The sequence below is a fragment of the Streptomyces sp. NPDC004732 genome (assembly GCF_040609235.1).
Taxonomy (GTDB): domain Bacteria; phylum Actinomycetota; class Actinomycetes; order Streptomycetales; family Streptomycetaceae; genus Streptomyces.
This window is the reverse complement of sequence record NZ_JBEXJR010000002.1, coordinates 112,940-169,497: the sequence shown is the minus strand read 5'-3', so window position 1 is coordinate 169,497 and position 56,558 is coordinate 112,940. Positions and strand designations below refer to the sequence as shown.

53 protein-coding genes (2 of these 53 running past the window's edge) are annotated in these 56,558 nt (G+C 69.8%); 30 read left to right on the top strand and 23 right to left on the bottom strand.

All coding sequences use genetic code 11. The features are described from left to right. The 3 genes in view from ABZV77_RS05190 to ABZV77_RS05180 are tightly spaced (at most 51 nt apart) and all read right to left on the bottom strand, a layout consistent with a single transcriptional unit that may run on beyond the window. Positions 1 to 729, bottom strand: partial view of a DUF5753 domain-containing protein gene (locus ABZV77_RS05190; protein WP_356250487.1) — the 5' portion only. The gene continues 87 nt to the left of window position 1, outside the view; only the first 729 of its 816 coding nucleotides appear in the window; its start codon is at positions 727 to 729; its stop codon lies off the left edge, out of view. A 51-nt stretch (positions 730 to 780) separates the two neighbouring features. After that, the gene (locus tag ABZV77_RS05185; RefSeq protein WP_356250485.1) at positions 781 to 1,305 is read right to left on the bottom strand and encodes a DUF6879 family protein; all 525 of its coding nucleotides are present in this window, start codon (positions 1,303 to 1,305) and stop codon (positions 781 to 783) included. Further along, positions 1,286 to 1,519 carry a hypothetical protein gene (locus ABZV77_RS05180; RefSeq protein WP_356250483.1) on the bottom strand — a complete coding sequence of 78 codons (234 nt, stop codon included), beginning with the start codon at positions 1,517 to 1,519 and terminating at the stop codon, positions 1,286 to 1,288. Before ABZV77_RS05180 ends, ABZV77_RS05185 begins: the two co-directional genes overlap by 20 nt. A gap of 652 nt (positions 1,520 to 2,171) precedes the next feature. Between ABZV77_RS05180 and hemC the strand changes: the two genes are divergently transcribed. The 4 genes from hemC to ABZV77_RS05160 all read left to right on the top strand — a co-directional run bounded on the left by hemC (position 2,172) and on the right by ABZV77_RS05160 (position 5,595). Beyond that, a complete protein-coding gene (gene hemC, locus ABZV77_RS05175) occupies positions 2,172 to 3,128 on the top strand; it encodes a hydroxymethylbilane synthase (RefSeq protein ID WP_356250481.1) in 957 nt (318 codons plus the stop codon). A 267-nt stretch (positions 3,129 to 3,395) separates the two neighbouring features. Next, on the top strand, positions 3,396 to 3,788 hold the full coding sequence (locus ABZV77_RS05170) for a MarR family transcriptional regulator (RefSeq protein WP_356250479.1): 393 nt from the start codon (positions 3,396 to 3,398) through the stop codon (positions 3,786 to 3,788). Between the two features lie 371 nt (positions 3,789 to 4,159). After that, complete coding sequence (locus tag ABZV77_RS05165) at positions 4,160 to 4,342, top strand: helix-turn-helix domain-containing protein (RefSeq protein WP_164247183.1); 183 nt, start codon at positions 4,160 to 4,162, stop codon at positions 4,340 to 4,342. A 38-nt stretch (positions 4,343 to 4,380) separates the two neighbouring features. Next, the gene (locus ABZV77_RS05160; RefSeq protein ID WP_356250477.1) at positions 4,381 to 5,595 is read left to right on the top strand and encodes a site-specific integrase; all 1,215 of its coding nucleotides are present in this window, start codon (positions 4,381 to 4,383) and stop codon (positions 5,593 to 5,595) included. A gap of 270 nt (positions 5,596 to 5,865) precedes the next feature. Here the strand turns inward: ABZV77_RS05160 and ABZV77_RS05155 are convergent, their stop codons facing one another. Both ABZV77_RS05155 and ABZV77_RS05150 read right to left on the bottom strand, forming a co-directional pair. Further along, complete coding sequence (locus ABZV77_RS05155) at positions 5,866 to 6,129, bottom strand: type II toxin-antitoxin system RelE/ParE family toxin (protein WP_356250475.1); 264 nt, start codon at positions 6,127 to 6,129, stop codon at positions 5,866 to 5,868. Continuing rightward, the gene (locus ABZV77_RS05150; protein ID WP_203182255.1) at positions 6,122 to 6,391 is read right to left on the bottom strand and encodes a type II toxin-antitoxin system Phd/YefM family antitoxin; all 270 of its coding nucleotides are present in this window, start codon (positions 6,389 to 6,391) and stop codon (positions 6,122 to 6,124) included. Before ABZV77_RS05150 ends, ABZV77_RS05155 begins: the two co-directional genes overlap by 8 nt. Positions 6,392 to 6,728: 337 nt before the next feature. Here ABZV77_RS05150 and ABZV77_RS05145 point away from each other — a divergent pair, with 337 nt between their 5' ends. Both ABZV77_RS05145 and ABZV77_RS05140 read left to right on the top strand, forming a co-directional pair. After that, positions 6,729 to 6,980: a hypothetical protein gene (locus tag ABZV77_RS05145; protein WP_356252300.1), complete on the top strand. Its 252-nt coding sequence runs from the start codon at positions 6,729 to 6,731 to the stop codon at positions 6,978 to 6,980. Further along, the gene (locus ABZV77_RS05140) at positions 6,962 to 7,375 is read left to right on the top strand and encodes a DNA-binding protein (protein ID WP_356250473.1); all 414 of its coding nucleotides are present in this window, start codon (positions 6,962 to 6,964) and stop codon (positions 7,373 to 7,375) included. Before ABZV77_RS05145 ends, ABZV77_RS05140 begins: the two co-directional genes overlap by 19 nt. Before the next feature lie 393 nt (positions 7,376 to 7,768). On the opposite strand, the gene ABZV77_RS05135 is transcribed toward ABZV77_RS05140, so the two are convergent. Both ABZV77_RS05135 and ABZV77_RS05130 read right to left on the bottom strand, forming a co-directional pair. After that, entirely contained in the window at positions 7,769 to 8,524 is a 756-nt protein-coding gene (locus ABZV77_RS05135; protein ID WP_356250471.1) for a GAF and ANTAR domain-containing protein, read from the bottom strand. 1 nt (position 8,525) lies between these two features. After that, positions 8,526 to 9,260 (bottom strand): GAF and ANTAR domain-containing protein, encoded by a 735-nt coding sequence (locus ABZV77_RS05130; protein WP_356250469.1) that lies wholly within the window; start codon positions 9,258 to 9,260, stop codon positions 8,526 to 8,528. A gap of 733 nt (positions 9,261 to 9,993) precedes the next feature. On the opposite strand from ABZV77_RS05130, the gene ABZV77_RS05125 reads away from it, so the two are divergent. After that, positions 9,994 to 10,245 carry a type II toxin-antitoxin system VapB family antitoxin gene (locus ABZV77_RS05125; protein WP_356250467.1) on the top strand — a complete coding sequence of 84 codons (252 nt, stop codon included), beginning with the start codon at positions 9,994 to 9,996 and terminating at the stop codon, positions 10,243 to 10,245. After that, complete coding sequence (locus ABZV77_RS05120) at positions 10,242 to 10,658, top strand: PIN domain nuclease (RefSeq protein WP_356250465.1); 417 nt, start codon at positions 10,242 to 10,244, stop codon at positions 10,656 to 10,658. The genes ABZV77_RS05125 and ABZV77_RS05120 overlap by 4 nt, the downstream gene beginning before the upstream one ends. A 357-nt stretch (positions 10,659 to 11,015) precedes the next feature. On the opposite strand, the gene ABZV77_RS05115 is transcribed toward ABZV77_RS05120, so the two are convergent. Then, on the bottom strand, positions 11,016 to 12,062 hold the full coding sequence (locus ABZV77_RS05115) for a transmembrane transport protein (RefSeq protein WP_356250463.1): 1,047 nt from the start codon (positions 12,060 to 12,062) through the stop codon (positions 11,016 to 11,018). Next, on the bottom strand, positions 12,059 to 13,114 hold the full coding sequence (locus ABZV77_RS05110) for an ABC transporter ATP-binding protein (protein WP_356250461.1): 1,056 nt from the start codon (positions 13,112 to 13,114) through the stop codon (positions 12,059 to 12,061). Before ABZV77_RS05110 ends, ABZV77_RS05115 begins: the two co-directional genes overlap by 4 nt. 341 nt (positions 13,115 to 13,455) lie before the next feature. Here ABZV77_RS05110 and ABZV77_RS05105 point away from each other — a divergent pair, with 341 nt between their 5' ends. Further along, on the top strand, positions 13,456 to 14,763 hold the full coding sequence (locus ABZV77_RS05105; protein WP_356250459.1) for a histidine kinase: 1,308 nt from the start codon (positions 13,456 to 13,458) through the stop codon (positions 14,761 to 14,763). Beyond that, entirely contained in the window at positions 14,760 to 15,416 is a 657-nt protein-coding gene (locus ABZV77_RS05100; RefSeq protein ID WP_356250457.1) for a response regulator transcription factor, read from the top strand. The genes ABZV77_RS05105 and ABZV77_RS05100 overlap by 4 nt, the downstream gene beginning before the upstream one ends. A gap of 54 nt (positions 15,417 to 15,470) precedes the next feature. On the opposite strand, the gene ABZV77_RS05095 is transcribed toward ABZV77_RS05100, so the two are convergent. Further along, positions 15,471 to 16,595, bottom strand: coding sequence for a threonine synthase (locus tag ABZV77_RS05095; protein ID WP_356250455.1), 1,125 nt, complete (start codon positions 16,593 to 16,595; stop codon positions 15,471 to 15,473). Between the two features lie 398 nt (positions 16,596 to 16,993). Here ABZV77_RS05095 and ABZV77_RS05090 point away from each other — a divergent pair, with 398 nt between their 5' ends. Further along, the gene (locus tag ABZV77_RS05090; protein ID WP_356250453.1) at positions 16,994 to 18,568 is read left to right on the top strand and encodes a S8 family peptidase; all 1,575 of its coding nucleotides are present in this window, start codon (positions 16,994 to 16,996) and stop codon (positions 18,566 to 18,568) included. Positions 18,569 to 18,631: 63 nt separating this feature from the next. On the opposite strand, the gene ABZV77_RS05085 is transcribed toward ABZV77_RS05090, so the two are convergent. Next, the gene (locus tag ABZV77_RS05085; RefSeq protein WP_356250451.1) at positions 18,632 to 19,807 is read right to left on the bottom strand and encodes a serpin family protein; all 1,176 of its coding nucleotides are present in this window, start codon (positions 19,805 to 19,807) and stop codon (positions 18,632 to 18,634) included. Between the two features lie 216 nt (positions 19,808 to 20,023). On the opposite strand from ABZV77_RS05085, the gene ABZV77_RS05080 reads away from it, so the two are divergent. The 7 genes from ABZV77_RS05080 to ABZV77_RS05050 all read left to right on the top strand — a co-directional run bounded on the left by ABZV77_RS05080 (position 20,024) and on the right by ABZV77_RS05050 (position 27,781). After that, positions 20,024 to 21,169 (top strand): DUF4190 domain-containing protein, encoded by a 1,146-nt coding sequence (locus tag ABZV77_RS05080; protein WP_356250449.1) that lies wholly within the window; start codon positions 20,024 to 20,026, stop codon positions 21,167 to 21,169. Between the two features lie 100 nt (positions 21,170 to 21,269). Beyond that, complete coding sequence (locus ABZV77_RS05075) at positions 21,270 to 22,487, top strand: alpha/beta hydrolase (RefSeq protein WP_356250448.1); 1,218 nt, start codon at positions 21,270 to 21,272, stop codon at positions 22,485 to 22,487. A 112-nt stretch (positions 22,488 to 22,599) separates the two neighbouring features. Then, a complete protein-coding gene (locus ABZV77_RS05070) occupies positions 22,600 to 23,355 on the top strand; it encodes a GntR family transcriptional regulator (RefSeq protein WP_356250446.1) in 756 nt (251 codons plus the stop codon). A gap of 291 nt (positions 23,356 to 23,646) precedes the next feature. Further along, positions 23,647 to 23,856, top strand: a complete 210-nt coding sequence (locus ABZV77_RS05065) for an SPOR domain-containing protein (protein ID WP_356250444.1) — start codon at positions 23,647 to 23,649, stop codon at positions 23,854 to 23,856. 61 nt (positions 23,857 to 23,917) lie between these two features. Beyond that, positions 23,918 to 24,316, top strand: coding sequence for a (deoxy)nucleoside triphosphate pyrophosphohydrolase (locus ABZV77_RS05060; RefSeq protein ID WP_356250442.1), 399 nt, complete (start codon positions 23,918 to 23,920; stop codon positions 24,314 to 24,316). Between the two features lie 139 nt (positions 24,317 to 24,455). Continuing rightward, a complete protein-coding gene (locus ABZV77_RS05055; RefSeq protein ID WP_356250441.1) occupies positions 24,456 to 24,872 on the top strand; it encodes an ATP-binding protein in 417 nt (138 codons plus the stop codon). 173 nt (positions 24,873 to 25,045) lie between these two features. Further along, positions 25,046 to 27,781 (top strand): SpoIIE family protein phosphatase, encoded by a 2,736-nt coding sequence (locus tag ABZV77_RS05050; protein WP_356250439.1) that lies wholly within the window; start codon positions 25,046 to 25,048, stop codon positions 27,779 to 27,781. Positions 27,782 to 27,823: 42 nt separating this feature from the next. On the opposite strand, the gene ABZV77_RS05045 is transcribed toward ABZV77_RS05050, so the two are convergent. From ABZV77_RS05045 to ABZV77_RS05020, 6 genes are all read right to left on the bottom strand, one after another. Beyond that, positions 27,824 to 28,537, bottom strand: a complete 714-nt coding sequence (locus ABZV77_RS05045; protein ID WP_356250437.1) for a PspA/IM30 family protein — start codon at positions 28,535 to 28,537, stop codon at positions 27,824 to 27,826. Between the two features lie 72 nt (positions 28,538 to 28,609). After that, positions 28,610 to 30,703, bottom strand: coding sequence for a TPM domain-containing protein (locus ABZV77_RS05040; RefSeq protein ID WP_356252297.1), 2,094 nt, complete (start codon positions 30,701 to 30,703; stop codon positions 28,610 to 28,612). Positions 30,704 to 30,920: 217 nt separating this feature from the next. Further along, positions 30,921 to 32,126, bottom strand: coding sequence for a family 1 glycosylhydrolase (locus ABZV77_RS05035; RefSeq protein WP_356250435.1), 1,206 nt, complete (start codon positions 32,124 to 32,126; stop codon positions 30,921 to 30,923). Positions 32,127 to 32,171: 45 nt separating this feature from the next. After that, positions 32,172 to 33,008 carry a carbohydrate ABC transporter permease gene (locus ABZV77_RS05030; RefSeq protein ID WP_356250433.1) on the bottom strand — a complete coding sequence of 279 codons (837 nt, stop codon included), beginning with the start codon at positions 33,006 to 33,008 and terminating at the stop codon, positions 32,172 to 32,174. Next, positions 33,005 to 33,994: a sugar ABC transporter permease gene (locus ABZV77_RS05025; protein WP_356250431.1), complete on the bottom strand. Its 990-nt coding sequence runs from the start codon at positions 33,992 to 33,994 to the stop codon at positions 33,005 to 33,007. Before ABZV77_RS05025 ends, ABZV77_RS05030 begins: the two co-directional genes overlap by 4 nt. A 9-nt stretch (positions 33,995 to 34,003) precedes the next feature. Continuing rightward, on the bottom strand, positions 34,004 to 35,248 hold the full coding sequence (locus ABZV77_RS05020) for a sugar ABC transporter substrate-binding protein (protein ID WP_356250429.1): 1,245 nt from the start codon (positions 35,246 to 35,248) through the stop codon (positions 34,004 to 34,006). 329 nt (positions 35,249 to 35,577) lie between these two features. On the opposite strand from ABZV77_RS05020, the gene ABZV77_RS05015 reads away from it, so the two are divergent. Further along, positions 35,578 to 36,579, top strand: a complete 1,002-nt coding sequence (locus ABZV77_RS05015) for an acetylxylan esterase (RefSeq protein ID WP_356250427.1) — start codon at positions 35,578 to 35,580, stop codon at positions 36,577 to 36,579. Here ABZV77_RS05015 and ABZV77_RS05010 read toward each other — a convergent pair. Beyond that, positions 36,569 to 37,747 (bottom strand): LacI family DNA-binding transcriptional regulator, encoded by a 1,179-nt coding sequence (locus tag ABZV77_RS05010; protein WP_356250425.1) that lies wholly within the window; start codon positions 37,745 to 37,747, stop codon positions 36,569 to 36,571. The two genes, ABZV77_RS05015 and ABZV77_RS05010, sit on opposite strands and share 11 nt — an antisense overlap. A 110-nt stretch (positions 37,748 to 37,857) precedes the next feature. Between ABZV77_RS05010 and ABZV77_RS05005 the strand changes: the two genes are divergently transcribed. Then, complete coding sequence (locus tag ABZV77_RS05005) at positions 37,858 to 38,568, top strand: SMI1/KNR4 family protein (RefSeq protein WP_356250423.1); 711 nt, start codon at positions 37,858 to 37,860, stop codon at positions 38,566 to 38,568. Between the two features lie 26 nt (positions 38,569 to 38,594). On the opposite strand, the gene ABZV77_RS05000 is transcribed toward ABZV77_RS05005, so the two are convergent. From ABZV77_RS05000 to ABZV77_RS04980, 5 genes are all read right to left on the bottom strand, one after another. Beyond that, the gene (locus ABZV77_RS05000) at positions 38,595 to 39,854 is read right to left on the bottom strand and encodes a hydrolase (protein ID WP_356250421.1); all 1,260 of its coding nucleotides are present in this window, start codon (positions 39,852 to 39,854) and stop codon (positions 38,595 to 38,597) included. A gap of 194 nt (positions 39,855 to 40,048) precedes the next feature. Continuing rightward, on the bottom strand, positions 40,049 to 40,819 hold the full coding sequence (locus ABZV77_RS04995; protein ID WP_356250419.1) for a succinate dehydrogenase/fumarate reductase iron-sulfur subunit: 771 nt from the start codon (positions 40,817 to 40,819) through the stop codon (positions 40,049 to 40,051). After that, positions 40,816 to 42,768 carry a fumarate reductase/succinate dehydrogenase flavoprotein subunit gene (locus ABZV77_RS04990; protein WP_356250417.1) on the bottom strand — a complete coding sequence of 651 codons (1,953 nt, stop codon included), beginning with the start codon at positions 42,766 to 42,768 and terminating at the stop codon, positions 40,816 to 40,818. Before ABZV77_RS04990 ends, ABZV77_RS04995 begins: the two co-directional genes overlap by 4 nt. A 16-nt stretch (positions 42,769 to 42,784) precedes the next feature. Next, positions 42,785 to 43,621, bottom strand: coding sequence for a hypothetical protein (locus tag ABZV77_RS04985; protein ID WP_356250415.1), 837 nt, complete (start codon positions 43,619 to 43,621; stop codon positions 42,785 to 42,787). Between the two features lie 99 nt (positions 43,622 to 43,720). Next, a complete protein-coding gene (locus ABZV77_RS04980; protein ID WP_356250413.1) occupies positions 43,721 to 44,035 on the bottom strand; it encodes a hypothetical protein in 315 nt (104 codons plus the stop codon). A gap of 412 nt (positions 44,036 to 44,447) precedes the next feature. Here ABZV77_RS04980 and ABZV77_RS04975 point away from each other — a divergent pair, with 412 nt between their 5' ends. From ABZV77_RS04975 to ABZV77_RS04930, 10 genes are all read left to right on the top strand, one after another. Further along, positions 44,448 to 46,841, top strand: a complete 2,394-nt coding sequence (locus tag ABZV77_RS04975) for an ABC transporter family substrate-binding protein (protein WP_356250411.1) — start codon at positions 44,448 to 44,450, stop codon at positions 46,839 to 46,841. A 249-nt stretch (positions 46,842 to 47,090) separates the two neighbouring features. Continuing rightward, a complete protein-coding gene (gene typA / locus ABZV77_RS04970; RefSeq protein WP_356250409.1) occupies positions 47,091 to 48,998 on the top strand; it encodes a translational GTPase TypA in 1,908 nt (635 codons plus the stop codon). Between the two features lie 479 nt (positions 48,999 to 49,477). Continuing rightward, a complete protein-coding gene (locus ABZV77_RS04965; protein ID WP_356250408.1) occupies positions 49,478 to 51,103 on the top strand; it encodes an ABC transporter substrate-binding protein in 1,626 nt (541 codons plus the stop codon). A gap of 81 nt (positions 51,104 to 51,184) precedes the next feature. Beyond that, positions 51,185 to 52,114 carry an ABC transporter permease gene (locus tag ABZV77_RS04960; protein WP_356250406.1) on the top strand — a complete coding sequence of 310 codons (930 nt, stop codon included), beginning with the start codon at positions 51,185 to 51,187 and terminating at the stop codon, positions 52,112 to 52,114. Beyond that, a complete protein-coding gene (locus tag ABZV77_RS04955) occupies positions 52,107 to 53,069 on the top strand; it encodes an ABC transporter permease (protein ID WP_356250404.1) in 963 nt (320 codons plus the stop codon). The genes ABZV77_RS04960 and ABZV77_RS04955 overlap by 8 nt, the downstream gene beginning before the upstream one ends. An 11-nt stretch (positions 53,070 to 53,080) precedes the next feature. Beyond that, complete coding sequence (locus tag ABZV77_RS04950; protein WP_356250402.1) at positions 53,081 to 54,142, top strand: ABC transporter ATP-binding protein; 1,062 nt, start codon at positions 53,081 to 53,083, stop codon at positions 54,140 to 54,142. After that, positions 54,135 to 55,301 (top strand): dipeptide ABC transporter ATP-binding protein, encoded by a 1,167-nt coding sequence (locus ABZV77_RS04945; RefSeq protein ID WP_356250400.1) that lies wholly within the window; start codon positions 54,135 to 54,137, stop codon positions 55,299 to 55,301. Before ABZV77_RS04950 ends, ABZV77_RS04945 begins: the two co-directional genes overlap by 8 nt. Before the next feature lie 85 nt (positions 55,302 to 55,386). Next, the gene (locus tag ABZV77_RS04940; protein ID WP_356250398.1) at positions 55,387 to 55,911 is read left to right on the top strand and encodes a GNAT family protein; all 525 of its coding nucleotides are present in this window, start codon (positions 55,387 to 55,389) and stop codon (positions 55,909 to 55,911) included. 79 nt (positions 55,912 to 55,990) lie between these two features. After that, positions 55,991 to 56,530 carry a SigE family RNA polymerase sigma factor gene (locus ABZV77_RS04935; RefSeq protein WP_356250396.1) on the top strand — a complete coding sequence of 180 codons (540 nt, stop codon included), beginning with the start codon at positions 55,991 to 55,993 and terminating at the stop codon, positions 56,528 to 56,530. Then, positions 56,523 to 56,558, top strand: partial view of a hypothetical protein gene (locus ABZV77_RS04930; RefSeq protein ID WP_356250394.1) — the 5' portion only. The gene runs 672 nt beyond the window's last position; only the first 36 of its 708 coding nucleotides appear in the window; the start codon lies at positions 56,523 to 56,525; its stop codon lies beyond the right edge, outside the window. The genes ABZV77_RS04935 and ABZV77_RS04930 overlap by 8 nt, the downstream gene beginning before the upstream one ends.

The window sequence follows — 56,558 nt, the reverse complement described above, 5'->3', positions numbered from 1 at the left end:
GAGGTAGGTGGCGATCTCGCCCGGCGAGGTGATGTTGACCTCCGCGGTGAGGTTCTCCACCGCGACTTGGCTGTGGTCGAAGGCGTAGAAACTCTCCACCGGCCACACGGCCCTTCGTACGCCGAGAGGCAGGACGCCCACGGAAACCCGCTGCCGGCGCATTACAGCGAGCAGCCTGTGAAGCTGTTGGGCCATGGCATCAGGCGGGCACACCAGGTGGTGGAGGACGGTCTCCTCCAGGAGCACCGCGAGGTTGCGCCGGCCGCGATAGACGACACCCGACCGAGCGAGCCTCGCCTCGACGGCTTCGGGTACGTCGTTGGGGGTGTGCTGGAAGTCCGTGATCATTTGCAGCAGGCCAGTGGCGTACTCCTTGGTCTGGAGCATCCCGGGGATCACGGAGGAGCTGTACACCCGAAAGGTTCGCGTGCGCTCGTAGAGCGGCGTCGTTCTTTCGTGCACCTGCCGCAGCCCGTGGCGGTGGAGCCGCTGCCATTCCACGTACATCGTCTCGGCGGACAGCGCCTTGGCGATCAGTTCGCCGGCACGGCTCGGCTCCTGACAGGCGTCACACCAGAGCTGGATGTCCCGGGCGCTCGCGAGTTGGAGGCCGCGGGCGATCCGGGACGTCTTACTCGTGCTCCAGCCGCAGCGGAGACTGAGATCGATGTTGCTCAGCCCTTGCTGGTTCCGCATCTCCGCGAGTGCCGCAGCGATGCTGCGGCGCACGTCATGGACTGTGGACAGTGGTGATGAGGACATCGAACGAGGGGCGTGCGCTCAGGTCGCGAAGCGGCCGTGCGGGATCGCGCGGTCCCAGACCGCCGCGAAGGCGGTACGGCACAGGAGGGCCGTCTTCGGATCGTCGGTCTGGTCTGTGCGCACCCAACGGTTCTCGTCATCAAAGACGTTGAACTGGACGATCTTGTCGTCGAAGAGCCAGAAGTCGGTCTCGGGCAGAACAAGGCCGGCGGCTCGCGGTCGCTGTAGCCAGCGGATGTCCTCGCCGGCGGCGACGTTCGTGAAGGTTCCGTCGTGCAACCAGCGGGTGTATTCGCTCGCCGGCTCGGAGATGATGCGGGCCCGACGCATTGCCACGCCGCGGCTGGTCACCTCCTGGACGAGGTCGAGCCAGGGGCGCCACCAGGATTCTCGGTCGTCCGGGTTGAGACGTTCTCCGGCGCGCCAGGCGGCGAACGCCGCATGCTCGTTGTCCATCGCGTATTCGTCACGCATCTCCAGGTGCACGGCGGAGTGCCGCGCAGAGCGGATCAGGGTGGCGAAGTCATCCAGCGTCTGCGACACGCAGGACCTCCCGGAGCAGGGGGATCATCCGCGGCGGGATCCGCACGACCGCCTCGTGGTCGGGAATCGGGCCGTCTTCCAGGCACGTCGCACGCGTCAGCTCGTCCGCGGTCCAGCCCTGGACGACGAGGTCGCGCGTGTCAGTGTCGACCCACAGGGTCGGCGACCCGTGATCGCCGGACTCCGGGTCTTTTCCGATCAGTTGCAGATTCATGGCGTTCTCCCTCGACGGAGACGAACGGTGATCGACGTGACTGTTCCGCGCCCTGGGTCGGTGCGTCAAGACGGCGCTGGCCCAGGGCGCGGTGGGCGCCGCTACTCCCAGGGCCGCCACGGTAGGAAACCTGCTGCCGCAAGGAGCGATGCCATCTGGCGGAGGCGCTCATACCAGGACGGCGTGTGGCAGGGGCAGTGAGGGAGGCAGTCGTTCATGTTGGCGTCTCCGGCTGGTTGTCAACGGCCCGCGCGGGGCTGTGACCTGGCCTGTTGGCGAGTCGTCGGTAACCCTGCCGGTTCCCTGCCGCACCCGTAGAGAGCGTTCCCGGCCGGCGGGCGGGTGCCCGTCGGGGTGCCATCCCCTGCGACGCCGAGTTGCTCTTGGCTCCCGTCCCGCGGGACGCGCGGGGTGTCACGAGAGAGCCAAGGAGCGCAGGTAAAGTTGCACTCCTCCGCCCGAGACGGGCTCCGGGCTGCCGCGGTCACAGGCAGCGCAGACTGCTCATAGCCCAGCCTGCAACGAGCCCGCGGACCCTGATGTCGCGCGTTGGTCTCGGCGGCGGAGCCATGACGGTCGCCCACAGATATCCGACCAGGCGGCCAACCGGCCGCCGCCGGCCCTACCCGGCCGGAGCGCTCGCGAGGCCACCGTGACCGACCTTCCCCTTCCAAGCCGCACCATCATCGCCACCCGCTCCTCCGCCATGGCCATGGCCCAGACAGCCGCGGTTGCTGCGCTCCTCCGCCAAGCGCATCCCGGCGTCGTGGCGCACTTCTCGCAGATCACGACCACCGCTGACCGGCACCTCGGTTCTCTGGACACCGTCGGCGGCAAGAGCGCCTGGATTCGAGAACTCGACGCGGCCCTGGTCGACGGCCGAGCCGACCTCGCCGTCTCGTGCGCGAAGGACCTGCCTGGGCCCCACGAGCGGGGGACAGCAGTCGCGATCGGTGCGGTTCTGCCCCGAGCGGATGCCCGCGACGCCGTCGTACTGCCGACCGGAGCCGACCCGACGCCACTCCACGAGCTGCGGCCAGGATCAGTGGTCGGCACCATCGCCCCCCGCCGAGCCGCCCAGCTCCGCACCCGCTTCCCCCAGCTCGCCGTCCGCCCGCTGCGCGGCAACCTCGACACGAGGATCAAGCGGCTGGACGAGGGCGACGACGGCCTCGACGCCCTCGTCGTGTCCTACGCCGGCCTGCAACGCATCGGCCTCTCCGGCCGTGCCGCCGAGGTGTTCCCCACCAACCTCCTCATGCCCGCCACCGGGGCCGGATTCGTGATCGTCGAACATCGAGCAGGCGACCCCACTGCCGCTCGCTTGCTCGAGCCCATCAACGACCAGTCCGCCCAGCGCCTGCTGAATGTCGAGCGCGGCGTGCTCGGCGAGCTGCGAGGCGACTGCCACACGGCCTGCTCGGTGCATGCCACGTACGACGCATCCGGTACCCAAGTGCAGGTCACGGCAGCGGTGTTCGACCCAGATAGCGGACCTGCTGCGAACGTGACCGCTAGTCGCCCCGTCGGTGATGACCAGGCCCTGATCGACGAAGTGGTGCAGCTGCTCCGCGCCGAAGGAGCCGGTTCCCTCCTCCCGCCGAGATAGCCAGAGCTGCCCCACCGCAGGCCCAAGGGCATCGAGCTGCGGAAACTCCCGGGATTCAGCCTCTGTGGGCCGTGTCTCGCACTGAGGGACACGAGGGGCGGCTATGCCCATTCGCCCACGGCAGACGAGAAAGAGCCCCGGAGGACTGGAACCACGGCTGGAGACCATGTCAACGTACAACCTCCCCGGAAAACACCAGGTCAGAGACGCTCCCGGTGGTACGGGCGCCAATGTGCTGCGTTGGCTTCCCCCCTCCCGTCTCGCGCCATGGTGCCTAACAAGGAGGCCCACCTGTCGAAAGCCGCTCTTCGATCGGCCCGCGTCACTGCGCCGATCCTCCTGGCGCTCGGCGCCATAAACGCATGGACCGCCCAGACGAAAGCCGACTACGCCGCCCTCTCCACGGCCCTGTGTCTCTGCGTCTGCGCCGCCGGCCTTTTCGGTGAGGACTTGGTGCAGCGCGGGCATCGCCAAGACCTGATGGTGCTCGCGCACGTCGCGGCTCACCCGGGCGCCGAGGCCCGAGGCATCGCCCGAGCTGTCGGCACCCCCGAACGCGTCGTGGCTCGCAACCTCAGCCGACTCACCGAGAACGGGCTCCTCGCCCTGGTGGACGACGACGTGCACCCCGCGCTCAGGTCCTACCGACTTACCTCGTAGTCGGCGGTTGCGGGGCGGAATATAGCCCACGATCCCCGGTTACCGAAACCGGGGATCGTGCAGACCATTGAGGGAGTTCGCACCCGACTGTGCTTGGCGGTGGAGTCGGAGCGGGCTAACAGGTAGGGCCTAGCGAATAGAGAGGTAGTACCCGGCCCGCCCGCTGCATTCGTGCATGCAGCTGTCGGCTTCTGCACCAAGCCCCTCATGGCATGGGTAGCGCTGTCGGCATTGCCCAATCGACCATGCGCCCCAGCAAGGAACCCCAACGTGCGCCGATCCGTGATACCCCCTGCCCAAATTCGCTCAGGTAGCCCCCTTCCGAGCGGCGCTGAACGGCAAGCCTCTGCTCCTGTCACGCAGGTGGCACCGTGACCGCCGGCGGAAGCAACAGGCTCCTCACTCCGGGAGAAGTGGCTTCCTGGCTGCAGGTGAGCGAGATCACCGTGAAGAACAAATATCGAGCGTGGGGGCTTAAGGCGCAGAAAGTCGGACGCCTTCTGCGATTCCGCGAACGCGACATCATCGCCTATCTCGAAGACAACTACGGATAACGGCCGCTCGGCCATTCCTCGCACATGAAGGGTGTCAGTTGGCAACCGTATACCAGCGATGCAAGTCCGATCCCAAGGTCACCACGTACCCATGCGACAAGCCGCGCTGTGGGCATTCTTGGACGGTCCGCTATCGGGAGCCTGGTGGTCGAACGGCGCGGCAGCGCGAAAAGACGTTTGCGAAGAAGACTGGCCCGGACGGCGCGGATGCCTTTGCTTCCAAGGTCGAGACCGACAAGGGGATGATGGTCTACATTGACCCCGATGCTGGCAAGATCACCGTCCGTGTCTACGTCGAAGACTGGCTCGAACGTCGAATAATCGGCGACAGTACGTACAACAATTACAGAGGCTTCATCGACAACCATCTCGTCCCCCGACTGGGTCGGAAAACCCTTGCCGGGGTAACGAAGCGAGACATCGAGCATTTCAAGGCGGCAATCGCCAAAGAGCTGGCCGCGAGCACGGTGTACGACCGCATGAAGATGGTGAAGCACATCTTCTGGTCCGCGAAGGAAGAAAAGCGGATCCAGGAAGACCCGACCAAGGACGTGAAGAACGCCCCTGGGTCGCGCGCCGTCGACGAGGACGAAATCCCGACCCTCGACGAGGTGCGGCTGCTGCACAAGCACATGTCGCCTCAGTACAAGCTCACTGTCTGGCTCCAGGCCGGGGTCGGCATGCGAGTGAGCGAGGCCCTGGCCTTCCACGTCGGATGCCTGCGCAACGACATGATCCGGATCCGCTGGCAGATCAGCGCGAAGGCGCACCGTGACGACTGCCGAACCCGACTCGTCCCGCTCAAGCACCGCGAGGAGGGCGAGTACCGCGATGTGCCGGTCGCGCCCTTCATCTGCACGGAGATCGACGACCACGAGAAGCTGTGGGAGCCGATCCCGATCACGTTCCGCGACAAGGCAGGGAAGGCGCGTCAGGTCGACGTCTTCTTCGCTCCCCGTGAGCGCGGCAAGGGGACCATGCCCACCGCGAACACCTACTCGTATCACTTCAGGAAGGCGTGCGTCGCCGCCGGCCTCGTCGATGTGGAGGGGAAGCCGAGGTACCACCCTCACTCGCTGAGGCACTTCTTCGCTTCAACCGCGCTCGCCGCGGGCATACCTATCCACGAGGTCTCGCGATGGCTTGGGCACAAATCCATCACAACCACGGTCGACATCTACGGCCACCTGGTGCCGGAGGCGTGGGACCGGTGCCGTGCCATCATGCAGACGGCGTTCGAGCCCGCCGCGTAGGTGCGGGTGACGAGCCGCCGTGCTGGGATGGTGCTGGGACGTGGCTACCGTGCTGGGATGGTGCTGGGATGAGCACCCCAGAAACCGCGTTTTCGCAGGTGGGAGCTCTGTGTCAAACGTTCCGCTTCAACGTGTAGTCGTGCGCTTACTGCATGTTAGGCGTTGAGTCAAACGTACACGTCAGAAGGGGTCAGGCTCGGTCGAGCCCGACCCCTTCGTCGTCCCCGTGCTGGAGGGGTGCTGGATATTCTGACGTGTGGTCAGCGGTGGTCAGGTGTCGTAAACGGTGGACCGGTGCCCCACGTGAACGACCCAGACCACCAGTTCCCCGTTGTCGATCGTGTAGACGACGCGGTAGTCGCCAACCCGTAGGCGCCGGCGATCTGGCTGGGACACGAGTGCGGTGGTGTTGAAGCCGAGCGGATCGCTTTCCAGCTCGGTCAGCTTGGCCAGGATGCGCAGCGCCATCTCGCGCGGGATCTTCCGAAGCTCGGCCTGCGCCTCGGGGCGGAAGGCGGTTCGGTACTCACTCACTGCGCGCCAGCGTCTCCCTCATGATGTCCTCGATCGGGATGCCGGGTGCGGGGTTGGCCATGCGCTCGTCGATGATCCGATTGATCTCGCGCTCTTCCCATTCCTGGTACTTGCGCAGTACCTCGATGGAGACGACAGCGGCGACTTCCTTGCCGCGGCGTGTGATCACGGTGGGTACGTCATCGCGGTCGGCGCGCTCCACGACCTCTGCCAGATGCGCGCGCACGTCGCGGATGGTCTCTATGGGCAGCGGCTGTGTCATGCGCCCAAGCGTACCGAGTGTCCCATGTGTACACAACGGTTAGGGGGATGGCGAGCGGCATCCTTCGTTTCAGCTCCCCGTGCTGGATGTGCTGGATGAACTCGCACCGTGCTGGATCGGTGCTGGATATAGGGTTCGAAACCGACGTTTCCGCAGGTCGCGGCCCTGTGATCACATGTTCCGCTTCAACGTGTAGCGGGTGACGTATCGCCACGTCGCTGATCTGGCAAACGTACGGGTCAGAGAGGGTCCGGCTCTTCGGGGTCGGGCCCTTGGTCTTTTCCCGTGCTGGGATGGTGTTGGGACGGGATGGGAACGCCCGTGCTTCTTCGCGACCCTGGGGCTCTGCACCGCACGGATTCCAGGCCAGGGGACCGCGGAGGCGATCCGGGCGCGGGTGGGCAAGCGGGAGTTCTCCGCGTTCATCGCCGAGGCGGTCGCGCGTGAGCTCCGCGGGCAGGTCCTTGACGAGTACCTGGCGGACTATGAGAGCCGCAAGGGGCCGGTTTCCGAGCCGGCCCGCCAGCGGGCGCGGCAGGTCTTCGATGAGGTGTTCGCCGAGGAGCCCGAGTGGCCCGCCGCAGGCTGAGTCACGAGGGGACGCTGGTCCTCGGCAGTGCGGGGCTCTCGAAGCTGCTCGCCGACGACGAGCAAGTGGTGGCGCTGATTGCTGAGGCGCGCTCGCGCGGCATGGAGGTCGTGATCAGTGCGCTCACCATCATCGAGGCCGTCCACGCCCGTACGAACAAGCCACGCCTGAACTGGGTGCTTTCCGGGCTGCGGGTCGTCCCGGTCGGTGACGAGGAGGCGAGGGCTGCCTTGGCGTTGCTGATGAATGCCGGGTTGCACGGGCACAAGTACGCGATCGATGCGGCCGTCGCCGAGGCTGCGCTGCGACAGCACCGCCCCGTGGTCATGTTGACCTCCGATATCGACGACATGATCAAGCTCTGCGACGATCGGGTCCGGCTCGTGGCGGTCTGACCTCCCCTGTCCGCGGTGCGACAGGGCAGTGCTCGACAGGGTCAGGCGAATTTCACAGGTGAGGTGCTGATCGTCGCTTTGCTGCCTTTCGACGGGTGGTCAGGGCGTGGCGGTGGATCTACAAGTATTCGGTGGATCCCCGGTTGCGATGGTGTCCCTCGTCGTGGTGTTCGGGATCAACGGAGGAACAGCACTATCCGTCATCAATGACCATCGGATCCGAACGGATCGGCAACGCCCTCAAGCCCCGTTTTTCCCGGGTCGATTGGACGCGCGCGGGGCCTGTCGTCATTCGATTGTTCGACGACACCTGGCGGGCGGGTGGGCGGGCGCCGTGCGAGCGGGTGTTCCCCGGGGTGCGGTGTGTGCGAGTGCCGTCGTCCGTGGGTGCGGCTACGGCGCGGGATTGAAGGTGTCGGGGGGCAGGCGGCGGGTGAGGAGGGCGTGGGCGAGGTCGGACAGGGGTTGGTCCTGTGCGGCTGCGTGGGCGCGCAGGCGCAGGAGGGCTTCTTCCAGGGGGATGCCGAGTTCGTTGGCGAGGAATCCGGTGGCCTGGTGGACCTCGGCGCGGTACAGCCGCAGGCCGGTCGCTTCGTCCGCGTTGGCCTGGTCGCTGTACAGGAGGAGGAGGAGGAGGAGGAGGCTGCGGCCCAGGCGGTGCAGATCGCGCAGCTGGGCGGGGGTGAGGGGGCCGGGGGTGGTGCGGTAGCCGGTGAGAACGCCGATGAGGGCGGCGCCGAGCCGCAGCGGGAGGGTGATGACGGCGCGGAGCGGGGTGCGGGCGGTGGCCGGCAGGAAGAGGGGCCAGCGGCCGGGGTCGGTGGCCAGGACGTCCGGCTCGTGCAGCAGGTGGCCGTGCTGCGCGGTTTCCAGGGTGGGGCCGTCCCCCAGGGTGTACTGCAGGGCGTCCAGGTCGGCGCCCAGCCCCTTGTCCGGGTCGCACCACAGCAGTTCGAGGTGACCGTTGTGGGCGCGCACGTTCAGGGTGAGGGCGTCCAGGCCGAGCAGGCGGGCAGCGCCGGGAACCACAGCGGTGCCCGGACCGTGTCCGTTGCGCGCGGCATGGTGGACGCGGACCAGGAAGTCGGCCGGGCCACCATGAGGTGGTGGGGCGCCGCCCAAGGCGTCGTCCCATGCGTCGCGGGGCATGTCAGCGCGTCGTGTCGAGGTCGGCCGGGACGTCCCCTCGCGCCACCTCGGCGGCCAGCTCGCTGAGTTTCTGATGCCGGGAGCGGGCGTGGCTGCGCAGCCGGGTGAATGCCTCTTCCACGTCGACCCCCAGACGGGAGGCGAGCACGCCCTTGGCCTGTTCGATCACGATGCGGGATTCCAGGGCCGTCTCCAGCTGGCCGATGATCTCGTCCTTGGTCAGCAGCGCCTGCCGGTGGTGCAGGCAGGTTCCGGCTGCATCGGCCAGCACCTGGGCCAGGCGCAAGTCCTCGCGCGTCGGCACCCGCTCGGCGCTCATCAGGTTGAGGGCGCCGAGCGGGTGCTGGGGGGTGCGCAGGGGCACGGCGGCGACGCTGGTGATGCCGGCGCGCAGCGCGCGGTGGGTGAAGCGGGGCCAGAGCCAGTGGCTTGGGTGGGCGGCGCGCAGCAGGACCGGGGCCAGCATGTCGCCGGTGCGGGTGCTGTCCACGCAGGGGCCTTCGCCGAGTTCGAGCTGGTCTTCTTCCAGACGGCGGCAGGTTTCGTCGGAGGCGGTGAGGTAGTCGACCTCTCCGGCCTCGTTGAGGATGGTGACCCCTGCCGAGCGCACGCCCAGCAGGCTGACGGTGTGCATCGTCAGATCGTGCAGCAGTTCCAGGATGTCGAAACCGTCCGTGCGCGAGGCCAGATCGAGCACGCTCTGAGCGGCAAGGACGTCACGAGGCGTGACAGGCATCGAATGTCCGTTCCGACGCCTCCCTGACACGCGAAAACGAGCGGGGGCCGGGCCCGTGAAGCAACGCGCTGAGAGGCGCGCCGAAGTTGGGCTGGCTGCAGAGAGCCATGATGTGCCCGATGACGGATAGCTCCGGGGCCTCGATTCGCGTTTGCCCGTCCGAGCCGCCACTGTGGCCGATTCCACGGGCGAGGACGACTCACGGTACGCAGCCCAGCCTAGCCTCCCTGACCGGCAAAGCACCGGCCCCGGAGCCAGCGATCCAGCCGTTCGCCGCCCCGGCGGGGCCTGTCGGCGCGATTCTCTGGACGGCGTGCGAACACGGTCGCCGACAAGCCGAAGCCGAAGTGCGGGCCGGGCCCGGCCACTGCGGATACTCCTGCCCCGGGGCCGGTTCTTGTCGCGGATCGCGGGTCGTGGAGCGGCCCTTGAACAGGTGCCCCGACTCGCGCACAGAACACACCGGCAGCGCGAGCCGGATCTCAGTTCGTGGGTCGACCATGTCGTGCAGCGTTGGCGGCCCTGGGATCTCTTGTACTTTGTCGCGGATCCCGTGCTGGGACGTGGACGGGTCCCGGGTTCGTTCTCGCCGGTTTCCAATGTCTGACCAACCAGTCCAGGTCGTGCTCCCGACTCTGATCGAGGCACCCTCGACGCACTCCAGCATTTTGATGCCATTTCTGAGGTCAAATTGATATCGCTGTTGAGGCGTCGAGCCGTGGAGGGACAACTGATGGCCAGGACTGTGATCGATCTAGATGAGGAGATCGTCGAGCAGGCGATGCGGGTGTACGGGGCGAAGACGAAGGCCGCCGCAGTGCGGGCGGCCATGGCGGAGGGGGTGAGGCTGCGGCTGCGCCGGGAGCTGTTCGATGCCATTGACGATGGTGAGTTTGATGACGCGTTCGCGGAGATCCGGTCGCAGACGGGGCCGCGGAATCCGGACGGCTCGCTTAAGCGCGAAGACGGGACTTCGGCGGCGTGAAAGGGCGCTACCTCATCGACAAGTCCGCGCTGACCCGCCGGGGTACACCGGCAGTGCGGGCGCGGCTGGATGCGCTGGACCGCGATGGACTCCTAGCAGTGTGCGCCCCGACCGAGTACGAGGTTCTGTACTCGGCGCGTGGAAAGCCCGAGGCGCTGCGCCTGCGTACCCTGCTCCGTGGTTTCGACTACTTGCCCTGTAACGACGAGGCGTTCGAGCAGGCGCTCGCGATCCAGGCATTGGCGCTGAACGCCGGCTTTCACCGGGCGCTGTCGCTGGCCGACGTCCTCATCGCGCCAACCGCAGAACGGCACGGGGCCACGGTCCTGCACTACGACGGCGACTTCGACATGATCGCCTCGGTGAGCGGGTTTCAAGCCGAGTGGGTCGTGGAGCCCGGCACAGCCGACTGACTGGGAACGCCGCATGCCGTGTCAGCGAGTGCCTCGATAGGCGAGGGCGGAGCCGGTGCATCGTTGACCCGGCCGTTGCGGATCTGCTCAATGACAGCGGACAAGCCGGTGACAACAGCAGCCACCAGTACCGTCCGGACCGAATTCCTGCTGGATTCGGGTTCTGCCGCAGCGCGACGCCGCTCGGACACACGTCGAAGGCGTTCGCGCTGACCGGCCTGTCGAACCACGCTGCCCCCAGTTGCCCTGACATGCCGTCAGGGCGAGTGCCCGGAGGCATGAGTGCACTTTGCGTCGAAAGCTCTTGATCCTAGGTGGATCAGGAGTGGAGGACCAGAGGATTGCCGGGTCCTTGGGTCACAGGAGGCGCTTGCGGCCCCAGGCGACGATGAAGACGACGACGGCGGCCGTGATGGCGAGCATGATGCCCGTTCCGAGCCACTGCATCGTGCCCATCTGCTCGAAGGGGAGGTAGTCCATGCTCCAGCCGACGACGCCCTTGGACTCCAGGCAGGCCGTGTGTGCCTTGTCGTTGTCGATCTTGTCGAGGCAGGTCGTCCAGTCCAGGCGGTCGCCGGAGCCGGTGACGAAGTAGGTGCCCTGTCCCTGCTGGATGGCCATGTCGGGCAGCTCCGGCTGCTTGGCGCCGGGGCCGACGCCCTTGTCGGTGCTGACCGACATGACGTGCCCCAGGCTCGACCGGAGCTCGCCCCAGACGAACCCGATCGCCACGACAATGCCGAGCGTGACCACCATCGACACCAGCGTGCGGCGCAGGAGCAGGCCGACCGCCACGCCCAGGGTGAACGTGAGCAGGGCGTAGGCCACCGGCATCAGGCCCGTGACGTCGAAGATCGCGCTGCTGCTCCATTCCGCCTGCGTGACGAGCCCCTTGACCGGGCTCCACCACCAGTTGAAGACGGCCGAGAGCACGCCGGTGGACAGTGCGACCAGTGCGGCGGGCATGGCGAGCTTCATGGTGAGCCAGCGCAGGCGGCTGACGGACTGCGACGTCACCAGCTTGGCTGTGCCCGATTCCAGGTCGCCCGCGATGAGCGGGGCGCCGAGGAGGACGCCCGCCAGGACGGGGAAGTAGCTCAGGTAGCCCCCGATGTCGGTCATCAGGTCGCCGTACTTCTCGAAGTCGGGCGGCGTGCTGCCGGGCTTCTTCTGGGGCGGTTCCAGGGTGCCCAGGTAGTCCATCATCTGCCCGCGCAGAATGATCATGACGGCCACGCCCAGGACGGTGCCGACGATGATGGTCCAGAACGCGGCGCGGTGCTGGCGCCAGACGAGCCAGGCCGTACCGCTGAGCCGGGGGCCGATCTGCCGGGAGCCCCTTCCGTTCCGCGGGCTTCCGTCGGGCGCCGTGCGGGCTGCCGGGTCGTGAGTGAGGGTGCTCATGCGTTCACAGCCTTCTGCCGGTCGCGGGTGATGATGTCGTGGATGTCGCCGACCCGGGCGCTGGCCGCGATCAGCGGGGGCGCGTCGGGTGAGCGCAGATAGGCGAGCAGCAGTTCCTCCAGGGTGGGTGGCTCGGCCGGTCCGCCGTACTGGATCGGTCCGCTCAGTCGCACCAGGACGCCGGGCCTGCCGTCTTCGGCGCCGTGGGTCTCGACGACCGTGTGCGGTGCGACGGCGGGGAACGAGCCGTCGCCCGGGGCGGCGAACAGGGCGTGTGCGGCGCGCAGTTCGTTCACCTCGCCCGCCAGGCGCAGCGTGCCGTTCGCGATGACCAGGAGGTAGTCGCAGATGTGCTCCAGCTCGGCGAGCATGTGCGAGGAGACCAGGACCGTCGTGCCGTGCTGGGCGGCCTCCGCCCTCAGCGTGGCCATCAGTTCGCGGCGTACCAGCGGGTCGAGATCGGACATCGGCTCATCGAGGATGAGCAGTTCGGGGCGCTTTCCGAAGGCCAGGGCGAAGGCGACGCGGGTGCGCTGCCCGCCGGACAGCGTCCCTGTCTTCGCCTTCATCGGTACGTTGCCCGCGTCGACGATGCCCTCGGCGACCGCCTGGTCCCAGTGGGGATTGAGCTCGCGGCCCAGGCGCAGGGTCTCGGCCACGGTGAAGCGCCGGAACAGCGGCTTCTCCTGGGTCAGGAACGCGGTCCGCAGGACTGCCTCCGTCGACCCCGGTACGGCGCCGAACACGCGCAGGTCGCCGGTCGACGGCCGGATCATGTGCGTGGCCAGGCCCATCAGCGTGCTCTTGCCCGCGCCGTTGGGGCCGACGAGGCCGCACACCCGCCCCCTCGGCAGCCGGAACGAAACGTCCCGCAGCGCCCAGCCGCGCCGGTACCGCTTGCCGACCCCGTGGGCCTCGATCGCCGCCTCGCCGACGGCTGTTCCGTAGCCTCCGGCGGGGGGTTCGAAGCCTTCGGGGGGCGGTCCGAAACCGCCGAAACCGCCGAAACCGCCGAAACCGGGGACGCCGTGGTGCGTCTCTGCGTCGTGCATCTGTTGCTCCTGTGCATGTGGAGGGGAGGCCGCCGTGTGCGTGGGGGAGGGGCGGCCGTGTCGGGGGACCGTCCGTGCGGGGCCTGCGCGGCTGTCAGCGAGGGCCCGCGGCGCCCGCGGCGCGGCTCCGGGTTTTCCCCGCCTGGGTGGCGTCAGCCGTGACCATGACATGCTCCTCGTGCGATGAAGTGCGATGAAGGATGAGTCGTGCGATGAGGGGCGAGCGCCGCCCGGTGGACACGACTCTCCTCCGCCGCGCCTTGCGGCGGATCGGGCGAAAGACAGATCATTCGCGGCCGACTCCGACTTTCGGCCGGTCCGCGCTAGGGATGGTGAGAAAGATGCTGGAGGCGGCGAAGGCAGCGGCCACAGCCACAGCCACAGCTACAGCTACGGCCACGGACGCGAAGGGCCTTGCTCGGCAGCTGCCCAAATCGGTGTGGCTGCTGCTGTTCGCGGGCCTGGTCTCCCTCGTCCTGCTCGACTCGGTGGGCGGTCTCTACTACATCGAGGCTTACGGCCCCGGCAAGCTGATCGGCGCTCTGCTGTCCGTCGGCCTTGTCGCCGCATCGCCCCGGCTCGACAGCCGGGCACTCCCGATGGCCGCCTGCGTACTCGCGGGCGTGTCGTTGTGCGTGTCGTTCTGGATGCACCTGGAGATGCGGGCGAGCGGCCTTGCGATGGGATTCGCCGAACTCGCGGCGCTGACGTGGCTCCTGCTGGTGGTCGCCCGGCGGGGCAAGCCGTCGTGGGCGGCGCTCGCCGTCCCGCTCCTCGGCACGGCGATCATCGTGCGGCCGGTGTCGACCGCGGTGCGGCAGTCCACCATCATCATGGCGCTGCTCTGGGCCCTGGCAGCTGTCGCCGCGTTGGGCATCGGCCTGGGGATGCGTCTGCTCCTGGCGGACCGGCGTCGGCAGGCGGCGGCCCTCAGGCTGGAGCAGCGGACGGAGTTCGCCAGGGACCTGCACGACTTCGTCGCCCACCACGTGACCGGCATCGTCGTACAGGCACAGGGGGCCCAGGCGATCGCGGGCCGACGGCCCGAGCTGGTGCCGCCCGCGCTGGAGCGGATCGAACACGCGGGCTCGGAGGCGCTGACCTCCATGCGGCACATGGTGGGGATGCTGCGCGACACCGACGGAGAGGTGGCGCTGACGCCGCTGGCCGGGATCGGCGAAGTGCGGTCGCTCGTCGAGGAGTTCTCGGCCGTGGGTGGCGCCCGCGCCCGGCTCGACCTGGCAGGAACCTTCGACGACCTGCCGGTTGAGGTGACCACCACCGCGCACCGGGTGGTGATGGAGGCCCTCACCAACGTACGCAAGCACGCCCACGGATGCACCGAGGTGCGGGTGCGCGTGGAGCGCTCGGGAGACCGGCTCACCGTACGGGTCAGCGACGACGGACGGCAGCGCCACGGCTCCTCCAGCGGGTTCGGCCTCAAGGGACTGGCCGAGCGGGTGGGCCTGATCGGCGGCAGCATCCAGGCGGGCCCGGTGACGACGGGCGGCTGGGGCGTCGAGGCGACGCTTCCCGCGTCCCCGGCTGAGCCCCCGGCTGAGTCCCCGGTCGCGTCCTCGTCGGCGTCCCAGGTCGCGTCCCAGGTCGCGCCCGCGTCCGTGTCCCGGACGAAGGCGGCGGCGTCGTGACGATCCGCGTGCTGATCGCCGACGATCAGGCCATGGTCCGTGCCGGGTTCGCGATGATCCTCGCCGCGGAGGAAGACATCGACGTCGTCGGCGAGGCCACGGACGGCGTGCATGCCGTGGAACTCGCCGAGCGCCACCGGCCCGACGTCGTGCTGATGGACATCCGCATGCCCCGCATGGACGGGTTGGAGGCGCTGCGCAGACTGACGCGCCCCGGCACCGTGAATCCGCCGAAGGTCGTCGTGGTGACGACGTTCGACGACGACGAGTACGTCCAGCGCGCCCTGGCCGAAGGGGCCTCCGGCTTCCTCATCAAGGATTCGGGGCCCGCCCTGCTCGTCGAGGCCATCAGGGCGGCCGCGTCCGGCGAGGCGCTGGTGAGCCCGGCCATCACGGTCCGCCTGCTGCGGCAGCTCAACAGCGCCGCACCCGCCCCTCGGGAGCCGCACACCGCGCTCTCCGAGCGGGAGACGGACCTGGTGCGGCTGGTGGCCAGAGGGCTGACCAACGCGGAGATCGCCGCCGAACTGTGCATCTCGGTGGGCACGGTGAAGACGCACCTCACCAACGTGCAGACGAAACTGTCCGCCCGCAACCGGGTGGAGATCGCCGCCTGGGCATGGGAGTCGGGCTTGGTCGACGGGCGGGGGTAAGCCGGGGCGGGGGCCTTTCCTTCCGTGAGGTGGTCACTGCCCCCCTGCCTGGCCTCAGCCGCCCACCGCCTTCGCGAGCCCCGTCTTCGCCCCCGCCCCGCACAGCGGGACCACCGCCGTCCGCTCGCCGAGCGCGCCCTCCCGCACGGCCGCCCAGCAGGCGACGCCCGTGGACTCGACGTACAGGCCTCGCGAGGCCAGGTCCTGCTGCGCCGCCACGATCTGGTCCTCCGTCACTGTGAGGAAGCCGCCGCCCGAATCGCGTACCGCGCGAAGGATCTGCCGGGCGCGCGGCGGGCGGGGAATCGCGATGCCCTCCGCGAAGGTGGGCGCCATCGGGGTCTCGCCGACCAGGTCGTCGGCACCGGCCCGCCACGCCGCGGCGAGCGGGGCGACCGCAGCGGACTGCACGGCGTACAGCGCGGGCCGCCGCGCGATGAGCCCCGCCGTGTGCAGCTCCCGGACCGCGAGCGCCGCGCCGAGCAGCAGCGTGCCGTTGCCGACGGGGACGACGAGGGCGTCGGTGAGGCGTCCGCCGAGGTCCTCCCAGAGCTCGTGGACGTACGTCTTGGTGCCGTGGAGGAAGTAGGGGTTGTGGACGTGCGAGGCGTAGAACGTGCCCGGCTCGTCGGCCGCGGCACGGGCCGCCAGCGCCGTCGACTCCCGGTCGCCGTCGATGACTTCGAGCCGTGCGCCGTGCGCGCCGATCTGCTCCAGCTTCTTCGGCGACGTCCCGACGGGAACGTACACGGTGCAGTCGAGACCGGCCCGCGCGCAGTACGCGGCGACGGCCGTGCCCGCGTTGCCGCTGCTGTCGGCGATGACCCGGTCGGGGCCGAGGCGCCGCGCGAGGGCGGCGAGCATGACCGCGCCACGGTCCTTGAAGGACAGCGTCGGCATCAGGAAGTCCAACTTGGCCGAAACCGGCCCCGCCAGCTCCACGAGGGGCGTGCGGCCCTCGCCGAGGGAGATCGCGGGGGCGGGCAGGGGCAGGCACTCCGCGTACCGCCACAGTGAGTTCACCCGGCCCGCGAGCGCCTTCAGGGGAGCGGGCGAGGGGGAGAAGTCCAGGTCGAGTGGGCCGCGGCAGACCGGGCACGACCAGGTGAGCGAGCCCCCTGGGACGCGCGTCCCGTCGACCGGGCAGAAGCAGTCGGGCAGGACGGTCGCGGCTGGCACAGGTGGCATAGATGGCACGGCTGGTACGGATGGCACGGCTCCTGTCACCAAACCCCGTGCGGCACCTGTCATGTCGTCAGTCACCTCGCCCGTCACCTCGCCCGTCACGCCGTCCGTCATGTCTGTCATGCGCGCAGGCTATGCGTGACGGTTGTTGAAGCCGGGACGTGAGAGGTACGTGGCGGTTGCTGATGGTGCGTCATGACGCCTCCGTGGCAGTCGCGTTACGTCCGGTCCTGACCCTTGTGGGATTCCTATGGATCAGCCAATCTTTCGTCCCGACGGAGTCAAGGACCGGCATGTCGCATTGACATGCCCCTGCCGCGCGACTCCGTGAGTGTGGGCACCACGGCACCATTCCCCCACCGACGCACCACCTATTGAGGAGGACCCCTCAGATGGCAGTGATGCGTAACAACCGCCGAAGACTGGCCGGGCTCAGCGCGACCGCGGTCGCGGCCCTCGCCCTCGGCGTCGTCTCCGCCCTCCCGGCGAACGCGCAGCCGGACCGGGCGGAAGGCACGATCGAGAACGCCGGCGTCCCCGGCACGATCAAGAACAGCTACATCGTGAGCCTCGACGAGAACGCTCCGAAGGCCCGCTCCGCCGAGGGCAAGGCCCTCGCCAAGGAGTACGGCGCCAAGATCGAGCGGATCTACGACAAGGCCCTCAACGGCTACGCGGTCGAGCTCTCCGAGGCCGAGGCGAAGAAGTTCGCCGCCGACCCCGCGGTCGACGCGGTCGTCCAGAACCGGACGTTCACCGCCACCGCGACCCAGAACAACCCGCCGTCCTGGGGGCTGGACCGCATCGACCAGAAGAACCTGCCGCTGGACCAGAAGTACACCTACCCGGACTCGGCGGGTGAGGGCGTCACCGCGTACATCATCGACACCGGCGTCCGCATCAGCCACACCGACTTCGGCGGCCGCGCCTCCTACGGCTATGACGCCATCGACAACGACAACACCGCCCAGGACGGCCACGGCCACGGCACGCACGTCGCGGGCACCGTCGCGGGCACCCTGCACGGTGTCGCGAAGAAGGCCAAGATCGTCGGCGTCCGCGTCCTGAACAACTCGGGCTCGGGCACCACGGCCCAGGTCGTCGCGGGCATCGACTGGGTGACCAAGAACGCGGTCAAGCCCGCCGTGGCCAACATGTCGCTCGGCGGCGGCGCCGACAGCGCGCTCGACACGGCCGTCCGCAACTCCATCGCCGCGGGCATCACCTACGCGGTGGCGGCGGGCAACGAGTCCACGGACGCCTCGACCAAGTCGCCCGCGCGCGTGGCGGAGGCCATCACCGTCGGTGCCACGACCAACACCGACGCCAGGGCGAGCTACTCGAACTACGGCAGCATCCTCGACATCTTCGCCCCGGGCTCCTCGATCACCTCGTCGTGGAACACCAACGACACGGCGACCAACACCATCTCCGGTACGTCGATGGCCTCCCCGCACGTCGCGGGCGCGGCCGCGATCTATCTGGGCCAGAACCCCACGTCGACTCCGGCGCAGGTCTCCGCGGGCCTGGTCAGCGCCGCCTCGTCGGGCGTCGTCGGCAGCCCCGGCTCCGGCTCGCCCAACCGGCTCCTGAACGTCACCGGCGGCACGACCAACCCGCCCGGCAAGTCGTTCAGCAACACCGACGACTTCGCGATCAACGACAACGCCACGGCCGAGTCGCCGATCAACGTCACCGGCGTCGAGGGCTCGGCCCCGGCGGCCCTCTCCGTGCCGGTCGTCATCCAGCACACCTACATCGGCGACCTCCAGGTCCAGCTGGTCGCCCCCGACGGCACCGCCTACACCCTCAAGGGCTACGGGACCGGCGGCAGCTCGGACAACATCAACACCACGTACACGGTGAACGCCTCCTCGGAGACGGCCAACGGCACGTGGAAGCTGCGGGTCAGCGACAACGCGGCGCAGGACACCGGGAAGATCGACTCGTGGGGGCTGCAGTTCTGAGTCCCTGAGGCCCTGAGTCTGTAAGTCTCTGAGTGCGTGCGTATTCGTATGTGAGTACGTGCGTCAGTGATCCTCGTCCTCGCGGTACGGCTTCGGGTCGGTGACCCAGCCCGCCGCGAGGACGAGGCGTGTTCCGCGGTCCAGGGCGAGGAAGCCGAAGGGGCGGTCCACCGTGACCGCAAGCTCGGTCGTGGTGTACGAGGGCAGCCCCATCCAGTCCATGGCGACCGCCGTGACCGCACCGGCCCGGAAGCCCGTCGCGCCGAACGTCGCGGTCGTCGTCTGCCGGGCCGACCCCACCGCGAGGGGCCACTCGGAGATGCCAGGGAACGAGCCGGGGCGCGGGGCGCTCGCGGCTTCCAGGCCGAAGATCCCGGGCGGTGCCTTCAGGTCGTGCTCCGCGTCGAGGGTGAACTCCACGGTGTCCAGCGAGACGTGCGGCGGCTCGTCGGGGGCGTCGGCGAGGGTCTCGCGCAGGACCGCGCCGGGCCCGGCCTGCCCCGGAGCCAGCTCGCTGCCCGATGTCGTGGGGACGTCGTCCATGAGCATGCCGAGGCCCGTCGGCAGGACCTCGCCGGGGCCCATGTGCGCCTCCCCGAGCAGCAGGTGCACGTCCACGTCCGCCGTGCCGCGCAAAGCCACCGCGGTGATGCGACCGGCGGGGCAGCGGCCTATCCGTACGGCGTCCAGGCCGGGGGCCGACCGCCGGAGCCCCGCGATCTGCAAGCCCTGCCACGGGCCGGTGGCGGGCTCCAGTGGGTACTGCTCGAACGGCGTCGTCCAGTCCGCGCGCAGCGCGAGCGCGCTCGCGAGGACCATCTCGGTGTCCGGCGCGAGCTCCACCGGCATCCGCTCGATCTGCCCACCCGTCCGCTCCGCCGCCCACGCGTCGAGCGTCGCCGCGTCCGTCGCCGGATCCCCGGTCAGCACGCCCAGCGCGGCCACCGGCACCCCGTCGCGCCACGCGTCCCGCAGGGTCAGGGTGCGCCTGGTCCACAGGCCAAGGGCCGCGTCCATGCCCCGTACGCCGTGCAGCGCGGCCAGCAACTCCCTTGCGGCCGCCGCCGCTCCGTCGGCCCGGAGCCCGACCGCGGCCGCGAGCTCCGTGCGGGCCGCGCCGTCCGCGCCGTCCGCGAGGAACGCGAGGAGCGGCCAGACGCCGGGCGCCGAGAAGACGGTGCCGCGGTCGGCGGCCGCCGTCGCCGCCCATCGCGAGGTCAGGCCGTTGACGGCCCGCACGACTGTCCGAGTTGTCGAACTTTGCCGCCGCATTACCTTTTCGCCCCCGCCGCGATTACGATGCGCCAAGCTCTGCGCACCGCCCACCAGAAATCCAGGAGCACGCTACCCGTGGACATACCGCCGCCGCCCGGTCCGTACGCGCCTCCTGGAGGGCAGCCGGATCAGCCGGGCCAGCCGGGCCAATCAGGCCAGCCGGGCCAGCCGGGGCCGCCCTTGCCGCCGTACGGGCACAGCCCCTACCGGCAGTGGCCCGGCCCGTACTCCCCCTACTCCCGGCCGCCGGTGAACGGCTTCGCGATCGCCTCCCTGGTCCTTGGCATCCTGTGCTTCCTGCCCGCCGTCGGCCTGATCCTCGGCCTGGTCGCGCTCGCGCAGATCAAGAAGAAGGGCGAGCGCGGCAAGGGCCTCGCGATCGCGGGCAGCATCATCTCCGTGGTCGGCGTCCTGCTGCTCGTCCTCGCCGTCGCCACGGGCGGCGCCCGTGACTTCGCCGAGGGGTTCCGGGACGCGGCCCGCGAGTCCCGGCAGAACGCCGGTGCCTTCCCGGTCGGCAAGGGCGGCTGCTTCGACGCGTCCGACGGGAAGATCGACTCCATGAAGTACGCCTCCGAGGTCGACGAGGTCCCGTGCTCCCAGGGGCACGACGGCGAGGTCTACGCGTCGTTCCGCGTGAACCACACCGGCTACCCGGGCGACGCCGACATGCGCGAACTCGCCGAGACCAGGTGCACCGACCTCCAGTTCGAGTACGTCATGGACAGCTGGGCGGACTTCGGCGACGCCGAGCTCTACTACTTCACGCCCGACCGCAGGACCTGGGGCCGGGGCGACCGTCACGTCACGTGCATCTTCGGCGCCTCGGATCCGAAGCAGCAGCTCGAAGGGTCCCTGCGCAGCGACGCGACGACGCTCGACGCGGACCAGCTCGCCTATGTGAAGGCGGACCGGCCCTTCGACGAGGCGTATCTGCAGGAGGCGCCCGCGGAGGAGCGGATCGAGGACGACCTCGAAGGGCACAAGAAGTGGGCCGCCGGAGTCGACAAGGGCCTCGGCGAGCAGGCGCGGCGGCTGCGCGCGCACGACTGGCCCGCGGCGACGCAGAAGCACGTCGACAAGCTCGTGGCCCAGATCGGGAAGAGCCGCAAGGAGTGGGTGAAGGCGGCCGGGGCTCCCGACGCCGACAGCTTCACCGAGCACTACGTAGCGGGCCTTCAGGGACTCGGCGACAAGGAGGCAGCGGCGGCCCGCAAGTCGCTGGACCTGTCGACGATTTCACCGCGCGACGCGACTCCTGAGGACGGGCCGGAGTCGGGCCTCGACGAGGAGCACGGGGAGGGCGGCGAGACCGAGGACGCGTGATCCGGCTCCGCGGCACCCGCCCGGTGGCGCCTAGGGTCACGTGCCGTCAGGGGCGGGCATCCTGAGGGGTTTTTGTCCGCTTCTGTGATAGTTCTTCGGTGTGACGTCCGTCGTGCCGCCGCCCGCCGTGGCCCGGGTCCTGCTCCTGGCCACCGGCCTGCTGAACGCGGCGCTCGCCGTCCTCGTCGCCGCCCCGCTGCCCCGCGTCCCGCTCTTGGTGCTCGTCGCCGCCGCGATCACCTCCTGGGGTCTTGTGCTGCTGCCGCCGGGGCTGCTCGGCCTCGCGGGCGCCGCGCTCGCGGGCAGACGTCACCCCTGGTGCGCGGGGCTCGCCGCGCTCGCCTCCTTCGCGGCCCTCGTCTACGGAGTGATGCCGTACGCCGCTGCGTACGGCACCGCGCGGCAGCAGGGTCAACAGCTCGCACCCGCGCAGTACTTCGACGGTGTCAACTACGCCAAGGTGCCCGACCGCGCCCGAACCCTCACCTACGCGCGCGTGGGACGCGGTCACGGGGCGCACCGCGGCAGGGGGCAGAAGCTGCGGCTCGACCTCTGGGCGCTGCCCAAGCGGGCCGAGGTGCGGCGCCCCGCCGTCGTGTGGGTGCACGGCGGCGGCTGGAACAAGGGGCACCGCAGTCAGACCCCCCGATGGAACCGGTGGTTCAACGCGCGCGGGTGGTCGGTCTTCGACATCGACTACCGACTCGCGCCCCGCGCCACCCAGCTCGACCAGATCGGCGACGTGAAGTGCGCCGTCGGCTGGGTGCGGCGGCACGCGCGCGTGTACGGCATCGACCCCGACCGCCTTCTCCTGGCGGGCAGTTCGGCGGGCGGCAACCTCGCCCTCGCCGCGGCCTACACGGAGGACGACGGCAGGGTTCCGGCGTCCTGCGCGGCACGGGACAGTTCGGTCTCGGGCGTGCTCTCGCTCTACGGGCCCACCGACATGCGGCGTCTGATCGCGGGCACCGCGCTGCGCCGCGACCCCATGATCCCGCTCCTGATGGGCGGTTCGGCCGCCACCGCTCCCGCCCGCTACCGCCTCGGCTCGCCCGTGCGGCTCGTCCGGGGCGACGTACCGCCGACGCTGCTGCTGCACGGGAGCGCGGATCGCGCGGTGCCGGTGGCGCAGGCGCGCGAGCTGGCGCGGCGCCTCAAGGGGGCCGGTGCGCCGGCGACGTATGTCGAACTGCCGTGGGCCGATCATTGTTTCGACGTGAACTGGGGAGGCTGGGGCAGTCAGATCGCGCGCGCCGCGACCGAACGTTTCCTCAGTGCCCTGGACCGTTCGCTATATCCGGGGAAAGCCCCTGCGTAAAGACCTGCGCCAGGAGAAATCATCACTTCGGGTGATTCCTTGGCCTTGGGTTGCACCCAACAACCCACGGTTGCCAGGCTGTTGCTGTCTGTCAACCTGATGGGAGTGGCCAGTGACTTTCGGTGAACAGCCGGCGTATCTGCGGGTTGCGGGTGATCTCCGCAAGAAGATCGCCGACGGTTCGCTGCCGCCGCACACCCGCCTCCCCTCGCAAGCCAGAATCCGCGAGGAGTACGGGGTGTCGGACACGGTCGCCCTGGAGGCGCGCAAGGTCCTGATGGCCGAGGGCCTGGTCGAAGGGCGCTCCGGATCGGGCACCTATGTGCGCGAGCGCCCCGTCCCGCGCAAGATCGCCCGCACCGGCTACCGCGCGGTGAACGGCGGCTCGACGCCGTTCCGTCAGGAGCAGGCCGCGGACGGCGTGCGCGGCACCTGGGAGTCCCGCAGCGAGCAGATCGAGGCGAACGCCGCGGTGGCCGAGCGCCTCGGCATTCGCGTCGGTGACCGCGTGATGTGCACGAAGTACGTCTTCCGGGATGCCGGGGAGGCCATGATGATCTCCACGTCCTGGGAGCCCCTGGCCGTCACCGGGCGCACCCCCGTGATGCTCCCCGAGGAGGGCCCGCTCGGCGGCTGCGGAGTGGTGGACCGGATGGCGGCCATCGACGTGATCGTGGACAACGTCGCGGAGGAGGTCGGCGCCCGCCCCGGCCTGGCCGAGGAGCTCACGGCGCTCGGCGGTGTCCCCGGCCATGTGGTCATCGTCGTCCACCGGACGTATTTCGCGTCGGGCCGCCCAGTGGAGGCGGCCGACATCGTGGTGCCCGCCGACCGCTATCGGATCGCGTACCACCTGCCTGTGCGGTAACGCCGGGATTCGCCCACAACTCCGGGATTCGCCCTCTCCGGGATTCTCCCTTGCCCGCTCCTGGCCGATTGTGTGCAGGGGCGGGTTTCGGCTCTCTCCTCACGGCCCGTGAGCCCCTCGCAGTGCGGGCGTCGCCCGGGCCGTGGCCGATAGCGGTCCTGTCGCGTACCTCTTTGTGCAAACTCGTATCCGCTGAGTAAAGGTCGGGCGTAGGCTCGGGCATATGCGGATTGCGGTTTCCTTACAGATCGAGGCGTGGGGCGCGCCGGGGGTGGCGAACGGAGGGGCGCGATGAATGACGGCACAGTTCTGCTGCCCTGGTTCGTCATACGGCAGGACGACAACGGCAACCGCTATCGCGTGGGCAGGTACGCGACGAAGGCCGAAGCCCAGAAGATCGCGGACAGCCTCGACGACCGCGGGCACAAGCAGCTCTACTCGATCGAGAAGCTGAGCCAGAACGGCAGCGGGCGCCAGGGCCTGTCTGCAGACAGGCCCTAGATCCGCCCGACGGCTAGCCCTGTCCCTCCTGGCGGCCGTGCCGCCCCTTAGGCTCCGATGCATGAACGAACGCATCGTGGTGGGCGCCGCCCTGTACGACGGCGGACGCCTGCTCGCCGCGCGGCGCAGCGCGCCCCCGGAGCTCGCGGGCGGCTGGGAGCTGCCCGGCGGCAAGGTCGAGCCCGGTGAGCGGAGCGAGGACGCGCTGGTGCGCGAGCTCCGCGAGGAACTGGGCGTCGAGGCCGAGCTGACCGGCCGGGTGCCGGGGGAGTGGCCGCTTCCCAAGGGGTACGTCCTGCGGGTCTGGACGGCCCGCCTGGTGTCGGGCGAGCCCCGGCCCCTGGAGGACCACGACGAGTTGCGCTGGCTCACCCCCGATCGGGTCTGGTCCGTGGACTGGCTGGCCGCCGACGTGCCCGCCGTCGAGGCGGCGCTCGGCCTTCCGCGCGCCGCGCATTGATCCCGCCTACGCCGTTCGTGCCACAGTGCGCCCTGATACGCGGTAAACCAGCCTGGATATCGGGTATGTGCCCATTAACCCCATGAAACCGGACAGGTTGCCGGGCGGTTGCCGGGCAGGTTCAGCTACTGGTCTGGAAGTGATCGGCGTGATCGACACCGAAGGCGACTGTGCCGAGTGGGCCTTTCCCGCGGACCCCGGCGCCGTCCGCACCGCCCGCACAGTTGTCCGCAAGCAGCTCGCCGACTGGGGTCTCGAGGCCCTCGGCGACGTCACCGTGTTGCTCGTGAGCGAGCTGGTGACCAACTCCTTGCGTCATGCCTCTGGCCCCATCGGCGTACGTCTCGTACGCCCCGTGGACCCCAGCGGCACCCTCCTCGTAGAGGTATCCGATCCGCTCCCGGACCCGCCCCTGGAGCGCACCGCCGCACTCGACGACGAGGGCGGGCGAGGCCTCCAGCTGGTGTCCCGCTCCTCACGGCGCTGGGGTACACGTCCGGGTCGTACGGGCAGGACGGGGAAGACGGTGTGGTTCGAGCTGGCGTTGCCGGGTTAGAAGACTGGCAGTGTGCGAGAAGCGTCCCGCACAAGGTCGGCACGGGCCAAAAAGCGTCGAGTCCGTGCTGTGATCGTGAACGCCGTGTGGCGCTGCACCGTAGTGCTGGATACTGCGGTCAGCCGTATGCGGTGACCGGTGCCGGACGCGGTGAGCTGGAGGGGACGGTTCGCGTGAGCGAGATACCAGCGAAGGCGACGGAGTTCGACGGACCGTCGGGCGACGCGATGGCCCACGGGGCCGCGGACGGCGCGACGGGCGACGGCGCCCGGGGCGCCGGGCCGGCCGAGGACGTGCCGGTCGGCGGCGTGCCGCTCGACGAGACGTGGCAGAGCAACCCACCCGGTTCGATATACGACTACATCAAGGTCGCCTCGTTCTCGATCGGTGCGGACGGCCTGGTCGATCAGTGGAGCATGCGCGCTGAGCGGCTGTTCGGCGTGGCCGCGCGGGACGCGGTCGGCAAGGACCCCATCGAGGCCTTCGTGCCGCCCGAGCTGCGCGCGGGCGGCCACCGCAAGATGGCGGAGATCCTTGACGGGCGCGAGTGGACGGGTGTGGTGCCCTTCCGGATGCCGGAGGACTCCGGGGCGCCGGGCGGGCTCGGGGGCGGTGCGGGTCCCGGCGGGCCCGGCGGCCTCGGGGAGCGCCGTGAGCGGGGCGCGGGCGGCCTGGAAGGCATTGCAGAGGTATACGTGATGCCGACCGTGACCGAGGAGGGCGAGCGGGCCGCGGTCTGTATCGTCGTCGACGTCCGGGTGCTCCGGCAGATCGAGACGGACCTCGCCGCTTCACAGGCAATTTTCGGCCAATCTCCGTTCGGCTTCCTGCTGTTCGGCGCGGACCTGAAGGTGCAGCGTGCCAACCGCCGGTTCGCCGACGTCTTCGGCGGGGGCGTCGAGGACCAGCGGGGCCGGACCTGCCACGACTATCTGCCGCGGCACGAGGCCGACCGCATGGCCGCCGCCTTGAAGCGGGTGCTGGAAACCGGCGATTCCGTGACGGACATGCAGATTGTGGGACCCGCGCCCGGCAGCAACGACCGCAGGCACTGGTCGATCAACCTCTACCGCGTGCACAGCGGTTCGGGCCGCCCCATCGGCGTCGCCGGTCTCGGCACCGACGTCACCCGTCGGCACGCCGCCGCCCGCGAGGCCGCCCACGCCCGGCGCAATCTTGCTCTCCTGAACGAGGCAGGGGCCCGCATCGGCAACTCCCTCGACCTGGAGACCACCGCCAGGGAGCTGCTCGACGTCGCCGTGCCGGGCTTCTGCGACCTCGCCTCCGTAGACCTCTACCAAGGCCTCCTCGACGGCGACGAGACGCCGCCCGGGCTCGCCGACGGCAGCGCGGAACTGCGCCGCGTGGCCTTCGCGAGCGCCGTCGCCGACGCCCCGTTCCCGGACGGCAGCGCGCCCATAGACGTAGGCGCCGTCCACCGGTTCGCGTTCACGTCGCCCTGCGCCGACGCCCTGCGTGCCGCCCGGCCCCGCCTGATCACCGCGGACGACGACGAGTCGGCGAGCCGTCTCACCGGCGGCCTCGTCCAGTCGACGCTGGCCGTGCCGATGGTCGCCCACGACACGGTGGTCGGCCTCGCCCAGTTCTCCCGTACGAAGGGCAGCGAACCCTTCGGCGAGCGCGACCGGGCACTGGCCGTCGAACTGGCCGCGCGCGCCGCCGTCTGCATGGACAACGCCCGCCTCTACCGCCGCGAGCACGAGCGCGCGTTGATACTGCAACGCTCCCTGCTGCCGCCCGGCGACCCCGAGGCGTCCGGCCTCGACATCGCCTGCCGCTACCTGCCGGGCAACGCCGCGACGGAGGTCGGCGGCGACTGGTTCGACGTCATCGAACTGCCCGGCCACCGCACCGCCCTGGTCGTCGGCGACGTCATGGGCCGCGGCCTGCGCGCCGCCGTCGCCATGGGGGAGCTGCGCACCGCCGTGCGCACCCTGGCGCTCCTCGACCTGGAGCCCGCCGAGGTGCTCTCCGCCCTCGACGAGATCGCCCGGGGCCTCGGCAACCCCGCGGGGCCCCAGCAGGCCACCCGGGGGGCACGCAAGGCGGCGGGCGCGGACCTCAGCGAGGTCTACCTCGCCACCTGTGTGTATGCGGTGTACGACTCCGTCACGCGCCGCTGCACCTTCGCCAACGCGGGCCATCTCCCGCCCGTCCTCGTCGAGCCCGGCGAGTCCGCGCTCATGCTCGACGTGCCTCCTGGCATGCCCCTCGGCGTCGGAGGCGAGCCCTTCGAAGACGTCGAGGTCGACCTCCCCGAGGGCGCCCTGCTCGCGCTCTACACCGACGGTCTCGTCGAATCCCGCGACCATCCGCTGGACGAGGGCCTGAACGCTTTCGTACGCGCCCTGAACGACGCCCCACCGGCCCTGGAGGACGCCTGCGACCACGTCCTGAGCTCCCTCGACACCCACCACGGAGAGGACGACATCGCCCTCCTGATGGCCCGCGTCGAAGGACTCCCGGCCGACCACGTCGGCGACTGGACGCTGCCGCGCGACCTCAAGTCGGTCGGCCGCGCCCGTGAGCTCGCCTGCGACCAGCTGCGCGCCTGGGACCTGGAGCGGCTCTGCGACACGGCGGAGCTGCTGGTCAGCGAGCTTGTCACCAACGCCCTGCGGTACGGCGAAGGAGACATCAGGCTCCGCCTCCTGCTCGACCGCACGCTGGTGTGCGAGGTCTGGGACGCGAGCTACGTCCAGCCGCGCCGCCGCCGCGCACGGGACACCGACGAGGGCGGGCGGGGCCTCCAGCTGGTCGGCCTGCTCAGCGCCGCGTGGGGGGCGCGCAGGACACCGCGCGGCAAGACGGTGTGGTTCGAGATGGCGCTGCCGGACGGGGGCACGGAGCCGATGGACGCGGCGGAGGCGCTGCTCAGTCTGTTCTGACGCCGGGTCCCGGGGGAGGTTCCGACACCAGGCTCCCGGGGTCTATGTGGTCGCTTTGATGGCGGCGAGACGGGCGGTGATCTCCGCCTCGTCGCCCAGCGCGTCCAGCTCCTCGAACTGCGCGTCGAGCGAGGACGCGGCCAGCTCCTGCTTGCCGAGCGCCCGCGCCTCCTCGCGCCGCACCTTCTCCTCGAAGCGGCTCAACTCGCTGGTCGGGTCCAGTACGTCGATGTTCTGGGCCGCGTCCATCATCTGGTTCTGAGCCTGCGCGGTCTTCGCGCGGGCCACCAACTGATCACGTCGCGACTCCAATTCGGTCAGCTTCGTCTTCATCCGGTCGAGCCCGGACCTCAGCTTGTCCACGACCTCGGTCTGCGAGGCGATCGTCGGCTCGGCGTCCTTCGCCTCCTTCTCGGACTGCAGCTGCCGTCCGAGCGCCACCTTGGCGAGCCGGTCGAACCTGTCGGCCTCCGTGGCGCCGCCGCCCGCGCGCAGCTCGTCCGCCTTCCTGCTCGCCGCGAGCGCCTTGCCGCCCCACTCGACGGCCGCGTCCCGGTCCTCCTTCAGGTCCTGTTCCAGCATCCGCAGATTCCCGATGGTGGTCGCGACCGCCTCCTCGGCCTCCCTGATGTTGTTCGAGTAGTCACGGATCAGCTGGTCGAGCATCTTCTGCGGGTCCTCGGCCTGGTCGAGGAGCGCGTTGAGGTTCGCCTTGGCGAGCTGGGTGACACGGCCGAGGATGGTCTGCTTCGTCATGGCCTTGGTCTCCTTGTACGAGGGTTCCTGCGCCGGGGGACGGACGGAGGCTTGGTCGTCTTCAGGGGTGCGTCAGAACCTGCCGCCTCCGCCCCTGCGCCCCCGCGTGCCGCCACCGCCGAAGCTGCCGGGCCCACCGCCCCCGAAACTGCCCCCTCCGTAGCCACCGCCTCCGCCGAAACCGCCTCCTCCGTAGCCACCGCCTCCGCGGCCACCCCCTCCGAAGAGCTCGCCGAGGATGATGCCGCCGAGGACGGCGCCGCCCATGCCGCCGCCCCGGCCACCACCTCCGCCGAGGCCTCCATGGGGGTTGCCGTATCCCCGTACGTCCCGCTCGGCGAACTCCTGCGCCTGCCGGGCCAGCGCGTCCGCCTGCTGCGCCGCGGCGAGGGCCGCGGTGGCATCGCCGTCCTCGGTCGCCTCCGCCTGCGCCAGGTGGCGCTGGGCCTCGGCCAGGCGGGTCCGCGCCTCGCTGCCGACGGCGCCGCGGTGCGTGGTGACGAAGTCCGCGGCAGCCCCGACGGCGCTGCGCGCGGTGAGCAGCGCCTGGGAGAGCAGGGTCCGGGCGCGCCGGTCGGAGACCTCGCGCTCGCGGGCACCCGTGAGGGCCTCGTCGAGCGCGGCGTCGGCCTCCTCGACGCGGCGCAGGGCGTCCAGCGGGTCGTAGGGCCCCGTGGACGTCCGCCCGCGCACCTCGGCGATGACCGACTCCGCGCGGGCCACCCGGCCCCTCAGGTCCGCCGTGGAGACCTCTTCGGAGGTGCCGTCGAGGAGCCCGCGCGCGTCGGCGAGATCCGCCTCGGAATCGGCGAGCGCTCCGGGCAGCCTCTCGGCGGCCAGCGCGAGTTCGTCGGACAGGCGGTCCACGGCGTCCACGAACGTCCCTGCCTGGTCGACGGCGCCCTCGGCGGCGCGCAGGTGGACGGCCGCCTTGCCGCTGTCGCCCGCGTCGACGCTCTGCCGGGCCTGATTGAGGTGGGTGGTGGCGAACACCAGACGGTCCTTGGCCTGCTCGACATGGCCGAGCACCGCGGCGGACGCTGTCGGCGCGTACTTCTCGCGGAGGCCGGTCAGGGTCTCCTCCGCGGCGCCGGTACGCCCGGCGACCTGCCGGAACACCGTCTCCGCGTGCTCCAGGGCCTGCGGGGCACTCTTCTCCAGGGCGCGCAGCTCGTCGAATCCGGCGGTCTCGGCGTCCAGGCGGCGGCCCGCCTCCGTGCAGCGCGCCACGATCTCGTCCAGCATGCGGCGCCTGGTGGGATCGTCCTCGGGGAAGGCGTCGTCGAGCTCCTGACGCAGCCGGAACGCCGCCGTCAGCTCCGCCTGCGCGTACGCGAGCGCGTCGGCGAAGGGCTGGACCGCGTCCTCGCCGAACTGCGCGGTGGCGAAGCCGAGCTCTTCGGTGCTGGTGCGGACCGCGTCATCGGTGTCCACGAGGAGCAGCCGGGCCTTCTTGTCGAGCTCGGGCAGCGGGGTGGCGTCCGCCCCCTGCCCCCAGCCGCCGCCGGGGGTCGTACGGGTGGTGGCGCGTTTCTTGCGCCGTTTGTACGCGACCGTGGCGGCGACACCGGCCGCACACGCCGCAGCCACGGGCAGGACCAGATCGCCCGTTACGGAGTCGTTGGCGTCGTCGGAGCTGTCGGCGTCGTCGGCACCGGAGCCTTCGGCCCGGGGGTCGGCCCTGCCCGGCGTGACCGACGGGGCGGGCACGGGGCGCCCTCCGAGCACCGCGCGGTAGCCGTCCGCCGCGCCGATCGCGGCCCCGGCCCAGTCGTTCTCGCGCAGGGCGGGCCTGATCGCCGTGGTCGCCACGTCCTGGAGCTGGGCGTCGGTGAGCCGCGAACCCTCGTCCACGGAGTAGGCGAACTGGCGGTCGTGCGTGGCGACGGCGAGCAGTACGTCGTCGAGCCCGAGGCCGTTGCGGTCGGCCGTGGCGTCCGCCCAGCTCTGCGCGGAACGGCCGGAGAAGTCGCGTACGTAGACGACGAAGAGCTGCACGCGCCGGTCGTCGTACAGCCGGTCGAGAGCCCGCTCGGCGACGTCGGCGCGGCCGTCGAGCGCATCCACCTTGTCGGTGATCTGGCCCGAGCGGGAGAGCGTGACCGGGTCGTCGGCGGCCGCGGGGGAGGAGCTCAGCAGCGGGAACCAGGCGAGCAGCACGGCCACCGCGGCCGCTGCTGCCCGCGCGGCTATCGGCGAGGGCGGCGTCACATTTGGGAGCGTATGGCCGCTTTCGGGGCTCCGCGACCCGGGGCGGGGCATGCTCCGGAGGCACCGGGAACCGCCCGAGGAAGTCGTACGGGGGCCGACCGCTGTCAGGTGCGGCCGACCCCCGAGCTGGGGAAGCGGTGCGGAACCGCCGGGGCTCGCGGAACCGGCGGAGCTAGCCGTTCACGCGCGGAAGTTCACGGGTGCGCCCGAGCCCGCCCAGCCAGTGGGCGGAGGGCTTGGGGGTGCGGGTGAACGTCTCGCGGTCCCAGCCGATGAGCCCGAAAGCAGGCAGGTAGGAGCCCCACTCGTAGTTGTCCAGGGCGCTCCAGGCCAGGTAGCCGCCGATGTTGAGGCCGTCCTCCAGGCAGTCGGCGACCTCGTGCAGCGCGCCCTTGTAGTAGTCGATGCGGCGCTCGTCGAGGTCGGTGGCTATGCCGTTCTCGGTGACGATCAGAGGAATGCCCGCGTCGGCGAGCACCGCCGCGGTGTGCCGCAGCGCGTGCCCGACCGCCGCCGGGTAGTACTCCCACTGGGTCAGCGTGCGCTCGGCGTCCTCGGGCGCGGGGACCGGGCCCTCGGGGCCGATCTTCGTGCGGGTGTAGGACTGGACCCCGATCCAGTCGTCGCCGCGGGCGGCCTCGATGAAGACGTCCTCGCGCGGGTGGCGGTAGGCGGCGGCCACGTCCTCGGCGCCGGGCAGCGCCTGGTAGACCTGGTTGGCGATGGTCCAGCCGACCCGGATCGCGGGGTCGATCGCCCTGACCTCCTTGACGGCGGCGTGGTGCGCGGCGATCACGGCCTGCGTGGTCTCCTCGTCCGGCGTCGGCAGACCGGCGGGCGGGAACCCGATGTCCCCGCGCTTGGCCTGCCCCGCCATGACGGCGATCATGTTCGGCTCGTTGATGGTGCAGACGTACGGCACACCGTCCCCGATGACCGGCGCACAAGCGGCGACGTAGCGCGCGAAGAGCTCCACGGCGCCCTCGGAGGTCCACCCGCCTCGCGCCTCGAACCACTGCGGCACGGTGAAGTGGTGCAGGGTCACCATCGGCCGCAGGCCCCGCTCGGTCGCGCCCTCGACCATCCGCCGGTAGTGCGCGAGCTCGGCCCGGGAGAACTGCCCCTCGACGGGCTCGATGCGGGCCCACTCGATGCTGAAGCGGTAGTCCGTGAAGCCGAGCCGGGCCAGCAGGTCCATGTCCTCGGACCAGCGGTGGTAGCTGTCGCAGGCGTCCAGGCTGGGCTCCTGGATGTGGGTGCCCGCGGTGTGCTCCTTCACCCACCAGTCGCTGTTGATGTTGTTGCCCTCGATCTGGTGGGCGGCGGTGGAGGCCCCCCACAGAAAGCCTTCGGGGAACGGGATCGGGGTGTGCGTCATCGCAGATTGTCTTTCTCTTACGCGGTGGGGGAGCGGCCGGCGGGGCTACTTCATGCCGGACGTGGCGATGCCCTGGGTGAAGTACCGCTGCAGCACGGCAAAGACGAGCAGCACCGGAAGGACGATCAGGAAGGCCCCGGCCATCAGCATTCCGTTGGAGCCGGACGACTTGTTGGGATCGGTCGCGAAGGTGGCCAGCGCGACGGGGAGGGTGTATTTGTCGGGATCGTTGGTGGCGATCAAGGGCCACACGAAGTTGTTCCAGGACCCGAGGAACGTGAAGATCGAAAGCGTTGCGAGGGCGGGCTTCACCAGCGGCATCACGATCCGCCAGAAGATGTACCACTCACTGGCGCCGTCCATCCGCGCCGCTTCGAGCAGCTCGTCCGGGATCGACTGCATGAACTGCCGCATGAGGAAGACCCCGAAGGCCCCGGCGGCGAACGGCAGCACGAGCGCGGCATAGGAGTCGATCAGCTGCAACTTGCTCATCAGCACGAACAGCGGCAGCAGCATCAGGTTGCCGGGCACCATCAGCGCACCGAGCACCAGGCCGAAGATCTTGTTCCGTCCGACGAAGCTCAGCTTGGCCAGGGCATAGCCGAGCATCGAGCAGAAGACGAGATTCGCGACGGTGACCAGTACGGCCACGATCACCGAATTCATGAAGTAGAGCGGCAGATCGAGCTTGTCGAGCAGTCGGTGGAAACTGTCGAGCGTCCACTCGGAGGGAATCCACACCGGCGGGCTGGCGGTCAGATCCGTCGAGGTCTTGAAGGCGGAGAGCGCCATCCAGAGGAATGGGGCGGCCATGACGAAAAGGCCGAAGGAAAGCAGCACATAGACGAGCGGTTTCTTCACCGCCACGGACTTGGCGCTCATTTGGTGTTGTCCTTCAGCAGTCGGAGCTGGAGCACCGTGATGGCCATGATTACCACGAAGAGGACGTACGCCATGGCGCTGGCATAGCCCATGTGGAAGAAGTTGAAGCCCTCGCGGTACATGTTGAGCGACACGGTGAGCGTGGAGTCGGAAGGCCCGCCCTGCGTCATGACGAACGGCTCCTCGAAGACATTGAGATAGCCGATCGTGGTGATCACCGTGGTGTACAGCAGCGTGGGCCTCAGCAGCGGGACGGTGATGCGGCGGAACTCCTGCCACCCTCCGGCCCCGTCGAGCCTGGCCGCCTCCCGCACCTCCGTCGGGATGGCCTGCAGACCGGCGATGAAGAGCACCATCACGGTGCCGAGATTGCGCCACACCGCCATCGCGATGAGGGAGGGCATGGCGAGCGTTTCGCTGCCCAGGAAGTCGGGTGCGGTGAGGCCGAGTTCGGAACAGGCTCCGGCGATCAGCCCGTCGCTCGGATCGAGCACGAAACGCCACACGACGGCCACGGCGACGATGGAGGTGACGACCGGCGCATAGAACCCCACGCGGAAGAAGGTCCTGGCCCGGTCGATCCCGTTGTTGAGGAGCACGGCCACGCCGAGCCCGAGACAGATGGTGAGCGGGACACCGATCACCACGAAGTACCCGGTGTTGAAGAGGGATTTCAGGAACTTCTCGTCGCCGAAGAGCTGCGAATAGTTCTCGAACCCGATGAAGTTCGCTTCCCAGGGCCGGGTGACGTTGCGCAGCCCGAAGTCGGTGAAGCTCATCGCCAGCGTGGCGACGATGGGGAACGCCATGAAGACGGTGAACAGAACGAGGAAGGGGGTGGAGAAGAGCCACCCGGCAAGGTTCTGCACGCCCAGGGATCCCCGCCTGCGCCGCCCGGCGGACGGTGGCGTCCCATCGGTCTTTCCGGAAGCGGTCTTTCCGGGGGCGGGCTCTCCGGTGGCGGCCTTTTCGGCAGTGGTGCTCATGGTGGCGGCCTACTTCACGAGGTTCTCGACCTCGGACTGCGCCTTGTCGGCGGCGTCCTCGGCGGAGGCCTTGCCCTGGGTCACCGACTCGATGGCCGCGTCGACCTTGGAGGTCACTTCGGTCCACTTGGCCAGCGCGGGCGAGGTCCTGGCGGTCTCCATCTGCTTCTTGAAGACCTGCAGGTCGGGGTTTTCGGCGAGTTCGCCGCTCTCCCACGCCTTGGTGTTGGCGGGCAGATCGCTGGTCCGCTCGTACCAGTCGGACTGCCCCTCGGAGTCCGTCAGGTACTGGATGAACTTCTTGGCGGCGGCCTTGTGCGGGCTGTCCTTGGAGATCACCAGGCTGGACCCGCCCGCCATCGAGGTGGACGTCTTGTCGGTGGGCACGGGAGCGACGCCCCACTTGCCCTTCAGGTCCGGGTACTGGTCCTTGATGAGCGTGGTGATCCAGGGGCCGGAGAAGAACATCGGCACGTCACCGGTGTTGAAGTCCTTCAGCGGGTCGTAGCCGGGCTGGGCGCTCTTGGTGCTGAGCCCGTCCTTCACGTACGAGCCGTACTCCTTGAAGGCCTTCACCGCCGCCGGGCTGTCGATGACCGCCTTGCCGTCCTTGTCGACGATCTCGCCGCCCGCCGAGTACAGGAACGGGTAGAAGGACTGCACCGTGTCGAGCCCGCGCGGCTGCAGGTAGATGCCCCACTTGCTGCCCGCCTTCTCCTTCAGGGCGGAGGCCATGGCGCGCAGCCCCTTCCAGTCGGCCGGGGGCTTGCTGATACCGGCCTTCTTGGCGAGGTCGGTGCGGTAGTAGAGGACGCGGGTGTCCACGTACCAGGGCACGCCGTAGGCGGTGCCTTCCACCTCGCCCTGCTGCCACCCGGCCGGGAAGAAGTCCTTCTCGTCGAAGGTCTTCGTGTCGACCGGTTCGAGGACACCGAGCTCGGCGAACTCGCCCATGTAGCTGCCGCCCATCTGCGCCACGTCGGGCAGCTTGCCCGCGGCGGCGGCCGAGACCAGCTTCTGGTGGGCGACGTCCCAGCCGACGGGGGTGACCTTGACGGTGACGTGCGGGTTCGCCTTCTTGTACGCCTCGGCGACCTCCGCGAGCTTCTCGCCCTCGGCGCCCATGGCCCAGACGGTGAGTGTCTGCTTCTTGTCGGCGGCGACCTCGTCACCGGCGGAGCTGCCGCACGCGGTGACGGCGAACGCCGTCGCGAGTGCGATGGCGGCCGAGGCGGTTCTGGCGGCGCGGTGCATGGACGGCTCCTCCTTGAGCTCCCGGGTCCGGGGCCTTGCGGCGCCGGATGTATGCGCTGTCTGTAAGCGCATACATCACTCTGTTGCAGCCCCCCGGACGACCGCAAGAGGGTCTTGGTCACACTCGCGTAACGGGGGCGACATGGGATGTGCACGGGGATGCCCGACATGAGCAAACTAAGCGGAACATTTGCATCCTGAAAGTGAATGTGGTGGCCGCCTCATGGTCGGCAGACCAGTTGCCGCGGGGTGGCATGGGAGGGCGAGCGGCTCCGCCCGGTGGGGTGAGCGGCTCCGCTCGGCGGGGTGGCGCTGGTTAGGGTCGCGGCATGTCCGCGTTTCCGCACGGCTTCGGGTTCGACCCGTCGCACGGCCACTCCCTCGACGACCTCCTCGCGGTCCCCGCGCCTCCCGTCCCGACCGGTTTCGCCGACTTCTGGCGGGCCGGGTACGAGGCCGCCCGTGCCGTCGCGACCGCTCCCGTCGTCGGCCCCGTGGAAGAGGAGCGCGACGGGGTGCGGGTGCACGGCGTCACGTACACCTCGGTCGGCGGGGTACGGCTCGGCGGCTGGCTGGTCCTGCCCGCGGAAGGCCCGCCCGGCGGCGTGGCGCACGGCTTCGTCGTGGGCCACGGTTACGGCGGCCGCCACGAACCCGGCCCCGACGTCCCGCTCCCGCTGCCCCGCTCCGCCGCGCTCCTGCCCTGCGTGCGCGGCATGGAGACCCGCGGCCGCCACCCCGGCATCCCCGCGGAGGCCGACGCCCACGTCCTGCACGGCATCGAGTCCCGCGACACCTATGTGCTCGCCGAGTGCGTGGCCGACCTCTGGTGCGCCGCGTCGGCGCTGCTCGAACTGGTCCCGGAGCTGACCGGCGGCCCCGGGACACCGCCCCGCCTCGGCTACCTGGGCGAGAGCTTCGGCGGCGGCCTCGGCGCCCTCGCCCTCCCCTGGGACGACCGCTTCGCCGCGGCACAGCTGACGGTCCCCACCTTCGGCAACCACCCCCTGCGCCTGACGCTCCCGTGCACCGGCAGCGGGGAGTCGGTGCGCGCGTACCACCGGATCCACCCCGAAGTCACCGACGTACTGCGCTACTTCGACGCGGCCACGGCGGCGACGCACCTGCGCATGCCGACCCTCACCGCGCCCGCGCTCTTCGACCCCGCAGTCCCGCCGCCGGGCCAGTTCGCGGTGCACAACGCCCTGGCGGGCCCGCGCGAACTCCACGTACTGCAGGCGGGGCACTTCGAGCACGCGGATACGCCCGCGGAGACGGCGGCCCTGCGGAAGGCGCGCGAGGCGTTCTTCGGGGCGACGCTCACTCGCTGACGGAGGCGGGCCCCGGCCGGTCGCCGTGCGCGGGGGCTCCGGAGGCTCCGGCGCAGCCGCAACTGGCCCGCCGCACCACGCTCACCGGCAGCATCAGGTCGACGGGTGCCCGGTCCCGCTCCTCGCCGAGCCGCCGCACGAGCAGCTCGACCGCTTCCTCGCCCAACTGCCGCATCGGCTGCCGCACGGTGGTCAGCGCGGGCCGCACGAGGCGCCCGAGCGGAATCCCGTCGAACCCGGTGACGGCCACGTCCTCCGGCACCCGCACCCCGCGCCGCTCCAGCGCGTGGAGCGCCCCGATGGCCATCTGGTCGTTGGCGAAGAGCATGGCCTGGAGCGGCGCCGACGCACTGCCGTCGGGTCCGGACCGGTCGAGCAACGCGTCGGCGGCCCGCGCTCCCGCCGCCTGCGTCATCATCTCGGCCCGCAGATCGGGCTCTTCGCGTACGGGAAGCCCGGCCGCCCGGCACGCCTCCTGATACCCGCGGAACCGCGCCTGCGCGTCCGGCGCGCCTTCCTCGCCGCCGACGAAGACGAGCCGCCGCAGCCCGTGGTCCTCGATCAGGTGCCGGGTCAGCTCGCGCTGGCCGTCCTCGTTGGCGACCTCGATGTGGTCGAGGTGGTCCAGATGATCGGACTCGCGGGGCCCGGCGAGCATGACGACGGGCAGCCGCCGCGAGATGACGTCGAGGTCCTCCGTCGGCACCGTCCTCGCGAGCACGGCGAACCCGTCGACGCGCCCGGCGACCTTCGCGACCAGGCTCTCCGGGCCGCCCTTGAGCGAGGCGGCGATCAGCAGCGCGTACCCGTGCCGACGCGCGGCCCGCTCCATGCCGCGGATGATCTGGTCGGAGTAGAGCATGAAGGCGTGGTCGTCGTCGGTGTCGGCGGCCTCGGTCTCGGTGTCCGGGTCCGAGTAGTCGGGGAAGCAGAGCCCGAGCACTCCGGTGGAGCGGCTGGCGAGCCCGCGGGCGTTTCCGCTGGGCACGTAGCCGAGCTCGCGGGCCGCGGTGAGGACCCGCTCACGGGTCTTCTCACGGACCGAGTCCGGGTTGCGGTACACACGCGACACCGTCGCGATGGAAACGCCCGACCGCTCGGCGACGTCGTACACCGTGGGAGTTGTGCTCACCCGACCGCCTGATTCTCTGGACCTTTGAAAGCGCATTCACACTAGGCGCGTACGGTGACCGTGAGCAAGGCCGGGTCCCTCCGCGGAGGCGGCCCGAACGGGGAGGGGCGCAGGTGGGCGGGGTCTGGACAGGTGTGAGAGCGCGCGTGCTCGCGCTCCGGGACGCGCCGAACCGGCGGGCGGTGTTCGGCGCGTACTTCAAGGAGTACGGCCACCGCTTCGAGCTGTGTCCTGTCCTGACCGAGGAGCAGGTCGACGCGGTGGAGCGGCGGCGCGGGGTGACGTTCCCTGCGGAGTACCGCGGCTTCCTCAAGGAGGTCGGGGCCGGGGGCGCGGGCCCGGACTACGGCGTGTTCACCGTCAAGCCGCCCGAGCCCGAGCCCGAGCCCGAGTCCGAGTCCGAGCCCGAGCCGGTGCCCGAGCCCGAGCCGGTGTCCGCCCCCGCAACAGCCACCACCCCGCCCGACCACCCCCTCCCGTTCCGCCCCGAGCGCACGGCCGAGTGGGAGGAGCACCAGGCGGCGGAGCCCCGGCGGGCGGCCTACGGTGACTCGGACGAGGACGGGGAGCGGTTCCGCGCCGCCTACGCGGCCTGGGACGAGCGCGACGACGAGCTCCTCGACGCGCTGACCGAAGGCGCGCTCTACGTGAGCGAACAGGGCTGCGCCTACTACACGTTGCTGGCCCTGACCGGCCCCGAACGCGGCACGATGTGGCAGGACGTCCGCGCGGCGGCGGAGGGCGTGATCCCGTTCGAGTTCTACGGCAGCACGGACCGGGTCACCTTCGCCGAGTGGTACCTCCACTGGCTGACCCGCGCGGAACGGCTGGCGTGGCAGGAGCCCGAGGACGGCTAGCGCCCGCGGGGGAGCGGGCCCGGTCCTCACCCCGCGAACTCCACCTCCGGATACCGCCCGGACGGCGCGTCGAGCAGGCCGTCGTCCTTCCCCTTCAGCCAGTGGTCGAAGAACGACGCCACGTACGCCCGCTGAGCCGCCACCGCGCGTGCCGGGTCGACCGTTCCTATGTTCTCCTCGATCACCTTCCGGTCCACTCCGGCCTGGGGGAGGAGCGCGGGCAGGTCCGTGTACGACTGGTGCAGTGAGCCCCGCAGCGTGAGGTTCCGCTTCCAGCCGGTGCTGTGGGACCAGAACGACCGCCACGACAGCTCGGTCGTGCGGTCGCTGCCCTCGCGGCCCATCAGGAGGAACGGGCGGTCGAGGCCGTGCTCCGCGACCGGCATCAGGTTCGTGCCGTTGGGCTCGGGGTTGAACTCCAGCGTGCCGTCCAAGTTGACGCCCGCCCTGACCCTGCGGTCCTCGTACATGGTCTCGGCCGCGGCGATCCCGCCCGCCGACTGGCCGAACATGCCCACGCGCCGACGGTCGACGACCCGGGACAGGCCGTGCGGCAGCGAACCGAGGCTGTCCAGCACGAACTTGGAGTCGGCGACCCGGATGTCGAGGGTCTTCTTGAGCAGCTCCGGCATCGTGCCGTTCTGCTGCGCCTCCTCCAGCGCCTTCCGCAGCGGCCCGTCGTCCTTGACCGAGCCGTCGGGGAACTGCACCCCCGGGTTTTCGTAGGTGTGGTCGACCGTCACGACGACATAGCCGCGGCTCGCCATCTCCTCGACCAGCGAGGTGCCCCAGGTGCGCGGGTCGCCCGCGCCCGCCGCGTACACGAGCACGGGGCGCCGACCGCCCCGCGTGTCCACGGGCGCCCCCTCGCGGGCATGGGTGCGCGTGGCGGCGAAGTCGAGGGCGCCCTTGGGGATGCTGTGCGGCGACGTGGCGTCCCAGCGCTCGGCGGCGCCCGGGGCCATGTAGCGCGCGCGGGGGTGTCCGGGGCCGGAGCCGGGCGCGGCCGGATACCAGACGCTGACCATCAGCTCCCGGAACGGCTGCGAGGGCACCCACGGATCGTGCCGGGTCCGGTCGACGAGGCGGGCCGAGACCGTGCCGATGCCATACGGCCCGGTGGGCGCGGGCAGGTGGGCCGCGGCACCGGTGGCGTGGGCCCGCGGGGCCCCCGTCCCCGCCCCGGCCGCGGCCGCGGACGCCGGGAGCGACAGCGTGGTCGCCACCAGCCCCGCGGCCGCGAGCCCGACGAGCGAGCGACGGGTCAAGGAAGCACGTGCGGTCAAGGAAGCACGTGAGGTCTCGGAAGCACGTGAAGTCATGCCTCCAGAGTGATCGTCACCCGACCCTCCCCGCCATGGGGGAAATCATGGAAATCCCACCTGGGGGATGTCCCCCAGAGACCCGGACCCGGACCCGGACCTGGACCCGGACCCGGACCTGGACCCGGACCTGGCCCCGGACCCGGCCCCCCAGACCCCTACTCCGTCCGCCGCCGAATCTTGTTCCCCAGCCACACCAGCGGATCGTACTTCCGGTCGACGGCCCGTTCCTTCAGGGGAATCAGCGCGTTGTCCGTGATCTTGATGCCCTCCGGGCACACCTCCGTGCAGCACTTGGTGATGTTGCAGTAGCCGAGCCCGTGCTCGTCCTGGGCGGTCCGTTTCCGGTCGAGTCCCGACTCCGACGCCGCGTCCAGCGGGTGCATGTCCAGCTCGGCGACGCGCATCAGGAACCGGGGCCCCGCAAAGGCGCCCTTGTTCTCCTCGTGGTCGCGCACCGCATGGCACGTGTCCTGGCACAGGAAGCACTCGATGCACTTGCGGAACTCCTGTGGGCGGTCCACGTCCGACTGCTGCATGCGGTACTCGCCGGGCTTGAGGTCCGCGGGCGGCACGAAGGCCGGGACCTCGCGCGCCTTGGTGTAGTTGAAGCCGACGTCCGTCACCAGGTCGCGCACCACGGGGAAGGCGCGCAGCGGCGTCACCGTGATGACCTCGTCGCGGTCGAAGACCGACATCCGCGTCATGCACATCAGCCGGGGCCTGCCGTTGATCTCCGCCGAGCACGAACCGCACTTGCCCGCCTTGCAGTTCCAGCGCACCGCGAGGTCGGGGGCCTGGGTGGCCTGCAGGCGGTGGATGATGTCGAGGACGACCTCGCCCTCGTTGACCTCGATCTTGAAGTCCTCCAGGTCACCGCCGCTCAGGTCCCCGCGCCAGACCTTGAATTGCGCGTCGTACGAACTCATTCGTACAGCTCCTCTTCAGTCAGGTACTTGACCAGCTCCTCCTTGTCGAAGAGGGCGAGCAGGTCCGGGCGGATGGGCTCGGTCGACACGCGGACGAGGTCGATCTGGCCGCGTACGGGATCGGTGGCCGCCAGACCCCCGCTCGGGTCGGCGAGTTGGCACAGCAGGTTGGCCCGCCGCCACTCGCGGTTCATCGCCGGGTGGTCCTCGCGGGTGTGACCGCCACGGCTCTCCGTGCGCTCCAGGGCGGCCCGCGCGACGCATTCGCTGACCAGGAGCATGTTGCGCAGGTCGAGGGCGAGGTGCCAGCCCGGATTGAACTGCCGGTGGCCCTCGACTCCGGCCCGCCGTGCCCGCACCCGCAGCTCGGCGAGCTTCTCCAGGGCCTGCTCCATCTCCGCCTCCCGGCGGATGATGCCGACCAGGTCGTTCATGGTCTGCTGCAGTTCCTGATGGAGGGTGTACGGGTTCTCGGCCGTCGCCCCGTCCGCCAGGCCCTCGGCGCTGAACGGCCGCAGCGCCTCCGCGGCCGCCGTGTCCACCTGCACCTCGTCGGGCACGGGCCGGACGGTGAGCCCGGCGGCGTACCGGGCGGCGTGCAGGCCCGCGCGCCGTCCGAAGACCAGCAGGTCGGAGAGCGAGTTGCCGCCGAGCCGGTTGGAGCCGTGCATGCCGCCCGCGACCTCGCCCGCGGCGTAGAGCCCCGCCACGCGGCGCGTGGCCGCGGTGTCGGAGTCGACCGCGATGCCGCCCATCACGTAGTGGCAGGTCGGCCCGACCTCCATCGCCTCCGCGGTGATGTCGACGTCCGCGAGCTCCTTGAACTGGTGGTACATGGACGGCAGTCGGCGCTTGATGACGTCGGCGGGCATGCGCGTCGACACGTCGAGGAAGACGCCGCCGTGCGGGGAGCCGCGGCCCGCCTTCACCTCGGCGTTGATGGCGCGCGCGACCTCGTCACGGGGCAGCAGTTCGGGCGGGCGGCGGTTGTGGTCCGGGTCCTCGTACCAGCGGTCGCCCTCCTCCTCCGACTGCGCGTACTTCTCCTTGAAGACGTCGGGGACGTAGTCGAACATGAACCGCTTGCCCTCGGAGTTCCTGAGGACCCCGCCGTCGCCGCGCACGGACTCGGTGACGAGGATGCCCTTGACCGACGGCGGCCAGACCATGCCCGTCGGATGGAACTGCACGAACTCCATGTTCAGCAGGGGCGCCCCGGCGAGCAGCGCGAGCGCGTGGCCGTCGCCCGTGTACTCCCACGAGTTCGACGTCACCTTGAAGGACTTGCCGATGCCGCCGGTCGCGAGGACGACGCTGGGCGCTTCGAGCACGAAGAAGCGGCCCGACTCCCGGTCGTAGCAGAAGGCCCCGCCGACCCGGCCGCCCTCGTCGTCCTGATCGGGCGCCTCGTCCTTCAGGACGCGGGTGACCGTGCACTCCTGGAAGACCTTCAGGCGTGCTTCGTAGTCCCCGAACTCCTTGTAGTCCTCCTGCTGCAGCGCGACGATCTTCTGCTGCAGGGTGCGGATCAGCTCCAGGCCGGTGCGGTCGCCGACGTGTGCGAGCCGTGGGTACTCGTGGCCGCCGAAGTTGCGCTGTGAGATCCGTCCGTCCGGGGTGCGGTCGAAGAGCGCGCCCCAGGTCTCCAGTTCCCACACGCGGTCCGGCGCCTCGCGGGCATGCAGCTCCGCCATGCGCCACTGGTTGAGGAACTTGCCGCCGCGCAGGGTGTCGCGGAAGTGGACCTGCCAGTTGTCGCCGGAGTTCACATTGCCCATGGAGGCGGCGATGCCGCCCTCGGCCATCACCGTATGGGCCTTGCCGAACAGCGACTTGCAGATCACGGCCGTGCGGGCGCCCTGTTCACGCGCCTCGATCGCGGCCCGCAGGCCCGCGCCCCCGGCCCCCACCACGACGACGTCCCACTGTTGTCGCTCCACTTGAGACATCAGAAGGTCCCGTCCATTAGAAGAAGCGCGGATCGTCGAAGACGCCGCTCGCCACCAGGTAGACGTAGAAGTCGGCGAGCGCCACGCTCGCCAACGACGTCCAGGCGAGCAGCATGTGATGGTTGGTCAGCTTTCCCGTCCACTGCCACATGCGGTACCGGACGGGATGCTTGGAGAAGTGCTTGAGCTTGCCGCCGATGACGTGTCGGCAGGAGTGGCAGGAGAGCGTGTAGATCCAGATCAGGGTGACGTTGACGAGCAGGACGAGCGTGCCGAGCCCCATGTGGCCCCACTCGTAGTTCTCGTCCCGGAAGCCGAGGACGGCGTCGTAGGTGAGGATGCCCGCCACGGGTACGGCAGCGTAGAAGAAGTACCGGTGGATGTTCTGCAGGATCAGCGGGAAGCGGGTCTCGCCCGTGTACTTCTTGTGCGGCTCGGCGACCGCGCAGGCCGGTGGTGACGCCCAGAAGCCGCGGTAGTAGGCCTTGCGGTAGTAGTAGCAGGTCAGCCGGAAGCCGAGCGGGAAGATCAGGATGAGCACCGAGGGGGACAGGCCCCACCAGCTGCCGAAGATCTCCCAGTTGGGCCCGCCGCGCATGGGCTCGCAGTTCTCGGCGACGCACGGCGAGTAGAACGGCGATACGTAGGGCGCGGCGTAGTAGTCCGCGTTCGCGAAGGCCCGCCACGTCGAGTAGACGATGAAGGCGAGCAGCCCGGCGGTGGTCGCCGCGGGCGCAAGCCACCAGCGGTCCGTACGCAGATGGGCAGCGCTGATGGCGGCGCGCGTGCCGTCGCGCACGCCGCCGCCCGGTGCCGGTCCGCTCTTCGGTTGGGGTTCCGTGCCGGTGGCCAACGAGGCTCCACTCCTTCTTCCTCGGATCGGGGAGAAGCTCAGCGAATGCGTGAGTGCGTCAGTGCATGAGTGCCTGCGTGAGTACGTACGGCGTGCTGGTCAGGGTGCGTGGCGGTCGCTGCCGCCCAGGCCCTCGTCGTCGAGATCTCCGGTGTTCGTCCACATCGAGCGGTCGTACGGCGTATCGGGGATGGTCACGAGGTCGTGCCGGTGCGGTTCGGGGCGGGAGGGCGGTGGCGGGGCCGCCGCGCGCAGCAGCGCGACGCTCTCGCGCAGGTGGTCGGTGTCCGTGCGTACCCGGCGCACGTCGACGCCCGCGATCTGGTCGCCCGCCTGCTGCTCCAGCCTGCCTACGGTGCGGACGAGGTCGTCCACACATCGTTGAACAGCTGTCAATTCATCGTGCAGAGCCATTACTTGCCCTCACTTCGGGGGTGCGGTGGCAACGCTCATGCGCCTGCGAGTGTCGCGCGTCACATCCCGGCTTGTGAAGGGATCTGCAGTGATTGCCGGATCGGGGGCGGTGAATGCGCCGGATCACGCGCTGATCGCGCCGACCTTGACCGGCGGTGACCGACCCCGACCGGCGGCGACCGACCCCGTCCGGCGCGGGCGACCGACCCCGCCCGGCGGCACCGGGCGCCCCATTGGGCCGCACGAGTGGGATATGGGCGCCCCGCGTCGTGCCTCCCCCGCGGTGCCTGTCCCGTCCCCTTCAGTGGGGCGATAGATGTGATCAGCTCCATATACCGCCAAACGTGATCAAACCCGGCCCGGTCCTGGTAGCGGGCGGCCGGGCGAGCCCCGGACCCCGGAGGTACCAGTCATGTCCCACGACCGCGCCAGAGTCAGATCTGTCGTGTTCCTCGCGACGGGGGTGCTGGCTCTGCCCGCCCTCGCCGGATGCAGCTCGAACGACGAGGCGGGCCGCCCGGCCGCGGGCCAGGACGTCGCTCCTGCCGCCCGGGATCTGGTCGCCGACGGGGGGACCGTGAACTGGGCGGTCGACGCGCTGCCGGAAACGTTCAACTCCTTCCAGTCCGATGCCGACGAGGGCACCGCACGGGTCGCGGGCGCGGTCCTGCCGTCCCTGTTCCGCCTCGACGCGCAGGGCAGGGCGCAGCGCAACGCCGACTTCCTGGAGTCGGCCGAGGTCGTCGAGCGCGAGCCGCAGCAGGTCGTCCTGTACAAGCTCAACCAGCAGGCGGTCTGGAGCGACGGCAGGGAGATCGGCGCCGACGACTTCGCCGCGCAGTGGCGCGCCCTGTCGGGCAAGGACACCGCGTACTGGACGGCGCGGAACGCGGGCTACGACCGCATCGCGAAGATCGAGCGCGGCGCGAACAACCTGGAGGTGCGGGTCACCTTCGCCAAGCCGTACGCGGACTGGCGCTCCCTCTTCTCGCCGCTGTACCCGAAGCAGGTCATGGGCACGCCCGACTCCTTCAACGACGGCGCGCGGCGCAAGCTGCCGGTGACCGCGGGCCCCTTCGCGCTCGCCGGGGCCGACCGCAAGGCCGGTGACGTGACGCTGGAGCGCAACGCGCGCTGGTGGGGCAGTCCGGCCAAGCTCAACAGGATCGTCCTGCGCGAGGTGGGGCGCGACGAGCGGGCCGAGGCGCTCGCCAAGGGCAGGGTCGACCTCGCCTCGATCGACTCGGCGGAGGCCGGGCGGATCTCCCTGGCCGCCCGGGACAAGGGGGGCCAGGGCCCGCTGGCCCACGGCCCCGGCGCCGCACTCACCCCCGGCAGGGCGCTGCGCTCCTGGGCGATCGCGCACGGCTCCGACGAGGAGGCCGCCGACGCGGAGACCGAGGCACGCGCCAAGTCCCGCAAGGCGGTCAAGCGGTACGCGACCGAGCAGGACGGGCTGCGCGGCTACGTGGTCCGCAAGTCCCTGGAGCCCGCGTACACCCAGCTCGCCCTGAACGGCTCCGAGGGGCCGCTCGCCGATGACCGGGTGCGCCGCGCGGTGGCCCGCGCGCTGAACCGCGAGGAACTCGCCAGGACCGTCCTCAAGCCGCTCGGCCTGCCCGCCGAGCCGGTCGGCAGCCACCTCGCCCTCGCCGGGCAGCAGGCGTACGCGGACAACAGCGGGGCCCTCGGCGAGCAGGACACGGCCGAGGCGCGGGCGCTCCTCGCGGACGCCGGATGGACGCCGGGCGCGCTGAAGGAGAAGAAGGAAAAGGAAGGGGAGGAGAAGAAGGGGGAGAAGGGGACCGCGGGCGGCGAGTCCGACGCGAAGGACGCCAAGGACAAGAAGGACGCCAAGAAGGCGAAGGAGTCCGACGGCTCCACCGGAGACGGCGACAGCAACAGCGAGGACGACGGCACCTACATCGTCGGCGAAGAGGACGGAAAGCCCGGCGACAACGGCACCACCGTGCTCGCCCCGGCCCCCGCGGCCGCCTACCAGCGCGCCGTCCTGAACCGCCAGGCCGACGCCCTCGGCCTGGCGCGCGAGGCCGACAAGGAGAAGAAGAAGGAGCCCGGCGACCACGCCAGGCACGCCGGGCAGTCCAGGGACCAGGCGGCCAAGGGCGGCGCCCCGGGCGCGTACGCCCCGAAGGGCACCGCCGCACCCAAGGAAGAGGCCGGAGCCAAGGGAGCGGAAGGAGCCAAGGGAGCGAAGGCGGGAGCCGCCGCGGGACCGCTCGCCAAGGACGGCAAGCCCCTCACCCTCCGCTTCGTGCTCCCCTCCGGCGACGGCTCGGAGTCGCTGCGCGCGGTGGCCGACCGGATCTCCCGGATGCTGCAGAAGATCGGTGTCCGCACGGAGACGGCGAAGGTCGCCGACGAGAGCTACTTCAAGGACCACATCGCGTCCGGCCAGTACGACCTCGCCCTCTACTCGTGGCCCGCGTCGGCCTTCCCCGCCACCGACGCCCGCCCGATCTTCGCCAAGCCGGTCCCGGCCGCGGACGGCTCGCTGAACGTCGAGCAGAACTACACGCGCGTAGGCACGGACCACATCGATCAGCTGTTCGATCAGGCGGTCGGTGAACTGGACGAGGACACGTCGCGCTCCCTGGTCAGGAAGGCGGACGCCCGCATCTGGGCCGAGGCAGGATCGATTCCTCTCTACCAGCGCCCCCAGCTGATGGCGGCCCGTCCGAACCTGGCGAACGCCGGGGCGTTTGGGTTCCAGGTCCCGCGGTACGAGGACATCGGCTTCCTGAAGCCGGGCGCGAAGCCGTCGGGCGAACCGTCCGCGAAATAGCCCCGCCTCAGATTCCGCTCAACTCTCTTGCCCGCCGGCCCTTCCGGCGGGCAAGCTCGTGTTTACCCATTGACCTGCTGTTTCCCCAGAGTTCCCAAGGCTTTCCCCACCCCTGCGACGCCCCCGCGGAGGCTGCCTCCGCGAAGGACACGTAGACTGGGGTGAGGCCGTGGCGTGTCCAGCCCGGCAGGGTCCGCGTAACTCAGATGTACGCGCGACTGTCCACTCACTCCAGGAGTACGCCGCACTATGGCCACGCGCCACGACATCCGCAACGTTGCCATCGTCGCTCACGTCGACCACGGCAAGACGACCATCGTCGACGCCATGCTCAAGCAGGCCGGCTCGTTCGCCGCGCACGCCGCCGAGTCCCTCGACGACCGCATGATGGACTCGAACGACCTGGAGCGTGAGAAGGGCATCACGATCCTCGCCAAGAACACGGCGGTGAAGTATCACCCCAAGGACGGCGGGGATCCGATCACGATCAACATCATCGACACCCCCGGCCACGCCGACTTCGGTGGCGAGGTCGAGCGTGGTCTGTCGATGGTGGACGCGGTCGTCCTGCTGGTCGACGCCTCCGAGGGTCCGCTCCCGCAGACCCGCTTCGTGCTGCGCAAGGCCCTGCAGCAGCGGCTGCCCGTCATCCTGTGCATCAACAAGACGGACCGTCCCGACTCGCGCATCGACGAGGTCGTCAACGAGACGTACGACCTCTTCCTCGACCTGGACGCCGACGAGGACCAGATCGAGTTCCCGATCGTCTACGCCTGCGGTCGTGACGGCATCGCCTCGCTGACCAAGCCGGACGACGGCACGGTCCCGGCGGACTCCACCAACCTGGAGCCGTTCTTCACCACCATCCTGGAGAGCGTCCCGGCGCCGACGTTCGACGACGCCGCCCCGCTCCAGGCCCACGTCACCAACCTCGACGCGGACAACTTCCTCGGCCGCATCGCGCTGCTCCGCGTCGAGCAGGGCGAGCTGCGCAAGGGCCAGACCGTGGCCTGGATCAAGCGCGACGGCACGATCGCCAACGTCCGCATCACCGAGCTGATGATGACCGAGGCGCTCACCCGCAAGCCCGCCGAGATGGCGGGCCCCGGTGACATCTGCGCCGTCGCCGGTATCCCGGACATCATGATCGGCGAGACCCTCGCCGACCCGGAGAACCCGATCGCGCTGCCGCTCATCACGGTCGACGAGCCGGCGATCTCCATGACGATCGGTACGAACACCTCGCCGCTGGTCGGCCGTGGTGGCACCGGCAAGGGCGCGGACGCCAAGGCCGCGGTCAAGGACCGCAAGGTCACCGCCCGCCAGGTCAAGGACCGCCTGGAGCGCGAGCTGATCGGTAACGTCTCGCTGCGCGTCCTGGAGACCGAGCGCCCCGACGCCTGGGAGGTGCAGGGCCGCGGTGAGCTGGCGCTGGCCATCCTGGTCGAGCAGATGCGCCGCGAGGGCTTCGAGATGACCATCGGCAAGCCGCAGGTGGTCACCCGCCAGGTCGACGGCAAGACCCACGAGCCGGTCGAGCGCATGACGATCGACGTGCCCGAGGAGCACATGGGCGCCGTCACGCAGCTCATGGGCGTCCGCAAGGGCCGCATGGACAACATGTCGAACCACGGCTCCGGCTGGGTCCGCCTCGAGTTCGTCGTGCCGTCCCGCGGCCTCATCGGCTTCCGTACGGAGTTCCTGACGCAGACGCGCGGCACGGGCATCGCCCACTCCATCCACGAGGGCCACGAGCCGTGGTTCGGCGAGCTGAAGACCCGCAACAACGGTTCTCTCGTCGCCGACCGCTCCGGTGCCGTCACCGCCTTCGCGATGACCAACCTCCAGGAGCGCGGCGTGCTGTTCACCGAGCCCGGCACCGAGGTGTACGAGGGCATGATCGTCGGCGAGAACTCGCGCGCCGACGACATGGACGTGAACATCACCAAGGAGAAGAAGCTCACCAACATGCGCTCCGCCTCCGCCGACTCCTTCGAGGCGATCGTGCCGCCGCGCAAGCTGTCGCTCGAGCAGTCCCTGGAGTTCTGCCGCGACGACGAGTGCGTCGAGGTGACCCCGGAGGCCGTGCGCATCCGCAAGGTCGTCCTGGACCAGAAGGAGCGCGGCCGCTCGGCGTCCCGCGCCAAGCACAGCTGACCCACTGAGGTAGCCGGTCGGCGGCACACCGCCGCCTGAGAGGCCGATTTCCACCGCTCCCGAGGGAGTTGGGCGGAAGTCGGCCTCTTGTGTTTCTGCTGGCGGGTAGCGTGTGGCCACTGCTGCGCCGGGGGCTCCGGGCAACCGGTTTTTGGCTGCCAAGCGTCCGCTATCCGGACGTCACTGACCGTTAGATGTGTAACACGTCCGTTTCGCAACCATCTATCTCGGATCGGTTTGTCCGGATTTTGGAAGTTGTACGTGCCAGGTGTGATTGAACCGAGACCAAAAGGGTGTGGTCGGGCGGTACCTCATGGCTAATAGTTGACCGCGTATAGCTCGGGTCAATGGGTCACGCGCTGTGGGGAGCGCCGACTCACGAGCACACTGGGGTACTCGATCGTTGCCGTCAGGGGTGTCGGCGCGGTTTCTCGTACCCCCTCTTGTAGTGAACAAGTGGACTCATGAGGAGGAACCCCATGCGTGGTGCCAAGAGCGCCAAGTGGGTCGCGATAGCCGGTGTTGTGGCGCTGACGGCCACCGCTTGTGGCGGCGGCGACAGCGACAGCAATGGCAGCGGCAAGGTCGACCCCAAGGGGATCGTCAGTTACGCCAACGGCGAGCCGCAGAACGCTCTGCAGCCGTCGAACACCATGGAGGCGTACGGCAGCGTCGTCATCGACGCCCTCTTCACGGGCCTCGTGTACTACGACAAGCAGGGCAACATCACCTACGAGAACGCCGAGTCGGTCACCCCCGACAAGGCGAACAAGGTGTGGACCGTCAAGCTCAAGCCGGGCTGGAAGTTCCACAACGGTGAGACCGTCACCGCGAAGTCGTACGTCGACGCCTGGAACTGGGCCGCCGACCCGGCCAACGGTCAGCAGAACAGCTCCTGGTACCGCGACATCGTCGGCTACGACGAGGTCCACCCGGAGAAGGGCAAGGCCAAGAAGAAGGCCATGTCCGGCCTGAAGGTCGTCGACGACAACACGTTCACCATCACGCTGAAGAGCGGCGTCCCGTACTACGCGTACAAGATGGTGTACAAGCCGTTCTTCCCGATGCCCTCGGCCGCGCTGAAGGACCCGAAGAAGTACGGCGAGGCCCCGGTCGGCAACGGTCCCTACAAGTTCAAGAGCTGGGACCACAAGAAGTCGATCCAGGTCACCGCCTGGTCCGGCTACAAGGGCGAGGACAAGCCCAAGAACGGCGGCATCAACTTCAAGGCGTACACGACGCCGCAGGCCGCGTACAACGACCTGCGCTCGGACAACGTCGACACGATGCCGCTGATCCCGGACAGCGAGCTCGCCAACTTCAAGCAGGACTTCGGCGACCGCGCCATCGAGCAGGACTTCTCGGCGATCAACACGGTCAACCCGGCGTTCTACAGCAAGACCTTCAAGGACCTGGACGTCAAGGTCATCCAGGGTCTGTCGATGGGCATCGACCGCGACACCATCGCCAAGACGACCTTCGCGGGCACCCGCGAGTCGGCCACCGGCTGGGTCGCCAAGGGCGTCAAGGGCTACAAGGCCGGCGCCTGTGGCGAGTTCTGCAAGTTCGACCCGAAGAAAGCCAAGCAGTTCGTCAAGGACGGCGGCGGCGTTCCGGGCAACAAGATCTCCATCCAGTACAACGCCGACCAGCCCCACAAGGGCTGGGTCACGGCGGTGTGCAACAGCATCACCAAGTCGACCGGCGTGCAGTGCGTCGGCGACCCGAAGACCGACTTCCAGGCCGACACCGAGGTGCGGGACAAGAAGCAGGTCAAGGCGATGTACCGGTCGGGCTGGGTGCTCGACTACCCGTTCAACGGCAACTTCCTCGCTGACCTCTACGGGACCGGCGTCGACGGCAACAAGGGCGGCTTCTCGGACAAGAAGTTCGACGAGCTGACCAAGAAGGCCGACGCGGCGAAGACGATCGACGAGTCCGCCGAGCTGTACCAGAAGGCCGAGGAGGAGCTGCGCAACACCTTCCCGGGCATCCCGCTCTGGTACAACAAGACGCTCTCCGCGCACTCCAAGAACGTGAAGAACGTGGTGTTCGACCAGGCCGGTGACCCCGTCCTGTCCGACATCCAGGTCTTCGAGAAGTAGTCGACGGAGGTCCGTCCCCAAGCGACGCCCGGTCACCACCGGGCGTCGCTTGGGGCGGCTCCGGATTGGACGGAGGCACCAATGGGGCGCTACGTCGCACGGCGACTGCTCCAGATGATCCCGGTTTTCATCGGGACAACACTGCTGATCTTCATCATGGTCAATGTCCTCCCCGGCGACCCGGTACGGGCGCTGTGGGGCGACAAGCCGCCGGACCCCACCCAGGTGGCGCAGATCCGGCACGACCGTGGTCTGGATCTGCCGCTCTGGCAGCAGTACCTGCATTACATGGGTGGTCTGCTGCAAGGAGACTTCGGCAACACCATCGCCGGCAACCGGCCGGTGCTCGACGAGATCACCCAGGCATTCCCGGTCTCCATGAGACTGGCCTCGATGGCCTGGACGTTCGAGCTCGTCGTCGGCATCACGCTCGGTGTCCTCGCGGGCATCCGACGCGGACGCTTCGTCGACAACACGGTCACGCTCTTCACCCTTCTGGTGATCTCCGTCCCGATCTTCGTGGTCGGCCTGCTCTGCCAGCTGTTCTTCGGCAACGAGCTGGGCTGGATCACGCCCACGGTCCAGGACTCCGAGAACATGGGCCAGCTGCTCGTGCCCGCCCTGGTGCTCGGAATGGTCGGCCTCGCCTATGTGGCCCGGCTGACCCGCACCTCGATCGCGGAGAACCGCCAGGCCGACTACATGCGCACCGCGGTCGCCAAGGGCCTGCCGCGCCAGCGCATCGTCACCCGGCACCTGCTGCGCAACTCGCTGATCCCCGTGGTCACTTACCTCGGTACGGACGTCGGCACCCTGATGGGTGGCGCGGTCATCACCGAGGGCATCTTCAACGTGACGGGCGTCGGCAACCTGCTCTTCCAGGCGCTGGCCCGCCGTGAGGGCGCGGTCATCGTCGGTGTCGTCACCGTCCTGGTGCTCGTGTACCTCGCAGCCAGCCTGATCGTCGACCTGCTTTACGCGGTCCTGGACCCGAGGATCCGTTATGCCTGATCTGACCAAGACCTCGACCACCGAAGAGACCGCGGCGGCACAGGACGAAGTCGTGGCGGGTTCGGCGGTCTCCGCACCGGCCTCGACGGGCAAGCCCCGCAGCCTCTGGGGCGACGCCTGGCGCGAGCTGCGGCGCAATCCGCTCTTCGTGATCTCCGCGGTCCTGATCCTGATCCTGCTCATGGTGGCGGCCTTCCCTGGCCTGTTCACCGGGACGGACCCCGACACCGGCGACCAGGTCAACCACTTCCTGGGCAAGCCGGAGCTCACCCACTTCTTCCAGGCGGACTGGTTCGGATACGACAGGACGGGCCGCAGCATCTACGCGCGTGTCGTCCACGGCGCGGGCAACTCCATCCTCGTCGGCGTCGGCGTGACCGTGCTCGTCACCCTCTTCGGCGGCCTGTGCGGCATGCTCGCGGGCTACTTCGGCGGGTTCTGGGACAGCCTGATCTCGCGTCTCATCGACGTGTTCTTCGGTATTCCGTTCCTGCTCGGCGCGATGGTCGTCCTGAACGCCTTCACCGAGCGGACCGTGTGGGTCGTCATGGGCGCACTGGCCTTCCTCGGCTGGACGCAGATCGCCCGCGTGATGCGCGGCGCGGTCATCACGACCAAGCACGCCGACTATGTGATGGCGGCGCGCGCGCTCGGCGCCGGGACGAAGCGGATCCTCTTCCGCCACATCCTGCCGAACGCGATCGCTCCGGTGATCGTCGTGGCGACCATCTCGCTCGGCACGTACATCGTGGCCGAGTCGACGCTGTCGTACCTGGGCCTCGGCCTCGGTGACGGTGCCATCTCGTGGGGCGGCGACATCTCCGACGCCACGCAGGACATCCGGAACAACCCGCACACGCTGTTCTTCCCGGCAGGAATGCTGAGTATCACGGTGCTGGCGTTCATCATGATGGGCGACGCCGTACGCGAAGCCCTCGACCCGAAGCTGCGCTGAGGGAGGACAACGTGACCAGCATCGACCTCAAGACAGACTCTGTCCCCGCCCCCCGCTCGGGCGAGGAGAAGAGCGGCCGCCTCCTGGACGTGAAGGATCTCCACGTCGAGTTCCACACCCGCGAGGGCGTGGTCAAGGCCGTCAACGGCGTGAACTACAGCGTGGACGCGGGCGAGACGCTCGCCGTCCTCGGTGAGTCGGGCTCCGGCAAGTCCGTGACCGCTCAGGCGATCATGGGCATTCTCGACATGCCGCCCGGAAAGATCCCGCAGGGCGAGATCCTCTTCCGCGGCCAGGACATGCTGAAGATGTCCAACGAGGAGCGCAGGAAGACCCGCGGCCGCAAGATCGCGATGATCTTCCAGGACGCGCTGTCCTCGCTCAACCCCGTTCTCTCGGTGGGCTACCAGCTCGGCGAGATGTTCCGGGTGCACGAGGGCATGGGCCGCAAGGAGGCCAAGGCCAAGGCCATCGAGCTGATGGACAAGGTCAAGATCCCGGCGGCCAAGGAGCGGGTGAACGACTACCCGCACCAGTTCTCCGGCGGTATGCGCCAGCGCATCATGATCGCGATGGCGCTCGCCCTGGAGCCGGACCTGATCATCGCGGACGAGCCCACCACGGCGCTCGACGTGACGGTCCAGGCGCAGGTCATGGACCTGCTGGCCGAGCTCCAGCGCGAGTACAACATGGGCCTGATCCTGATCACCCACGACCTCGGCGTCGTCGCCGACGTCGCGGACAAGATCGCGGTCATGTACGCGGGCCGGATCGTCGAGACCGCTCCGGTGCACGAGCTGTACAAGCGCCCGGCGCACCCGTACACCCGCGGCCTCCTCGACTCGATCCCGCGCCTGGACCAGAAGGGCCAGGAGCTCTACGCGATCAAGGGCCTGCCGCCCAACCTGCTGAAGATCCCCGGCGGTTGTGCGTTCAACCCGCGCTGCCCCAAGGCGCAGGACATCTGCCGCACGGAGGTCCCGGCCCTCGTGCCGGTCACCGAGCAGGACGGCGCGGAGCTGTCGGGCCGCGGCAGCGCGTGCCACTTCTGGAAGGAGACGATCCATGGCTGAGCCGATCAAGGCTTCGAAGCTCTCGAAGACGGACGAGCCCGCCGACGCGACGCCGAACGTCTCCGACGTGGAGACGGTGGACGCCGCCACGGCCGACGAGGCCGTCGCGGCGATCGAGGCGCCTGCCGAGCGCGGCGAGCCGATCCTCCAGGTCCGCAACCTGGTCAAGCACTTCCCTCTCACCCAGGGAATCCTGATCAAGAAGCAGGTCGGCGCGGTCAAGGCGGTCGACGGCATCTCGTTCGACCTGTACCAGGGCGAGACGCTGGGCATCGTGGGCGAGTCCGGCTGTGGCAAGTCCACGGTCGCCAAGCTCCTGATGACCCTGGAGCGGGCCACGGCGGGCGAGGTCTTCTACAAGGGCCAGGACATCACCAAGCTGTCTGGGCGCGCGCTGAAGGCCGTCCGCCGCAACATCCAGATGGTGTTCCAGGACCCTTACACGTCCCTGAACCCCCGGATGACGGTGGGCGACATCATCGGGGAGCCCTTCGAGATCCACCCCGAGGTGGCCCCGAAGGGTTCGCGCCGCCAGAAGGTCCAGGACCTCCTGGACGTGGTCGGCCTCAACCCCGAGTACATCAACCGCTACCCGCACCAGTTCTCGGGTGGCCAGCGCCAGCGCATCGGCATCGCGCGCGGGCTGGCCCTCAACCCCGAGATCATCATCTGCGACGAGCCGGTCTCGGCCCTGGACGTCTCCGTCCAGGCCCAGGTCATCAACCTGATGGCGAAGCTGCAGGACGAGTTCAACCTCTCCTACCTCTTCATCGCGCACGACCTGTCGATCGTCCGGCACATCTCGGACCGCGTGGGCGTGATGTACCTCGGGAAGATGGCGGAGATCGGCTCGGACGAGCAGATCTACGAGCACCCGACGCACCCCTACACCCAGGCGCTGCTGTCGGCCGTCCCCGTCCCGGACCCGGAGGCCCGCGAGGGCCGCGAGCGGATCATCCTCTCCGGCGACGTCCCGTCCCCGGCGAACCCGCCCTCGGGCTGCCGCTTCCGCACCCGGTGCTGGAAGGCGGAGGACAAGTGCTCCAAGGAGATCCCGCTCCTCGCGATCCCGGAGCGGTTCAAGGGCCAGGACACTCCGGCGGCTCATGAGTCGGCGTGCCACTTCGCCGAGGAGAAGGACGTCGTGCACGCGGCGTGACCTCTCCGAACAGACGCCTGTGCTCCGCGAACACGATGTTCGCGGAGCACAGGCGTTTTCCTCTCGTAGCCACGGAGGCGGCGCCATGAGCCTGTCCCTGCGCCCCTGGCGGGAGGCGGACGCCGCAGCCGTCCTGGCCGCCTTCGGCGCGCCCGAGATGGCCCGCCAGGCCGACGAGCCGGTCGACTCCCTCGATGCGGCCGCCCGTTGGATCACCCGCAGGGCCCGGGACCGCGGCACCGGCAGGGCGTACGCCTTCGCCGTGTCGGACGAGAACGGCACGGCACTGGGCAACGCCGCGGTGGGCGCGGTGAACAGGAACCACTCCACCGGCTGGGTGTCGTACTGGACGACTCCGGAGGCGCGGGGCAAGGGCGTGGCCGCCCACGGGTGCGCGGCGCTGGCCCGCTGGGCCTTCGGCGAACTGGGCCTCTTCCGTCTGGAACTGGGCCACCGCACGAACAACCCCGCCTCGTGTCGGGTGGCCCTGGCCGCCGGTTTCGCGGTGGAGGGCCTGCAACGCCAGAAGCTCTCGTACGACGGGGTGCGGTACGACGTGGAACTGCACGCCCGACTCGCGTCGGACCCGGTGCCCGGAATCCGGCTGTAACAACTTCCGTCCGCCCGGCGTGTACCAGTCAGAAGCGGCGGGCGGAGGTGCGCGCCGGACGAGCGATGGACGGGGGACGATGACGACGCGGTCCGAAGAGACAGCGCGGGGACAGGGCGCCGACTTCGACGCGTTCTACGCCGCCACGGCCAAACGCCTGGTCGCCACGGTCTATGCGATGACCGGCGATCTGGCGGAGGCCGAGGACGCGGTGCAGGAGGCGTACGTACGGGCGTGGCAGCGGTGGGACCGGCTCACCCGGGAGGGCGATCCACTGCCGTGGGTGCGCACGGTGGCCTCGCGGCTCGCCATCAGCACCTGGCGGCGGACCCGCAACCGGTTGCGCGCGCAGTTGCGGCACGGCCCCGGCGCCGATGTCCCGGAACTGTCCGCGGACCGGGTGGCGCTGGTCGAGGCCCTGCGTCAACTCCCGCCCCAGCAACGGCAAGTGGTGGTCCTGCACCACCTCCTCGACCTGCCCGTGGAGCAGGTGGCACAGGAGACCGGCGCCTCCAGCGGCGCCGTGCGCACCCGGCTCAGCCGGGCCCGCAAGGTATTGGGCGAACGCCTCACCGACACAGGGGCGTTCAGCACGGAGGGGGCGGCGAGCCATGGCTGAGATCAAGGGGCGGACCGAGGTCGAGGGA

Bases quoted from the DNA above. Each gene is read 5' to 3' on its own strand.
- ABZV77_RS05150 (WP_203182255.1), bottom strand. From the start codon at position 6,391: ATGACACAGCCGCTGCCCATAGAGACCATCCGCGACGTGCGCGCGCAT.
- ABZV77_RS05020 (WP_356250429.1), bottom strand. From the start codon at position 35,248: ATGCACCGCGCCGCCAGAACCGCCTCGGCCGCCATCGCACTCGCGACG.
- ABZV77_RS04980 (WP_356250413.1), bottom strand. From the start codon at position 44,035: ATGGCTCTGCACGATGAATTGACAGCTGTTCAACGATGTGTGGACGAC.
- ABZV77_RS04935 (WP_356250396.1), top strand. From the start codon at position 55,991: ATGACGACGCGGTCCGAAGAGACAGCGCGGGGACAGGGCGCCGACTTC.
- ABZV77_RS05110 (WP_356250461.1), bottom strand. From the start codon at position 13,114: ATGCACGACGCAGAGACGCACCACGGCGTCCCCGGTTTCGGCGGTTTC.
- ABZV77_RS05035 (WP_356250435.1), bottom strand. From the start codon at position 32,126: ATGACGCACACCCCGATCCCGTTCCCCGAAGGCTTTCTGTGGGGGGCC.
- ABZV77_RS05010 (WP_356250425.1), bottom strand. From the start codon at position 37,747: ATGCGCTTTCAAAGGTCCAGAGAATCAGGCGGTCGGGTGAGCACAACT.
- ABZV77_RS05135 (WP_356250471.1), bottom strand. From the start codon at position 8,524: ATGCCCCGCGACGCATGGGACGACGCCTTGGGCGGCGCCCCACCACCT.
- ABZV77_RS04965 (WP_356250408.1), top strand. From the start codon at position 49,478: ATGCGTGGTGCCAAGAGCGCCAAGTGGGTCGCGATAGCCGGTGTTGTG.
- ABZV77_RS05060 (WP_356250442.1), top strand. From the start codon at position 23,918: ATGAACGAACGCATCGTGGTGGGCGCCGCCCTGTACGACGGCGGACGC.
- ABZV77_RS05180 (WP_356250483.1), bottom strand. From the start codon at position 1,519: ATGAATCTGCAACTGATCGGAAAAGACCCGGAGTCCGGCGATCACGGG.
- ABZV77_RS05065 (WP_356250444.1), top strand. From the start codon at position 23,647: ATGAATGACGGCACAGTTCTGCTGCCCTGGTTCGTCATACGGCAGGAC.
- ABZV77_RS05015 (WP_356250427.1), top strand. From the start codon at position 35,578: ATGTCCGCGTTTCCGCACGGCTTCGGGTTCGACCCGTCGCACGGCCAC.
- ABZV77_RS04995 (WP_356250419.1), bottom strand. From the start codon at position 40,819: ATGAGTTCGTACGACGCGCAATTCAAGGTCTGGCGCGGGGACCTGAGC.
- ABZV77_RS05105 (WP_356250459.1), top strand. From the start codon at position 13,456: ATGCTGGAGGCGGCGAAGGCAGCGGCCACAGCCACAGCCACAGCTACA.
- ABZV77_RS05130 (WP_356250469.1), bottom strand. From the start codon at position 9,260: ATGCCTGTCACGCCTCGTGACGTCCTTGCCGCTCAGAGCGTGCTCGAT.
- ABZV77_RS04955 (WP_356250404.1), top strand. From the start codon at position 52,107: ATGCCTGATCTGACCAAGACCTCGACCACCGAAGAGACCGCGGCGGCA.
- ABZV77_RS05115 (WP_356250463.1), bottom strand. From the start codon at position 12,062: ATGAGCACCCTCACTCACGACCCGGCAGCCCGCACGGCGCCCGACGGA.
- ABZV77_RS04975 (WP_356250411.1), top strand. From the start codon at position 44,448: ATGTCCCACGACCGCGCCAGAGTCAGATCTGTCGTGTTCCTCGCGACG.
- ABZV77_RS04945 (WP_356250400.1), top strand. From the start codon at position 54,135: ATGGCTGAGCCGATCAAGGCTTCGAAGCTCTCGAAGACGGACGAGCCC.
- ABZV77_RS04990 (WP_356250417.1), bottom strand. From the start codon at position 42,768: ATGTCTCAAGTGGAGCGACAACAGTGGGACGTCGTCGTGGTGGGGGCC.
- ABZV77_RS04960 (WP_356250406.1), top strand. From the start codon at position 51,185: ATGGGGCGCTACGTCGCACGGCGACTGCTCCAGATGATCCCGGTTTTC.
- ABZV77_RS04940 (WP_356250398.1), top strand. From the start codon at position 55,387: ATGAGCCTGTCCCTGCGCCCCTGGCGGGAGGCGGACGCCGCAGCCGTC.
- ABZV77_RS05125 (WP_356250467.1), top strand. From the start codon at position 9,994: ATGGCCAGGACTGTGATCGATCTAGATGAGGAGATCGTCGAGCAGGCG.
- ABZV77_RS05090 (WP_356250453.1), top strand. From the start codon at position 16,994: ATGGCAGTGATGCGTAACAACCGCCGAAGACTGGCCGGGCTCAGCGCG.
- ABZV77_RS05170 (WP_356250479.1), top strand. From the start codon at position 3,396: ATGGTGCCTAACAAGGAGGCCCACCTGTCGAAAGCCGCTCTTCGATCG.
- ABZV77_RS05030 (WP_356250433.1), bottom strand. From the start codon at position 33,008: ATGAGCGCCAAGTCCGTGGCGGTGAAGAAACCGCTCGTCTATGTGCTG.
- ABZV77_RS05045 (WP_356250437.1), bottom strand. From the start codon at position 28,537: ATGACGAAGCAGACCATCCTCGGCCGTGTCACCCAGCTCGCCAAGGCG.
- ABZV77_RS05025 (WP_356250431.1), bottom strand. From the start codon at position 33,994: ATGAGCACCACTGCCGAAAAGGCCGCCACCGGAGAGCCCGCCCCCGGA.
- typA (WP_356250409.1), top strand. From the start codon at position 47,091: ATGGCCACGCGCCACGACATCCGCAACGTTGCCATCGTCGCTCACGTC.